Genomic DNA, 56,716 nt, shown 5'->3' with positions numbered 1-56,716 from the left:
GGTGTGACCATCGGCGCAGTGGCCGCCGTGATCTTGGGGGGCAATTTTCTGACCTCACCGATTTTCCGCTTTATCGCCGCCGCAAACCTTCGGGAGTTGTTTACGGCCACGGCGTTAATGATGGTCATCGGCATTGCCCTGTTGATGTCGCTGGTCGGCTTGTCACCGGCCTTGGGTACCTTTCTGGCGGGTGTGGTTCTGGCCAATTCGGAATACCGTCATGAATTGGAATCCGACATCGACCCGTTCAAGGGGTTGCTGTTGGGACTGTTCTTTATGACTGTCGGGGCGGGGATCAATTTCACACTGCTGGCGGACAATCTGTTGCCAATCGTGGGATTGACGATTGGGTTGATCGCCCTGAAAGCGGCGGTTCTTTTCGTTCTTGCCTTGGTCTTCAAGATCGAAGGGGCGGATCGGTGGCTGTTTGCGCTGGGTTTGGCACAGGCGGGGGAATTCGGGTTTGTTCTGCTGTCTTTCACCGTGGCCAATGCGGTTATTCCTGCGGCGATTGCGGATCAGTTGCTGCTGATCGTGGCCTTGTCGATGTTGCTGACGCCACTTCTGTTTATTCTGTATGACCGGGTCATCGCGCCGCGATACATCACCGGCGACACGCGAGAGATGGACACGATCGAGGACACCAGTCACATCATCATCGCGGGCCACGGGCGGGTTGGCGGCATCGTCAGCCGCATGTTGACCGGCATGGGGGAAACCGCGACTGTCATCGACTATTCCGCGGCCCAGATCGACATGATCGGGACCTTTGGTTTTCGCGCCTATTACGGCGATGCGACCCGGCCCGATTTGTTGCATGCAGCGGGTATTGATAAGGCGAAAATCCTTGTCGTGGCAATTGACGGCAAGGACCAGATCACAGGGCTGGTCCGTTACGTGCGCCAGACCCATCCCGATGTGCATGTGATCGCTCGTGCCGTGGACCGGACCCATGTCTATGATCTGTGGCACGCGGGGTGCCGTGACATCATCCGCGAGACCTATGACAGCGCGTTGCGCATGGGCCGATCCGCGTTCGAGGCTTTGGGCACATCGCGCGATCAGGCCGAACAGATGCGCGATGTCTTTGTCGAGATGGACCAGAAATCCATGCTGTTCTCAGCCGAACATTACGACCCCGACCTTGCGTTCAGTGACAATCCGGGCTTCGTCAAGGCCGTGCTTGAGGCCCGCAAGACATGGGATGCGGAGCTTGAGACGCGGATGAAGACGATCCTGGCGCAGGGACGGGCCAGCTAGGCCCTGCCCTGATTACTGTGCTTCTGGAATGAGGATATCCCGCTTGCCCACGTGGTTGGCGGGGCTGACGACGCCCTCGTCCTCCATCTGTTCGACAAGACGCGCGGCCTTGTTGTAACCGATGGCCAGTTTGCGCTGGATGTAGCTGGTTGAACACTTGCGGTCCTTGGCAACGATGGCGACGGCGGTGTCATAGAGCGCGTCTTCGCCGTCGGTATTGCCGCCAAGACCCAGCACCGCGTCGATGCCATCAGCCTTTTCTTCTGCCGGGCCTTCGACGACGCCGCTGAAGTATTCGGGCGGACCGTATGCCTTGAGGTAGGTCACGATTTCCTCCACCTCCTCGTCGGAACAGAAGGGGCCGTGCACGCGGGTGATTTTGGACCCGCCCGCCATATAGAGCATGTCACCCATGCCCAGCAGTTGTTCGGCGCCCATTTCGCCCAGGATCGTGCGGCTGTCGATTTTCGACGTAACCTGGAAGGAAATCCGCGTGGGGAAGTTTGCCTTGATTGTACCGGTGATCACATCCACAGACGGACGCTGGGTGGCCATGATCAGGTGGATCCCCGACGCACGCGCCATTTGCGCCAGACGCTGGATGCAGGCCTCAATCTCTTTGCCGGCGACCATCATCAGGTCGGCCATCTCATCCACGATGACGACGATGTAGGGCATTTTTTCGGGCTGCAGCTCTTCGGTCTCGAACACCGGTTCACCGGTGTCGTCGTCAAAACCCGTCTGCACCGTGCGCGAGAACATCTCACCCTTGGCCAAGGCATCCGCCACGCGGCCATTGTAGCCGTCGATGTTGCGCACGCCCATTTTGGACATCTTGCGGTACCGTTCTTCCATCTCACCCACGACCCATTTCAGGGCGACAACCGCCTTTTTGGGGTCGGTCACGACAGGCGACAAAAGATGCGGGATGCCGTCATAGACGCTGAGTTCCAGCATCTTCGGGTCAATCATGATCAACCGGCATTCGTCCGGTGTCAGCTTATACAGCAACGACAGGATCATCGTGTTGATGGCCACGGATTTACCCGAACCGGTCGTCCCCGCGATCAGCAGGTGGGGCATTTTCGCAAGGTTCGCGATGATCGGTTCACCGCCGATATCCTTACCCAAGGCCAGCGGCAGTTTCATGTTGCTGTCGCCAAAATCGCGGGCCGACAGCATTTCGCGCAGCACCACCATTTCGCGGTTCTCATTTGGCAATTCGATGCCGATCACACTGCGGCCAGGCACGGTGGACACTCGCGCGCTGAGCGCGGACATGGACCGGGCGATGTCGTCAGACAGGCCGATCACGCGGCTGGCCTTCAAACCGGGGGCCGGTTCGAGTTCGTACATGGTGACAACGGGGCCGGGGCGGACGCTGACGATTTCGCCTTTGACGCCGTAGTCATCCAGCACGTTTTCCAACATGCGTGCGTTTTCTTCCAACGCCTCATCGGACAGCACATGGCGCGTCACCTCTTCAGGGGAGGCAAGCAGGCCGAGGGGCGGCATTTCGTAGGCCGGACGATTGTCTTCGAATTTCAGGGCAGGCTGGGCCTCGGCCTTGGCTTGGGTCGAAGGCTGGATCGCTTTGCGGGGCGGGTGTTGCACCACGGATTTGGGCGCTGCCACGGGAATGGGCGCGGGCTGCGGCACGGGCGCAGGCGTAAAGGCCGCAGCGGGGGTTTCAATAGGTGCTGCTGGCACGGCCACCTCGGCCACGTCGAAATCATCAACGACGTCCGCCATGGGGGCTTCCATCATAGGGGCTTCGGCCATCGGGGCCTCTGCCTGCGCCAAAGCCTCACGTTGTTGGGTGTTCAGGACCAAAGGACGTGGGCCGGAGGCCACGGGCGGTTCAACCCGCGCAGGCTGCATCCGGCTGGCGATGGCGGCTGTCACGGCAGGGTTCACACCGGGTTTGGTGGCGATCTGAACCTCGGGCACCTGACCGCTGCGCTGGCGCACGGCGTTGGCAATGCGCGCAGAAATCCGGTCCGTATCGGCGGCGGGCACATCGGCGGCGGCGGGCTGTTCGACCAGCTCAGGCTCAGGCATGGGGTCGGACCGCTTGAGGAGCGATTTGAACAATCCGGGCTTTTGCTCCGCCTCGGTGGACCGGGCGGGGGCCACGAGGGGGGCGGGATCGTACGCAGCCGGGGCCGCAGGCAGATCATCGACCGGGTCGAAATCTTCGTACCGTGTGGGCATCGCAGGATTGGCCCGCACAACAGCGGCCACACGGGCGGTTTCTTCGGCCAGAGACGGGGCGGGTACGGCACGGGCGGCGGCCAGTTCGGCCTCATACTCCGCCTTTTCCTGACGCGACAACTCACGGCGTTCCTGCACCTTGGCCCCCAGTGCCTGCGCACCGGCGTAAGACGCGGACGCCGTCATGCCCAGAACACGCAGCACCGCAGAATAGGCGACAATGACGCCAATCAGCAAAAAGCGCCCCAGACGCCGGATTTCAAACACGGTGAAGCCCAGCGCAAAGGCCATAAGCGCCAAGACGCCAAGGCCCATAACCAGCGACATCAGTTTGACGCTGAACGTTGTGCCAAAGGGCAAAATCGTCAGGATGATGGACAGGACCATATCGCCAAAATGGCCACCCAGCCCGAAACTTTCGTCCCAACCGGCACCGGGTGACAGGGTAGCGGCATAGATCGCGGTGCCCGCAACGGCGATAGGTGCGAACACCACACGGCCCAGCGCGCGGTCCTGACCATAGTGCAGCGTAAACCGCAGGCCCCACGCCATCAGCACGACAGGCACCATCCACGACGCATAGCCCACGATCATGAACAAAGCGGCCGCAAAGGACGCACCCGGACGGCCCAGCCAGTTTTGCACGGGCGCATCGGTGGCAGACATGAAATTCGGATCATCGGGCGCGTAGGACCACAGCATCATCGACACCATCAGGCCCGCCACAAACAGGCCAATGCCAATCAGTTCACGCCCGCGTTTTTCAATGGCGGCTTGCGTGGTGCTGTCCAACAGGGGGTCGCGCTGTCGCGATTGATAAGATGCCATGTGCCTGTTCCCTTACGTATACAACCGGTCGCGGATGATCGTCAGACCGCGCCGTGTTTGTTCTTTTGGGGCGACCAAAGCCACCCGAATATATCCCTGCCCCGGATCCACGCCGTCGATGGGACGACTAAGGTACGCGCCGGGCAAGACCCGCACGCCGTCCTCGCGCCACAGCTTGAGGGATGCGGCCTCCCCATCCTCGACGGGCAGCCAAAGGAAGAACCCCGCCTCGGGGGAGCTGTAGGAATTGACGCCCTCAAAAATCCGGTCCGCATCATCAAACTTTTCGGCATACAGACGGCGGTTTTCGACCACGTGATCTTCGTCGTTCCACACGGCAGCCGCGACGCGCTGCAACGGCATCGGCAAAGGTGCACCGGCATAGGACCGCAGCTGGCGCATTTCCTTGATGTTCTTCGGGCCGGACGCCACGAACCCCGACCGCAGACCGGCCAGGTTCGACCGTTTGGACAACGAATGGAACACGACCACGCGTTCGGGGTCACAACCGGTATCGACCACAGCCTCAAGCGCGCCGGTGGGCGGCGTGTCGCGGTAGATTTCGGAGTAACATTCGTCTGCAAAAATCTTGAAGTCGTGCTTTTCGGCCAGACGGATCAGGTCCGCCCAATAAGCTTTGTCCGCGACAGCCCCTTGCGGGTTGGCGGGCGAACAGATGTAGCAGATCGTGGTCCGGTCCAGCACATCGTCCGGCAGGGACGCATAGTCGGGCAGATGCCCCGTTTCGGCGGTGGCAGGCACCAGAACCGGATCGGCGTTCACCGACAGGGCCGCAATCGCATAGACCTGATAGAACGGATTAGGCAGCAGGACGACCGGCTTCTGGCCCTTCTTGGTCTCGGGCGCGAGGGCCATCGCAGCATTGTACAACCCTTCACGGGTGCCATTCAGCGCCATCACGCGATCGGGCGTCACATCAATGGAATAGCGCCGCGTGATCCAGCCACAAATTGCGGCCAGCAATTCGGGCGCACCTTCGTTGACGGGGTATTTGTTGAACTCACCCACGGATTTCGCCAGCACATCGGCCACAAAGTCGGGGAACGCGTGTTGAGGTTCCCCGATGGTCATGTTGATCGGATCGCCGCCCGGTTCATGGACGTCAAGCAAGGCGCGCAAGCGCGGCCACGCATAGGCCGGTAGGTTCGAAAACCGCTCGGGGTACATCATCACTGCCTCAAATCGCGACCTCATTGGCGGGTCGCTTTGCACCAAAGTAGCCTGAGGGTCGTGGCACTGTCCACAAAAAGGACACGATGACGGGGGCTTGTGTGACTTTTAGGCCAAAGCGGCCTCAACCGACGCTGCGATCCGCAGCAGCCTTTCGTCCGACCCCGGCGGCCCGTTGATCAACAGCCCAACGGATGGCAGTCCGGTCGGCAGGGCAATCGACGCGCCGCCCATCAGGTTGGCCACGCGCGTGTTGCGCAGTGTCAGCAAGTTCTGGTCTTTGTAATAGACATCATCGGTCATCAGACGGTCCGCGTCGGGCGGCATATTTGCCGCGCCGGGGCAGAGCACGGCATCGTAGCCTGCCATCCAGTCGTCATAAGCCTCGCGGATGTCGCGCAACTCATCCCAAGCGGTCAGGTATTCGTGGGCCAGAACATCGCGCCCGCCGCGCACCCGTTCAAGGATTTGCGGAAACATCTTGTCTGGCGCGTCCTCGACATACTCCGCCCAGTTGGCATAGGCGTCGGCGGTATAGAGCGGCAAAGACATTTCAAACGCGCGGGGGAGCATAGGGGCGTGGACCTCTTCGATCACGGCCCCCGCTGCGCTGAGTTTTTCCAGCGCCGCCGCATAGCCCGTCATCGACGCCTCAGCCACATCGTCCAGCACGACCGTTTGAAGCGCGGCAAATCGCATGCCCTTCAGGGTTCCCCCGGCCAGATCCATTGGCGGATTGCCTTCCAACGCCGCTAACATAAGCGCCGCATCTTCGACGCTGCGACACAGGGGGCCCACCGTATCAAATGCCGAACATAGCGGCACAACGCCATCAAGGGACAGCCGCCCGTGGGTCGTCTTAAGCCCCACCAGATCATTCCACACAGACGGAATCCGCACCGAGCCGCCGGTGTCAGACCCCACAGCCGCCGCCGCCAGCCCGAACGCGACCGACGCTGCAGCCCCGGACGAAGACCCCCCCGGCACCGCGTTTTCGTCGTTCACACAAGGCGGGGTGGCGGTGATCGGGTTCAAGCCCAGACCGCTGAATGCAATTTCGGACATATGGGTTTTGCCAAGACACACGAGGCCCATACCGGTGGCCACGCGCAAAACCTCCGCATCCGCCTCGGGTACGCGGCCTGCCATGAGGGCCGTCCCGGCCTCCGTGCCGATGCCAGCGGTGTCGAACAGGTCCTTCCAGGACACAGGCACCCCGTCGAGCGGTGACAAACGCTGACCGGCTTTGGCGCGCAGGCTGGCGGCGCGCGCCTCATCCCGCGCGCGGTCGGCGGTGACGCGGGCATAGATGCGGTCACGGTGGGGGTGGGCGTCGATGGCAGCCAGATAGACCTCACACAGGTCTACGGGATCAATATTGCCCGCCGCAATTCCGCGCCCCAAATCCGCCGCCGTCGCCCATAGCCAGTCCTGCATCGCATTCTCCCGTGATTGCGCAAACGGTAGCGACCAAGCCGCACAGGGACAATCCCGACCATGGACATTCAAACGCGGGGGCGCATATTGCGACCCATGACCACGCACACAAATATCGCCATCGTCGGCGGCGGGCTGAACGGATCGGCCCTGGCCCTCGGGTTGGCGCACATCGGGCTGTCGGTCACGATTATCGACGCCTTGCCTGCCCCCACCCGCAAGCTGGGCGATTTTGACGGGCGGTCCTATGCGCTGGCGCTGGCCTCCATGCGGTTGCTGCGGGGATTGGGGCTGTGGGATGCTGTAAAAGACACCGCGCAGCCGATGCTTGAAATCAAGGTCACTGACGGACGTGCAGGCGAAGGACCCTCGCCATGGATGCTGCATTTTGATCACGCGGAGATCGAGGAAGGCCCCATGGGCTATATGGTCGAGGACCGGCATCTGCGCCGGACCCTGCTGGACGCAATGGATGCGTCGGACAGGATCACACAGATCAATGCGGACCGTGTGGTCGAACAATCAATCGGCAGCTTGGTGCTGGCCTCCGGTGCGACCATAACGGCCGATCTGATCATCGGGGCCGACGGGCGCGCATCCGGCACCGCGACGCGCGCGGGCATCAAACGGACCGGTTGGGGCTATGGCCAGACGGCGATAGTCTGCGCTGTCGGGCATGAAAAACCCCATGGCGGCATCGCGCATCAGTTCTTTATGCCCGGTGGCCCGTTGGCGATCCTGCCGCTGACAGACAACCGTTGTTCCATCGTCTGGTCCGAGGATGCAACGCGTGCGGCTGAGGTGATGGCGATGGAGGATGACGCCTTTCTGGACGCGTTGCGCCCCGCCTTCGGTGATTTTCTGGGGGATCTTTCGCTGGCCGGTAAGCGGTTCAGCTATCCACTGGGTCTGACATTGGCGCATCGGTTTATCGCGGACCGGCTGGCACTGGTGGGGGATGCCGCCCACGGTGTGCATCCGATCGCGGGGCAAGGCCTGAACGCAGGGCTGCGCGATATCGCGGCCCTGATCGACGTATTACAAGATGCCAAAGCGCGCGGTGAGGATATCGGCAGCGCCGCTGTACTGGCGCGCTATGAACAATGGCGACGGTTCGACACCGCCACGCTCGCCGTCGCGACCGACACGTTTAATAGACTGTTTTCAAATGATAATCCGCTTCTGCGCGCGGTGCGGGATATGGGTATGGGGCTCGTGAACGCCGCCCCAAAACTGCGCCGCAGTTTCATCCGCGAGGCCGCCGGCCTGACCGGTGATCTGCCGCGCCTGATGCGCAGCTAGGACCCGCGGTCCCCGCGACCCCAAGCTGAGCGGTCCGGGTCCGCAGCCCCCTGCGGGATCGGCCCGCGCGTTCCGATTTTGCGCAACACCACCGACGTGACGACGCGGTCGTCCCAATAGGACGGGTCATTCTTGATCACATCAGGCAGCCTGTCTTTGCGCAAAACCCGTTGGCGGGTCGTCTTCAGTTCGACCGTGGCCTCATATCCAACGGGGTTGAGCCGTCCGCTCAAATAACCCTCGCGCAGTTGGCGTTCCCGATCTTCCAGTCTGCGTTTGTGGGCACGGATCATGGCGAGTTCATCGGCAGGATACAGGTTGGGCAACATCGTCGGTCCTCCTGACTGCGTTTTGCAGCATCGAGGTTTCCAACAGGTTAACCGGTCAATCCTTGTCGGTGGACCGCGCCTCATCAATCAACAGCACGGGGATACCACCACGGATCGGGTAGGCCAGATGGGCGGCTTTGCTGATCAGCTCATTGCGTTCGGCGTTGTAGCTGAGAACGCCGTGACACTGCGGACAAACCAGCGCCTCAAGCATCTTTGGGTCAAACGCCTTTTCAGCATCCGTCATTGCATGATCCGCCGTTCGTCATCGCCCCCGTGCAGGGCATATTCGATCAAGGTCACCAAAGTCTCGCGCCGGGTCGACAATGACGGCGCCTCAAGAAGGGCCTGCCGTTCCTCAGGTTCGAAGGGGCAGAGCATCGACAGCGAATTGATCAGCAATTCAGGCTCAGCCTCTTTGATGCCGTCCCAATCGGTGCTCAGGCCCCTGTCTTCGAAAAACCGTTCCAGAAGGTCCATCAACCCGTCACGGTCCAACCCTGGATCGGTTTCCTCTTCACCGAAATCGGCTTCAAATCCTGTCCAATCCACCTTTGCGCGGCGATAGGGGCTAAACCCCTCCACCTCCTCGCGCAAACGGAATCGCGACATACCCGAAAGCGTAATCATGTAACGCCCGTCCTCGGTTTCGGACATGGCCGTCACCCGCCCTGCGCACCCGATGGAATGCAGGCGATCCTCCCCGTTGGGCTGGATCATTCCGATGGCACGGTGTTCGGTTTTCATCACGTCATCCAGCATCGCAAGATAACGCGGTTCGAACAGATGCAACGGCAACCGCGCCCGCGGCAGCAGGAGGGCACCTGGCAGCGGAAATATCGGGATCACGTCGGGTAGGTTGGTTGGCTTTACCATATAAAGGGAACTAGGCCGCGCAGGGCATCAGGCAAATATCATTGACGACAGTTTGCGCCGTCCGTTCAAAACGACAGGATCAGTCGGCTTCAGCGCGTCGAAAATCATGAACAGCTGTGTTTTTGCGGCCCCGTCATTCCACTCACGGTCGCGGCGGAATAGATCAAGCAACTGGTCAACTGCAGCCTCGGTTTCCCCCGCACCCTGCAGCGCCACGGCATAGTCGAACCGCGCCTGATGATTGCCTTCGTCCGCATCCACGGCCGCACGCAGTTCGGCCACAGGACCTGCATCTTGCGCCTGTTTGGCCAGATCAAGGGCGGCGCGCGCGGCCTCAACCTCGGCCGCGTCGTGAATTTCAGCGGGCACGCCGTTCAAGACAGCCTCCGCCTGCTCAAGATCATCCAGCGCAAGATGGGACCGGATCAAACCACCGGCGGCGCCTGCATGATGACCGTCTTCTTCCAGAATGGCGGCAAAGGTTTCCGCCGCATCCGCAGCTTCGCCTTCAGCCAACATCGCCTCGGCGGCGTCCATCGCATCTGCCAGACCATTGTCCGGCTCACCGGCCAGATCGGCGATCTTGGTCACAAACGCCTCAACCTCACTGGGGGGCAACGCGCCTTGAAACCCGTCCACTGGCTGGCCGTTGAAGAACGCATAAACCGTCGGGATCGACTGCACCCGCAGCTGGCCTGCCACCGCTTGGTTCTGGTCCACGTCGACCTTCACCATTCTGACGCGTCCGCCCAATTTCCTGACCGCCTCTTCCAACGCGGGGCCCAGCGTTTTGCACGGGCCACACCACGGCGCCCAGAAATCGACGATCACCGGCACCTCTTTGGATGCTTCAACAACATCTTCCATAAAGGTCGCGTCACCACCGTCCTTGATCAGGTCGGTCGCAGGTGCATCAGTTCCACCAAGCTCAATCATCGCTCAACTCCGTCTGGGGTATCTGTGTTTGCGCACTATATGGCCCCCGCAACGCCAAAGGCCAAGGCCCCTGACACCCGCGCCTTAAGGCAAAGGTCCTAAAGCCGGATTAAAGTCCCTACAGATCAAAGGTCGCGAAAACCGGCGCGTGGTCGCTGGGCTGCTCCCATCCGCGCACATCCCGCAGCACGCGGCTGGAATGGGCCGCGTTCGAGATATCGGGCGTGGCCCAGACATGATCCAACCGGCGGCCTTTGTCAGCGGCGTCCCAATCGGGGCTGCGATAGGACCACCAACTGTAAAGCCGCCCCTGCGGGATGTCCTGCCGCGTCACATCCACCCATTTGCCTGCGTCCTGAGTGTCCGCCAGGTGCGCCACCTCAATCGGGGTGTGGCTGACGACCTTGAGCAGTTTTTTGTGATCCCAGACGTCATCTTCGCGCGGGGCAATGTTCAGATCGCCCACAAGGATCGCCTTTTGAGGCGCGTTGGTGCGGAAATAATCCCGCATCTCGGTGAGGTAGTCGAGCTTCTGGCCAAACTTGTCATTCACGGCGCGATCCGGCTTGTCGCCCCCCGCAGGCACGTAGAAATTATGCACGGTCACGCCGTTCTCAAGCCGCCCCGCAATGTGGCGCGCATGACCAAGCGCGGCGAAATCCTCCGCCCCTGCTTCCTCCATCGGGATCTTCGACAGGATCGCGACCCCGTTGTAACCCTTTTGGCCCCGCGCCACCATGTGGGCATAGCCCAGCGCCTGAAACTGCTCCAACGGGATTTTGTCGACCGGGCTTTTGCACTCTTGCAGGCACAAGACATCGGGCGCCTCGTCCGACATCAACCGCGCCACAAGGCCTTCGCGCAGACGGACCGAATTGATGTTCCAGGTGGCAAGGGTAAAGGACATGAGGGAAGGCTCCTGCGTGTTAGGTGGGTGCTGCGTCCAACCACCGGCCGACACGTGCCAGCCCTTCTTTCAGTACATCGCGCTGACATGCAAACCCGATTCTGACGTAGCCTTCGCGGCCCAGCGCCGATCCGGGCGTGAACATGACACCGGTGTCCCGCAACAGCGCAACGCACAGATCATAGGACACCATTGGCACATCCAGCTTCACGAAGGCCGTCGTGCCAGCCTTCGGTTCCACGAATGACGCCTTGGGCTGAGCCGCCACCCAATCGCGCAACACGCTCAAATTGCCCCGTGTGATCTCACGTGATCTTTCCAACACAGCGTCCTTCGCGCCCAACGCCATGGCCGCAAAATAATCATCCACCATGCCGACACTGATGGTGGTGTAATCGCGGTGGACCTCGCAGTCATCCAACAGCGCCTCCGGCCCCACGATCCAGCCCAACCGCAGGCCCGCAAGCGAATAGGCCTTGGACGTTGATCCGGTGGAAATCCCCTTGTCGTAAACCTCGACAATCGACGGGACCGGATCGCCCTGTTCGGTGCCGCGATAGACTTCATCACACAGCACCCACGCGCCCACAGAGCGCGCAATCTGCGCCACACGTTCCAATCCGGCGCGGTCGATCAATGCACCGGTCGGGTTGTTGGGGTTGGTCAAGGCAATCACCGTGGTCGCAGGCGTGACCGCTGCAGCCACGGCGTCCCAATCGGGCAGCCAGCCGTCGGCCTCCTGCAAGGCCACCTCCGTCACCTCGGCACCCAGCGATCGGGGGATCGCCGTATGCTGCTGATAGGTCGGGGTGATCGCAACCACATGGTCCCCCACCCCCACAAGCGTCTGATAGACCATATGGTTGGCCCCGATGGTGCCATGGGTGATCAACACGTTTTCGGGCCGCTGCCCGTGGAACAATCCGGCGACCAACCCGCGCAAACGTGTCGACCCCCTGATCTCTCCATAGGTCATTTTCATCTGCGCCAGATCGGCGGGCATCTGTTGCGTCGTCCCCGCCATTTGCATCAGTTCGGCCAAGGTCAACGACGCCACACAGGTTTCCGCCAAATTCAACTCACACTTGGTTTCCCAAGCGTTCATCCATTGCTCAACCCCGAACGGTTCAATCTTCATCGCCGGCTCCCCTTGCTGCAACCGGACCTTACCGCGCGCGGCCTGTCTTTGTCTCAAAAATATCCTGGGGGGAGGCCGCAGGCCGGGGGGCAAAGCCCCCCTCCCCGCCCGCCGCAGGCGCAAACCCGCACACAAAAAAAACCCCGACCAAATGGCCGGGGCAAGTCCAACAGGGAGGTGGTGATATAACCCCATCACCAAGGGTAACTTTGTGAAAAACTCAGGCCACCAAACGGTAACCTCCGCTTTCCGTCACCAACAAACGCGCGTTGGAGGGATCTGGTTCAATTTTTTGTCGCAGACGGTAGATATGTGTCTCCAACGTGTGGGTGGTGACACCCGCGTTGTAGCCCCAGACTTCGTGCAACAGCACGTCGCGGGCCACCACGCCTTCCGTCGCGCGGTAGAGGAATTTCAGGATGTTCGTCTCTTTTTCCGTAAGACGAATTTTCTTTTCATCCTCGGTGACAAGCATCTTTTGCGCAGGCTGGAATGTATATGGCCCCAAGGTGAATACTGCGTCCTCGGATTGCTCATGTGTCCGCAATTGGGCACGAATTCGCGCCAGCAGCACAGGGAATTTGAACGGCTTGGTCACGTAATCATTGGCCCCGGCATCAAGACCCAAAATGGTATCGCTGTCGCCATCATGGCCCGTCAACATCACAATCGGGCATTTCACCCCCTGCTTGCGCATCAGGCGGCACAGCTCGCGTCCGTCGGTGTCCGGCAGACCCACGTCAAGGATCACCAGGTCATACAGACCTTCCTTGGCCTTGGTCATCGCCTCGGCACCGTTTCCGGCCTCGAAGACGTCAAAATCCTCGGTCATCAACAGTTGTTCACCCAGCGCCTCGCGCAGGTCCTCGTCATCATCGACAAGCAGAATTTTCTTGAGTTGTGCCATTTCAGCGATCTCCTTCTTGCCATTAGACATGGCGGGGCGCATCACCACTGGCAAGATTTGGGACATGCCCCTCACGTCGACGTGTCGCCTGACGGGCAAATGTTTCAATTTCTCACGAAAACGGCTACCAAGACGCGGTTAACACAGGTCAATTATGTCACTCGCCCCCGACACAACCGAACGCCTCGCCCGCGCCCGCGCAGATTTGCGCATGGGCGTGCCGGTGGTGATTTGTGACGGAGATGCGGCGGGGCTCGTGCTGGCGGTAGAGACATTGACGGCGGATCGGCTTGGCGACGTCCGCGCCTTACATCCCGTCCTTGCCTTGACGGATCATCGCGCAGCGACCCTGAAAATTGCCGCCTACGACGGTGATCTGGCCCGTATTGCCCTGCCCGTGGACGCCGATCTGGCTTGGGTGCGCGCTATGGCGGACCCCGCCGAAGACATGGCGCACCCGATGAAAGGCCCTTTCAAAACCCATCGCGACGGACCGGCCACCGTGCACAGGGCGGGGGTCGCGCTGGCGAAAGCCGCGCGGATCCTGCCTGCCTGCCTCGTGGCCCCTTTGGAAGATGGCGCAGGCTTTGCGGCAGCGCATGATTTGACACGACTGGACGCAAGCGCGGTGCTCAGCACCGATCTGTCTCCCCTGTCGCCGGTGATCCATGCGCGCCTGCCGCTGGCGGTGTCGGAGGCAGGCCGTTTGCACATCTTCCGCCCCGATGACGGGGCCGAAGAACATTATGCCGTGGAAATCGGCACGCCGGACCGCGCCCGGCCCGTGCTGGCGCGGCTTCATTCTGCCTGTTTTACGGGCGACCTTCTGGGCAGCCTGAAATGCGATTGCGGCCCGCAGTTGCGCGGGGCCATGGGGCAGATGGGGGCTGAGGGGGCTGGCGTCCTCCTCTACCTTAACCAGGAAGGGCGCGGCATCGGTCTGGCCAACAAAATGCGCGCCTATGCCCTGCAGGATCAGGGATTCGACACGGTCGAGGCGAACCACCGTCTGGGTTTTGACGACGACGAACGGGATTTCCGCATCGGGGCCGACATTCTGCGCAAACTGGGGTTTGCCCAAGTTCGCCTTTTGACGAACAACCCCGCCAAGGTCGCCAAGCTGGAAAGCTGCGGGTTGACGGTGACGGAACGTGTGCCCCTGACGGTCGGGGAAAATCCGCACAACGCGGACTATCTGGCGACGAAGGCCGCCAAGTCGGGCCACATCCTTTAGCGGGCAAATCGCAACAGAATGGCGCCCGTGATCGTGGCAAAGGTCGCTGCGATCTTCATCAGGTCCAGCCGTTCCTTCATGAAGACCACCCCGATGAAGAGCGCGAACACAATCGACGTCTCCCTCAAGGCTGTCACCAGCGCGATGGGCGCCTGCATGAACCCCCAGACGACAAGCGCATAGGCGCAATAGGACGCAAGCCCGCCCCAAATCAGCACGAACCGTCCCTCAGACCACAGCCGCCCGATGACGCCGGGATGGCGCAACCGCAGAAACACAGCAAAGACCAGCGCATTGCCGATGGCCGACCAGCCGTAAAACCCGACAGCCGTTCCCGCGACCCGTGCGCCCAGCCCGTCAATCAGTGAATACCCCGCAATAAAGCAGCCGGTCACAGCGGCCAGCATCGCAGCCTTGGGGTTGCGCGTGCCTGCCTGCCCCCGCACCAGACCCAGCGACAGCAACCCCGTGGCGATCAAGGCAATCGCCGCGACTTCCATCCAGCCCAAGGTCACACCGAGGATCGTCACCGACACCGCCGCGACAATCATCGGCGCGATCCCCCGCGCCACCGGATACACCTGTGTCAAATCCCCGATACGGTAGGCGTTCAGCAAAAACACCTGATAGCCAAAGTGCATCACCAGACTGCCCATCAGATACGGCCAACAGGCCAAATCCGGCATCGGCACAAACAACAGCCCCAGCACGGCGAAGGGCACATGCCCCAGAATCACCCCCGCCATGCTGAGGTGTTTGTCCGCGGCCCCCTTGGCAAGCGCGTTCCAACTGGCGTGCAGCACAGCGGCCAACAGGGTGGTGACGATAACGATGGTTGGCATGGGCGCTCCTCTCGCCGGTCAGCCTAGGGTGCAGGGGTCATGGCCACAATGCCTTGCAACACTGCTTGCCTTTTGATCATCTGCCTGCATGAAAGCCACCGATCTTGTTGTCACCCCTACAGCCCTGCGGTTTATGGGGCGCAGTTTTCCCCGGTCTGTCGGAAAAGGCGGCATCAGCAACCGCAAACGCGAAGGCGACGGGGCCACGCCGCGCGGTACGCACCGTTTGGTGGGGATGCTCTACCGGCCCGACAGGATGGCGCAACCTGCCGACTGGGCGCTGCCCATTCACACCGGGGACCTGTGGTCTGACGATCCGACCCACGAAGACTACAACATGATGGTGCGTGCGCCCTACCCGTACAGCCACGAACGGCTGCGTCGCGCCGACCCGCTATATGATCTGGTGATTCTGACAGACTGGAACTGGCCCTATGCCGTCAAGGGACGCGGATCCGCCATTTTCATTCACCGCTGGCGCAAACCGGGACATCCCACCGAAGGCTGCATCGGGCTGCATCCCCGCGATCTGGCATGGATCGCACCGCGCATCCGTCACGAGACGCGGTTGGTCGTGCTTTAGCCGTCAGCAGCCGTCCGTTCGCCAAAGATGGCTGATCCCACCCGCACATGGGTCGCGCCCAGTGCAATCGCGCGTTCAAAATCGCCGGACATGCCCATGGACAGCCCTGTCAGTCCATTGCGTGCGGCAATCTTGGCCAGAAGGGCAAAGTGCAACGACGGCTCTTCTTCGACGGGCGGGATGCACATCAGGCCCCTGACCGGCAGGTCCAACGCCTGCGCCTCTGCCACAAAGGCATCTGCATCTGCAGGCAGAACGCCTGCCTTTTGCGGCTCCTCCCCAGTGTTGACCTGAATGAAAAGGTCCGGGCAGGTCCCGACCTCCTGCGCGAGACGCGCCAGTGTCTTGGCCAGTTTGGGTCTGTCCAGCGTGTGGATGGACTGCGCCAGTTCCATCGCCTGCCGCGCCTTGTTTGTCTGCAACGGTCCGATCAGATGCAGGTCAACGCCGTCATAATCCTCACGGAAGGCGGGCCACTTACCTGCGGCCTCCTGAACGCGATTCTCCCCAAAAGACCGATGGCCCTGTTCAAGAACCGCCTGCACCCGTGTGTCAGGCTGCACCTTGGACACCGCGATCAAGGTTACGCTGCCCGCCGGACGTCCGGCCTTGGCCTCAGCCGCTGCGATCCTTGCGGTGATATCATCCAGTGACATGGCAACCTCCTGAAATGGCGATGTGTTTTTTGTTTCACCCTGACATAGGCCGTTACCCCCGCCCTGTCATCCGATCCAGGCCCGAAAACATTGTGTGGCAGGACTGCATCATTTTGACCGCAGGTCGAAATTCAGGGGGCAATTTTCTTGAGTGTCCCGCCATTTGGCCGCAAAGACAGTGCCAATGCTAGGGAAACTGGCATTCTCGAGAATGCAAACACGAGGAATTTAACATGAAACGCATCCTTCTTTCTTCTGCTGCGATCGTCGCTTTTGCTGGCGCCGCTGCTGCTGAAGGCCACACAGGCGTAACCTTCTCCGGTTCCGCTGACCTGGGCTTCAACGACACTGACATCGACAGCGACGGCGACGACTCCGTAGCGGGCTTCTACTCCGATCTGGAAGTCACAATCGGTTTCGCAGCTGAGCTGGACAACGGCCTGACAGCTGCTGCTTCCATCGACTTCGAAGACCTGGCCTCCGGCACAGCCGACGGCGCAGACTACGAACTGTCCCTGACCTCCGAAAACGCTGGTCTGTACTACGGCGACACCAACTTCGCTGCTCAGAACGTCTGGGTTGCTGCTGGTCCAATGGCCAACGACGACTTCTCCGAAGCTGACGGCGAAGAAGCCCTGCGCGGCGAAGTCACCTTCGGTGGCGTCGAAGCACAGGTTTCCTACGTTCTGGCTGACGCCGACGGCAACCGTGGTACAGACGATCTGGACCAGCTGTCTGTTGGTGTGTCCGGCGACTTCGGCAACTTCAACGTTGTCATGGCCTATCAGGAAGCTGCTAGCGATGACTTCAACGCTGCAAACGGCGACTTCAACAATGATGAAGTCTTCGGTATCTCCGTTGGCACATCCTTCGGCGGCGCAGACGTTCGTCTTGCATACGCTGAATCCGAAGGCGACGACTCCATCGGTGTTTCCGTATCCTACCCCTTCGGTCCTGTGACTGTTGACGCTGGCTACGCAACCAACTCCGACCAGGACGACGACTGGGATCTGGCTGTTTCCTACGAAGATGGCCCAATCGCTGTGACCGTTTCCACAGACGAAGAGTCTGACTGGGGTATCGAAGGTTCCTACGACGTGGGTTCCGGCCTGACAGTTTACGCTGGTGTTGTTGACGCTGGTGAAGACTACTACGTTGGTGGTGAGTATGACCTCGGTTCCGGCGCATCCCTGCAGGTTTCCTTCGCTGAAGACGGCGACGGCGACGAAGCAGACGGCGACGACGACATCGGTGCCAACGACTACCAGGTCGGCACAACTGTTGAGCTGTCCTTCGAGTTCTAATCGAACCTGAAGAGCATCTAATAGAGGGCGGTTCCTGCTGGAGCCGCCCTTTTTCTTTGCCTGCATGGCCGGGGTGGTCCTTCACACTTGTGACACACTGCCCCCTTCGCTACACATTTGTCTGAGACAAGACGCGAAAGGCCGCCACGTGACCGCACTTAATTCTCTTCGTCGCATGACCTTCGGGTTGGGTCTGCTTGCTGCTCTCGCCGCCTGCGGTGGCAATGGCAGTCTGGGCAGCAACCCGCTGGGGTCGATTGGCAGCCTGGGCTTCGGTGGGAACCGGTCCGCAGATGCCACGACGCAGGCCATCCGCACCCGCGGCGCCGAAAGCGTGGCCGTCAACCGCTACCTCTGGGCGGCATCCCTCGATGTTCTCAGCTTTTTGCCCGTCGAATCCGTGGACCCGTTCACCGGTGTCATCGTCATGGGCTACGGCACGCCCCCAGGCGGCAGCCGCGCCTATCGCGCCACGGTGGCAATTTCCGATCCGGCACTGGACGCACGGTCCCTCAACGTGGCTTTGCTGACCCGCAACGGCCCCGCCGCCGCCGAAACCACCCGCGCCATCGAAGACGCGATCCTAAGCCGCGCGCGCCAGTTGCGCATCGCGGATGGTGCGCTGTAAACAGACGCCGACCCAACCAGTTTTCCACGCCGGGTCCTGCACCCGGCGTTTGCTTTTGAAAGACCCCACATGCCCTACACCCCGTCAGAGATCGAAGCCAAGTGGCAAGCCGCCTGGGACAAGGCCGAAACCTTCAAGGCCGTGCGCGATACGTCCAAGCCGAAGTATTACGTACTTGAGATGTTCCCCTACCCCTCGGGCCGCATTCACATCGGCCACGTGCGCAACTACACCATGGGCGATGTCATCGCGCGCTATAAGCTGTCGACAGGCCACAACGTGCTGCATCCCATGGGATTTGACGCCTTCGGCATGCCCGCCGAAAACGCGGCCATGGCATCGGGCGGACACCCCAAGGACTGGACGTACAACAACATTGACACGATGGTCGAGCAGATGAAGCCGCTGGGCCTTGGCATTGACTGGTCGCGCATGTTCGCGACCTGTGACCCTGAATATTACGGCCAACAGCAGGCGCTGTTCATCGACATGCTGGATGCGGGCCTGATTGATCGCAAGAACGCCACCGTGAACTGGGACCCTGTCGACATGACCGTGCTGGCCAACGAACAGGTCATCGACGGCAAGGGCTGGCGGTCCGGTGCTGAGGTCGAACGCAAGGACCTGACCCAGTGGTTCTTCAAAATCTCCGACATGGCCGATGATTTGCTGGAGGCTTTGGACGGGCTGGACGACTGGCCCGCCAAGGTGCGCCTGATGCAGGAAAACTGGATCGGCAAATCCCGCGGTCTGCAATTTGCGTTCTCCATGGTCGAAAACGCCGGCGCGCATGACCGTGTTGAGGTTTATACCACCCGTCCGGATACGCTGATGGGGGCGTCCTTTGTGGGCATCTCCCCCGATCATCCGCTGGCGAAAGAGCTTGAGGCCGACAACCCCGACATCGCCGCCTTCTGCGCCGAATGCCGCAAGGGTGGCACAACGGCTGAGGCGTTGGAAAAAGCCGAAAAGCTGGGCTTTGACACCGGTCTGCGCGTGCGGCACCCGTTTGATACCTCATGGGAACTGCCCGTCTATATCGCCAATTTCATCATGATGGATTATGGCACAGGCGCGATCTTCGGCTGCCCCGCCCATGATCAACGCGACCTGGATTTTGCACGTAAGTACGATCTGCCGGTCAAATCTGTCTATGTGCCCGCCATGGGCGAGGACACCTTCATTACGCCCGAAGACGGTGGCCCGGCCTACGTTCCTTCAAAGGAGGCCGTTGTCCATTACGTCGCGGGCTTCGCCGGGGCAGAGGCCCAGTCGGGCGCGGACGCCATCAACGCTGCCGTCGATTTCTGTGAGGCCAATGGCGTGGGTCAAGGTGTGACCAAATTCCGTCTGCGGGATTGGGGTTTGAGCCGCCAGCGGTATTGGGGCGCGCCCATTCCTGTGGTGCATTGTGACGACTGTGGTGTGGTGCCTGAAAAGAAAGAAAACCTGCCTGTTGAGCTGCCATACGATGTCAGCTTTGACATTCCCGGCAACCCGCTGGACCGTCACCCCACTTGGCGTGATGTGCCCTGCCCCGCTTGTGGCAAACCCGCCCAACGGGAAACGGACACGATGGACACTTTCGTAGACAGCAGCTGGTACTTCGCCCGTTTCACGGCGCCCCATGCATCAACACCCACAGATATGGCCGACGCCGAATACTGGATGAACGTCGATCAATACATCGGCGGCATTGAACACGCGATCCTGCACTTGCTGTATTCACGGTTCTTTGCCCGTGCGATGCACAAAACCGGCCACCTGCCGGCCTCCGCCATTGAACCGTTCGATGCCCTGTTCACCCAAGGCATGGTGACCCACGCGATCTACAAGACCGACGGCAAGGATGGCCGCCCGGTCTATCATTACCCCGAAGAGGTTGATCTGCGCGATGGATCGGGCTTTTTGAAAGACGGCACCGAAGTCACCATCGTGCCCTCCGCCAAAATGTCCAAGTCCAAGAACAACGTTGTGGACCCTGTGGCGATCATCGAACAATACGGCGCGGACACCGCGCGGTGGTTTGTGCTGTCCGACAGCCCCCCCGAACGGGACGTGGAATGGACAGCCTCGGGTGCTGAGGCAGCGTTCAAACACCTCAGCCGTGTGCACCGCATCGCCACGGATATCGCCGCCAGTGACGACGCCGAAAATGACGCGGATGAGGCCCTGTTGCGCGACATGCACAAGGCCATTCAGGACGTGACCAGTGGCGTGGAATCCTTTGGTTTCAACGCGTCGATCGCGAAACTCTATGGCTTTACAGCCGCCATTCAGAAATCCAGGGCTGGCACGCAGGCCAAGACCATGGCCATCAAAACGCTTGCCCAGCTGATGGCCCCCATGACACCGCATTTGGCCGAAGACATCTGGGCCATGTTTGGCGGCGAGGGCCTGATTGCCAATGCGCCATGGCCTGTCGCGGATGAGGCGATGTTGGTCGAAGATACCGTGACCTTACCTATCCAGATCAACGGCAAACGTCGGTCGGAAATCGCCGTTCCAAAGGACATGCCCAAGGATGAGGTTGAAAAACTGGCTTTGGCAGACGACGCTGTCGTCAAGGCCTTGGAGGGTGGCACGCCCAAAAAGGTCATCGTTGTCCCGGGCCGGATCGTGAATGTTGTCGTTTAACCGTCGCCAAATCCTCGCGTTGTTCGCAACAGCCCCAGTGGCCGGTTGCGGGTTTACGCCGGTCTATGGCCCCACAGCCACCGGCCGGTCCCTGCGGGGGCGCATTGCGTATCGCGCGCCGAACACGCCCGAAGGGTTCCGCCTGCGCACGCGGCTGGAGGATCGTCTTGGCCGTGTTGAACGGGGAGACTATTTGCTGGTGGTCGAACTGGACATCGAAGAGGTGCCGGTGGTCATCAGCTCCTCCCAAGATATCAACCGGTTCAACCTGCCGGGTAAAGCCACTTGGACGTTGACCGAAGACGGCAGCGACACGCCGCTGGCCACGGGCACGGCAGAAACCTTCACCGCGTACAGCGCCTTTGGCACCACCGTCGCGTCGCAAGAGGCGCAGGACGATGCCCGCGACAGGCTGGCGATTGCACTGGCCGATCTGATCGTCACCGACCTGATTGTCGAGGCCACGGGCGGCGCATGAAACTTTCCGCCCGCGACGCCACAGCCTATTTTCGCAAACCTGATCCGAACGGTGCGGGTATTCTGATTTACGGCGGTGACGCCATGCGGGTGGCCCTGAAGCGACAAGAGGTGATCAAGGCCCTTGTCGGTCCCAATGGCGAAGAAGAAATGCGCCTGACCCGGATGACCGGCGCGGAATTGCGCAAGGACCCCGCGATGTTGGGGGATGCGATCAAGGCGCAAGGCTTCTTCCCCGGTCCCCGCGTGGCCTTTGTGGAAGAAGCAGGCGACAGCGTGGCCAAGGCGATCACGCCCGCCTTGGCAGACTGGGCGGAAGGCGACGCGCAGATTGTGGTGACGGCAGGGCAGCTCAACGCGCGGTCGTCATTGCGCAAGCTGTTTGAAGCCCACCCCCGCGCCTATGCGGCTGGCGTCTATGATGACCCACCCAGCCGCGATGAAATCGAAGGCCATCTGCGCGATGCCGGTGTCGCCAATGTGAGCCGGGACGCCATGGACCTGATCAGCGCATATGCCCGCGAAATGGCACCGGGCGATCTGCGCCAGACGATTGAGAAGCTGGGTCTTTATAAGTTGGGCGATGACACGGAAGCGACGGTCGAAGACGTCGAAGCCTGCGCGCCTCAGTCCAATGAGGCCGGTCTGGACGATCTTCTAAATGTCGTGGCCGATCTGAACGCCTCGGACATCGGCCCGATTCTGTCGCGTCTTTATGCGCAAGGCACCCAACCCGTGGCGCTGTGCATCGCGGCAATGCGCCACTTTCGGCAACTGCACACGGCGGCGTCTGATCCTGGTGGCGCAGCGGCGGGCATTGGCCGCCTGAAGCCGCCTATTTTTGGGCCCCGCCGTGACCGTATGGTCCGGCAAGCAAGTAACTGGGGACGCCCTAATCTGGAAGAAGCCCTTGGCGCCATCACCGAGACGGATCTGACCCTGCGGTCTGCAAACACGGCGCCGGATCGGGCACTGGTCGAACGTATGTTCATCCGCCTCGCAATGCTGGGTCGCAGACGCGGATAGCCCGACACCCGAAAAGCAAAAGGCGGACCATAGGGCCCGCCTTTCGAAAATCTAAACTCGTACGAGCATGCGTCGATTAACGCAGGTCGCTGCCACCGTCGGTTTCGCCTTCAGTGGAGCCACTGGCTGCCAGAGCAGCAGCAAGAAGAGCAGCACCCAGCAGAGCTGGAACGACTGCGCCGCCTGCGGAACCCAGAAGGCCGCCGCCGAGGGAACCTGCGCTGGAACCAGCAGGAGCAGCTGTTGGGATGATGAGGATTTCATCATCGTCAGTGCCGGCTGGGGACAGGTCGCCTGCGAATGCAGTGGACGACATAGCAACGATTGCGGTTGCTGTGATAAGCGATTTGTAAAGCATAATAACTCCTGATCAGTATTTAGCACACGGCAACGCCGCGCACGTCTTAGCGCTACCTTCGATATAGAATGCCCTTACGGCAAACGCACGAGTTTTTTGACGATCGAGTGCGATTTTCGGCTGAAATAGGTCAAATACGGACCATGTCACTGCCAAATTGCCTAATTGATCGGCGATTCTTTGCTAAAGGCGCTGATAAACGAGGTATCCAAGCCCGATCGAGACGAACTGCCGGGTTTGTACGATCTGGCCGTTGGACGTGACCCAATAGAGATTCGTAAAGTTCACACGGTCGTTTTCACAGGTTTCCCTGAATTTGCGCGTGGCGAAATCCCGTTCGACAATGGTGATCGTCTCGGCTTTGTCGAAGGCCATGTCGCATTGGTACGTATCCGTTTCGATCTGGTCCAGTCCGGTCAGAACATCATACCGTCGGCTGTGGCTTCCGCCCCCTGTCGTCAGGGACCGGCGGGCCGCATCGGTATCCGCCCCCATCAGATCAAAGCCGGAAGCGCGGGTGGCCACCACCATCCCGTCGCGCAGGCTGACCGATACCCCGTCCGAACTGATCCATGTGACCGCACCTGGTCGGGTGGAAACCGGCGACAACAGATCAACCGAACCGCGCGACACAAGGCTGACCAGCAACAGGTCCGCATCCGCGGCCTCGATCGCGGCGCGGGTGAGAGCGGGCTGCGGGGCGGGCTGCGCGTTTGCTGCCGCTTCGCCACTCAGGATCGATTCCGCAACCGTTTTCAAAGTGGACGATGTCGCACCCTGGCCCAACGGCCCGCATGCAGCAAGGCCGGACAGGACGCCGGCGCACAGAAGTCTCGAAATCAACGCCAAAACCGCCCCCAATTATCCTGCATTTGTGACGGATGACCGTCGCGGACGATGTTGTACAGCCGTCCATCCACTGACAACCGCGCCCCGCCATCGCGTGCAAGCGATTGCAGATTTGCGGAACTGGTGTCGCGGGTCGGTGTCCCCAGGGCCCAATCCAGCGGAATTTCCAGACGGATGCCTTTGTCGAAAGATCCTTCGCCAAAATCTTCGAACGGAACATCCGTGAGGGTGAAATACGCCCCCACTTTCCAACCGTTGTCGAATTCGCGATCCAGCGCAAAGGTCGCGCCCCAGTCTCCGGCCAGATACCGCCCGACATCGACTTGCGCCTGAAACCCGTTTTCGAAATCGTAATACGCCGACACGTGACCGCTCAGCACATCATAGATGTCGTCACTCGTGTCCGTACAATCGGAATTCAGGCAACTGGGCCGGAACCCGAAGCCAAGATCAAAATCACGCTGCGCGACGTAGTTAAGCTCTGCCCCGAGGGCGAGGCGGCTTGTCGTCGGCTTCCAGAGCACCTCAGTGGAAATACCGCCGAAGTTGCGTTCAAGATACCCCACCGACACACGGCTATACAGGTCACGTCCGGGGCGGCCGTACCAAGCAACAAAAAGGTTTTCGATTCCGTTGCCGCTTTCGGCGCCATAGCGCAGGCCGGACCGGCGGATGTCGGGCAGGGTCGAGACCCCGATGGACCCGATTTCATCGCGGTTGCCCCCGATCCGCTGCCGGAAAGTGCCCGCAGCCACGATGTTGGGCCGCAATTCATACTGGAACGTCGCCTCGATGCCCACGTCGCCGCGCACGGGCTGTTCCCCATCAAAAAGCGACAGTTCCAGATAGGGATAGACGCCCCATAGAAAGGCTGCGTTTTCAGTCTCGTAGGTGATGGCGGGGTCGGGTCCGGCGGCGTCCGCAAACAGCGCGCGCTCATAAATACGGTCTGATGCGCCGGCTGTGTTTTCCAGACGTTCCAGATCGCCGCGGCTGAGGGTCACGGAAGACAGGGCGATGCCGCGCCGTGACGGCTCCAGCACGAAGGTGTCGATGTTTTGGGGCGCGGCCTGCGTCAGGATGCGGGCCACCCGCCCGATCGCTTGGGATTCGGCGCGGAATTTCGAGTTCTCATAACGCACACGTAGGGATGTGCCCTGAACCTCGGCCCCCAGCAGGCGAAACCCGTCCGTGGCCAGAACCTGACCCAGAATATCGACGCCTGTCGCCTGCTCGGACGGTGTGGCCCAGGATGCAGCGGCAATCACGTTCTCGCCGCGCACAGCAACAGGCAAAGGCGCGGGGCCAAAGCCGCTGTCGGTGGCCGGTTCCGTTGGATCAATGACAAAGGTCGCCGACAATCCGATCTGGTTGCCGTAGGCATAGTATCCGCCCAACTGGACCCAGTCATCAGGCTCCCATGTCACGCCGAAGTTCAGCGGCGACGTCCGCTCGAACCCGATCAGGCGTTCCTCGCGAGTGTAGGCATCAGACGAATATTCCGCCAAAAGCGTCCATTCATCGTTTACACGCCATTCGACGCCCCCGAAAAAGGCCGCATCACCGCGAAAGAACTGACCTGACAAAATCGTCCCGCCGGTGCTGACGCTGTCGTCAGGGCGGGTTTCAAAGCCTGCGTCGATCACGCCAAGCGGGTTGGTGAACCCGCCGACCGATCCAAGACGCCCCCAGCCGATGCCGCCGGTCACGCGCAGATCGGACCCGATGGTCTTGGTCGCAACGATATATTCGCTGCTGTAACGCCCCGTCCCCAGAAAATCGCGCAGGCCGATGGCAATGGCAGGGCGGATGTCCCCTTCATAGGCCAGCTGGTATTGCGCATCGAAGCTGCGGTCGAACGTGTCGATGTAGCTGTAGCGGAAATTGCCCGACAAACGCGGCAAAAGCTGGAAAGAGAACGTCGCCCGCTGCGTCGTGCCGAACCCCCCGATGGTGGCCGAAATCTCGCCGTCTTTCGGGGCCACGGCGGTTGGCATGTCGATGATCCCCGGCGTGCCGAACAGCGAATAGGTCGCGCGCCAGTCATCATCCGCCACCGCCGGAGAGGCAAGGACGACACAAGCAGCCAGATGTGTCAGGGCGAAGGATTTTGTAAAAGCAGACATGCAAAAGGTCTGCCACTGTCCCGCCGCCTTTCGCAACCTTATTTTGTCAGGGCCGGAAACTTGTTTCCATGTGGTGGACAAATGCCATAATTCAAAACCAGACCATTCGGGGACCCCAAAGCAATGCAAACAGTGATCCTAGGCGCACAGGGCCAGCTGGGCGGGGTTCTGCACCGTCATGCCCGTCGTGCCGGACTGGATTGGACGGGTCAGGGGCGCAGGGCGGGTGCGGATGTCATATGGTCTTTACAGGACAAGCCAGCTGAGGCTGTCTTTCCCGAAAACGGAACCATCATCAACATGATCGGCTATGCCGGACCTGATGAAGACGCTTTACAACAGGCCAATATAGACGCCACAGACCGCATCCTGACCCTCGCAAAGGCCCATGGTGTGGCACACGTCATCCTTGCCTCTTCCGCTGCGGTTTACGGCAATGCCGGTACGGCCCCGATCACCGAAGAGGCTCCCCTTTCCCCGCTGACCCCTTATGCCGACAGCAAGGTCAGGATGGAGGCGCTGGCGCAGGCGGCGGCTGGGGTGGCTGGCAGCCCTGCCATCACAATTCTGCGGATCGGCAATGTGGCCGGGTCCGACGCGCTCACCACCATCGCCCGCCGCCGCATCGCTGCGGGTGCTGCGATGGACCTGCACCGGTTTGCCGACGGAACAGCGCCGGTGCGCTCCTACATCGGGCCGCGCGATCTGTTCGATGTGGTGGCCGCCCTCGCCCCACAGCCGCCCGCCGCGATCCGCACCGTCAATGTCGCGGCTCCTGATCCTGTCCCCCTCGACCATGTCATGACCGCCTATAAGACCCATGTTTTACCGGATCTTGTCTGGCAGGACGCGCCCGCCCCGGACAGCGTGCCCAAGCGCGTGATCCTGTCCATCCAAGCGCTTCGGGCGCTGGTCGACCTTCCGTCGGCCTCCGACTATGCCACGCATATGGCGCGCCAGGTGCAAGAGGACATCAGCCCGTGAAACGTCTGTTTGACATCCTGTGCGCCGCGCTGATCCTTATGCTGTCCGCCCCTGTTATGCTGGTTATCGCCCTATTGATCCGTCATCACGACCGCGGCCCTGTCTTTTATGTGGCCGAACGAATGAAAACGCCGCAGCAGCCGTTTCACCTGATCAAGTTTCGCACCATGACCCATGTGGATGCCGCCCAGAACGGCGGCGTCACCGGCGGCGATAAATCCGGCAGGATCACACCCATAGGCCGCGTGCTGCGCCGGTTCCGTCTGGATGAATTGCCACAGGCCATCAATGTGCTGCGCGGCGACATGAGCATTGTCGGCCCGCGCCCGCCCCTGCGTCAGTATACCGATGCCTTTCCTGAACTTTATGCTCGTGTCCTGCGGTCCCGCCCCGGTATCACCGGCCTCGCGACGTTGCATTTTCACCGCCACGAAGAACGCCTGATCGCCCGTGCCACCACCGCCGCAGAAACCGAGGCGATCTACACCCGCCGCTGCATCCCGCGCAAAGCGACGTTGGATTTGATCTACCAACGTCATGCTTCGGTCTGCTTTGACATTGTGATCCTGTGGCAGACCATTGCCCGCGTGTTGGGGCGGTGAAACCACAACACGCGCCTGACTTGTGACATATCCGCGATTTTGCTGGTCCGCCGGACCGGTCCCGCGCTATGACAGCGCCAAAACGAACGAGGCGTGCCCATGAAAATTGCAGTGATCGGAACAGGCTATGTGGGCCTTGTGTCGGGGGTATGTTTTTCCGATTTCGGGCACGATGTGGTTTGCGTTGACAAGGACCCTGCCAAGATCGAGATGCTGGAGGCCGGACAGGTCCCCATCTTTGAACCCGGCCTTGAGGACCTTATGGCCAAGAACGTTGAGGCCGGCCGCCTGACGTTCACCCGTGATCTGGCCACCGCCATCGACGGGGCCGAGGCCGTGTTCATCGCCGTGGGCACCCCCACCCGCCGGGGCGACGGGCACGCGGACCTGACATTTGTCATGGCCGTAGCGGAGGAAATTGCCAAAGCCGCCACCCATTACACTGTCATCGTCACCAAATCGACCGTGCCTGTGGGCACCAACCGTCAGGTCAAACAGGTCGTGCGCAAGGCGAACCCTGATCTTGACTTCGACGTGGCCTCCAACCCCGAATTTTTGCGCGAAGGGGCCGCGATTGACGACTTCATGCGTCCGGACCGCGTGGTCGTGGGCGTGCAGACAGACCGCGCCGCTCAGGTCATGGCAGACGTGTACCGGCCCTTGTTCTTGCGGGATTTTCCGATCGTCACCACCGATCTGGAAAGCGCCGAGATGATCAAATACGCCGCCAACGCATTTCTGGCGACCAAGATCACCTTTATCAACGAAATTGCTGCCCTGTGCGAACGCACCGGCGCGGATATCAAGCAGGTCAGCAAGGGCATGGGCCTTGACGGGCGGATCGGCAACAAGTTCCTGCACGCAGGCCCCGGCTATGGCGGGTCGTGTTTCCCCAAAGATACCAAAGCCTTGGCGCGTATCGGTCAGGAACATGCCGTGCCCATGCAGATCACCGAGACCGTCATCAAGGTGAACGAAGAGGTCAAACGCCGCATGATCGACAAGCTGCTGGACCTGTGCGACGGCACGTTTAACGGCAAAACCATCGCTGTCCTCGGCGTGACCTTCAAACCCAACACCGACGACATGCGCGATGCCCCCGCCCTGACGATTATTCCCGCCATGGTGGGCGGTGGTGCCAAAGTCCGCACTGTCGATCCGCAAGGGATGCACGAGGGAGAGGCGCTTTTGCCTGGCGTCAAATGGATGGATGATCCGTACAAGGCCGCACGCAACGCCGATCTTGTGGTGATCCTGACCGAATGGAACGAATTCCGCGGCCTCGACCTGAAACGTATGGCCAAACATATGGCGACCGCGCGCATGGCCGATCTGCGCAATATCTATTCCACCAAAGACGCCAAACGCGCGGGGTTTCAGGCCTATATCTCCATCGGGCGCTCCCCGCTGGAAACGATGGATGAGGGCGCATAATGCCCACCGCGCTGATCACCGGCTCAGCCGGATTTATTGGTTATCACCTGTCCAAACTGCTGCTGGCGCAGGGGTTCGATGTGGTCGGTTTCGACGCCATGACGGATTACTACGATGTCCGCCTGAAAGAACGGCGTCAGGCCAATCTGCTGCAATCGGCGCGCTTTCGTGCGGTCAATGACCGGCTTGAGGCGGACGGCGTCCTGCACGATCTGGTGGCCGACGTGCGCCCCGATTATGTGATCCACCTCGCCGGGCAAGCGGGCGTGCGCTATTCCATCGATGCGCCGCGATCCTACGTTGATGCCAATATCATCGGCACGTTCAACCTGCTTGAGGCCGTGCGCGCCACGCCGGTGAAACACCTGCTGCTCGCCTCGACCTCCTCCGCCTATGGGGCGAACACGCAGATGCCCTACACAGAGACGGACAAGGCCGACACGCAGATGTCGTTCTATGCGGCCACCAAAAAGGCGAATGAGGTCATGGCCCACAGCTATGCCCATCTTTACGACATCCCCACGACCATGTTCCGGTTCTTCACGGTCTATGGCCCTTGGGGACGGCCCGACATGGCGCTGTTCAAATTCACCAAGGCCGTGTTGAACGGGGACGCGATCGACGTCTACAACCACGGCGACATGCGCCGCGATTTTACCTATGTCGAAGACCTCGTGCGCGGCATTCACCTGCTGCTGGACGCTGTGCCCCAACGGCTGGATGAGGTGCCCGATGGCGACAGCCTGTCGCCCGTGGCCCCCCACCGCATCGTCAACATCGGCAACGGCGAACCCGTGCAGCTTATGGCCTTTATCGAAGCGATTGAGAAAGCACTGGGCCAGACCGCACAAAAGAATTTCATGGATATGCAGCCCGGCGATGTGCCCGCCACTTGGGCGGACGGGACACTGCTAAAAACCCTCACGGGCTATGCCCCCAAAACGGACGTGCAAACCGGCGTGCAGGCGTTTGTCGACTGGTACCGCGACTATTACGATGTTTGATGCGCCCGGTGCGCGGGCGACGTTTGAAGCCGCGTTAACGCGGCCTGCCCCGCGTGCCGACCCGTGGCCAGACAGCCGGTGATCAGATAGCCACCCGTCGGCGCCTCCCAATCAAGCATTTCACCGGCGCAGAACACACCGGCCCTGTCGCGGAGCTCAAGGTCATCAGTCAGTGCATCAAAGCGCACACCGCCCGCAGTTGAAATCGCCTCATCCATGGGACGAGGGGCCAGCGGCGGAAAGGGCAGCGCCTTTAGCGTCGCGGCGATGTCCTGTGCCCCGCGCCCGAATTCATTGAAGAGCGCGCGTTTCACGCCGTCCAGTTTCAACGTCTTGCGCATGACGTTGGCCAAGGATTGCTTGGCTTTGCCGGAGGCCAGCCGCGTGCGTATGTCGTCCAGGGTCATGTCTGGCAGCAGGTCCAGCATCAGCGGCGCACCGTCGCGCATGGCGGCTGAAACGGCATAGATGCCGCCGCCTTCAATCCCGCGTTTTGAGACGATGAATTCCCCACGGCTGTCCAACCCACCGGCCGTCAAACGACACCCTTTGACGGCAGCGCCGAAATGCGCGGTCATATGCGGGGACCAAGACACCTCAAACCCGACGTTGGCAGGCTGAAACGGCGTCATCACCTGCGGCATGACGCCGGCCCAAACGCCATCCGATCCCAGCCGCGCCCAACTGGCCCCGCCCAGCGCCAGAACGGTGACGCGCGCCACGATCCGCTTTTCGCCATCCGGTGTATCAAAGACCGCCGAGGGGCCATCCCAGCCGGTCCAGCGCCAGCGGGTCCGGACCTCTACATCTTGGTCCGCCAACTGCCTCATCCACGCCCGCAACAGAGGCGACGCCTTCATTGTTTTGGGAAACACGCGCCCCGTTGATCCGGTGAAGACCTCTTGCCCAAGTGCTTTGGCCCAGTCCTGCACCGCGTCAGGCCCGAAGGCTGTCAGTGTCGGGGCCAGCGCAGGTTGGGCGGTGCCATACCACGTCTGAAACGCATCCGCCGGTTCGTCTTTGGTCAGGTTCAAACCGGACTTTCCCGCCATCAGAAATTTGCGTCCCACGGTGGGCATCCGGTCGGCCACGATGACGCTGTGCCCCGCCGCTGAAATGACATCAGCGGCCATCAAGCCCGCCGGACCACCCCCAATGATCAGGGCGTCAATCACTCGGGCAGCGCGGGGGCCGCGCCCTTCAGGTGGACCACACGTTGCGGGAACGGGATTTCGATGCCTGCGTCTTTTAACGCATTCCAAATCGCAAACCGCACGTGGCTGCGGTATTTGTTCTTGCCGTCATCAATGCCGTTGACCCAGAATTCCACGACAAAGTCGATGCCGCTATCGCCAAACCCGTCCAGTTCCACATCGGGTTCTTCGGGCTGATCTAACACAAAATCCAACGCCGCCACCGCAGGCCCCACGATATCAGGGATGCGGTTTATGTCGGTGTCATAGCTGACCGAGAACGACACATCATACCGATTGGCAGACCCGCTGTCGGAATAATTGACCACCCGTGTGACGATGAAATCCTCGTTCGGGACAACGATCCATTTGCCGTCATAGGTTTCTAGGATTGCGGCGCGGGCCGTCATGCGCACAATCGTACCGGCCTCGCCCCCGTCGAGTTCAACGTAATCCCCGACCGTCGCCTGACCTTCCAACAGCAAGATCACGCCGGACACGAAGTTGGACGCAATCTTTTGCAGGCCGAAACCGATACCGACACCCAAGGCACCGGTCAGCACCGCAAGCGACGTCAGGGGGATACCAGCGATGTTCATCGCCACAAGGAAGGCCGCGCCAAAGATCGCGATCTCAGCCGCTTTTGCCGCCAACTGGCGCGTCGCGGGGCGCATTTCCTGCTTTTCGATGATCGCGGTAGACTGGTCGTTGGACCAGCGGCCCAGCCAGAACATGATCGACGCCACCACCAGAAACCGCAGCAAACCCAGCAAAGAAAACGACATGTTCCCCAGCGGAATAATTGTCGTTTCCATCCACAGCAGCAGCGGATCAAGAAAGCCCAATGCATAGATCGCGGCCAGTGGCACCAGCACCGTCTTGCCCAACGCCTTGAGCATCGGATCGGTCAGCATATCGCGCACAAAGGCACGCACGGCCAGGAACAGGAAAACCCGTTTGCCGAAGGCAATAACCTCACCCGATCCGAAGATCGACCGCGTGACCTGTTCCCCGATGGCTGTCAGCCCGAAGGCCAATAATGGCAACAGCAGGGGCAAGAACAACAGAACAAACCGGCGCACTTTGGCCAACAGGGAGTCATTGCCCTGCGTCGGGGTCAGCAGTTGGGTCAGCTTGGGGTTCAGTTTTCGGGTGATCACCACCGCAGCCAGATAGGACCCCACCAGCAGGGCAAACTGCACCCAATTTGCGGGGTCGATGATCCACGCCAGCGCGACCTCATAGGCGGTCATGCCGTATCCCATTGCCGTTTCGAGCATATTTTCCATGCAGCCGTTCCCTCCAGCGCGTTACCGCCAGTTAAACGAGGCCTAGCCTGCAATCAACGCCTTGATCCCTTTGATCTGGTCCAAGGGAGCTGAAAGCGTAGGCGCGATCAGTGCCTCCACAGCGTCCTCCAGCCCCGTCTGCGCGATCACGTCGATCAATCCGGCGGCCTGTGCCTCGGATGCCGTCAGTTTGGCCCCCGTCAGAAGGATGCGTTTGGCCACGGCGGGCCCCACCAGTTCTTTCAGCCGCGCGGGGTCGGACGGTTGGGGCAAGACACCAATCTTGATGACGGGGTAAAACACTTTGGCCGACGGAACGGCGACGCGCAGATCACAGGCCAGCATCATACCCATGGACCCCCCCGCGCAGGACCCGTTGAGTGCCGCGACGCTCAGCCCTTCGAACCCCGCGATGGCTGACGACAACCTTTCCCAGGCGGGCGAGGTCGCCAATGTCCCATGGCGCACGTCGTCCAGATCGGCGCCTGCGCTGAACACGGATCCCGCACCGGTCAGGATCAACACCTTGCACGTGGCACCCTCAACATGACCGGCCAGATCGTTCAACATCGCCTCGGTCAGGGCATTTGCCTTGTCGGGCCGGTTGATCCGCAAGGTCAGGCGGTCTGTGTCGGGGATCGCCTCAATCATATCAGGCCGACAGCGCGGCGGACGTCCTCATCGCGCAAGGACACATCGTCGCCCAGAAAGCTGTCAGCGGCGGCGGTGCACATCCACATCAGCGCCTTGGCGGGCCATTCGGGCGGGATGTGGTCGGACCACTCAAGCTGACTGACCGGATTGATGCCCGACGCCTTGATGTCGCGCTGCATATCTGTCGCCACGGTGCCGGGGGACAGGCCAAGGATGCGCAGGCCCTTGTCGCGGGCTTCCTTGTCGGCGCAGCGGGTCAGCATATAGGCCCCCGCCTTGGACGCACAGTAGGAGGACCAACCCTCGACCGGGCCGTGGGCCGCACCTGAGGACACGGTGATGATCGTGCCTGCGCCACGGTCAATCATCCCCGGCATGGCCGCGCGCATGCCGTTGAACACACCCTTGAGGTTCACGTCGATGGTGGCGCCCCAGGCGTCCACATCGGCCTCTGCCAGATGGCTGATCGGGTCCAGCAATCCGGCATTGCCGATCAGAACATCCAGTGGTCCGAATGCGCCTTCGGTTCTGGCAATCGCATCCGACACGGACCGGTAATCGGCGACGTCGCACGGCACTGCCATAGCCCCATCGCCCAATTCATCCGCCAACGCCCCAATCGCATCTGCCGACCGCGCGACCAACGCGACCTTCGCCCCGGCGGCCACAAATTCGCGCGCCGTCGCCGCCCCGATCCCGCGGCTCGCCCCTGTGATCAAAACGACCTTTTCTGTCATATCCATCGCGCAGCCTCCTGAAAAAATGCACATATCCACGCGAATACAACCGCGTTGTCACGTTTTCCTGACCTTGACCCTTCGCGGCTGAGTTGAAAAGCTGTCTTCAACAGTTTTTGACAAAGGAAATTCCATGCGCCGTCTGCCGCTTCTTCGCCACACCCCTCTGATCGCTGCCATCCTGTGTGGCACATCCGCCGCCGCCGATGTCACCGCCCAACAGGTCTGGGACAGCTGGACCACGCAGATGGAAACCTTCGGTCAGGGCTTCAGCACCGGCGGTGAGGAAATGTCAGGCGACACCCTGACAGTGTCAGACGTGCGCATCGAAATGACCGATGACGACGTCACGGTTCTTGCAGATCTGGGCGATATCGCCCTGACAGAGAATGGCGATGGCACGGTCAGCATCAGCATCCCCGACAGCTATCCCATGACCGTGAAATTCACGCCGGAGTTTGAAGAACCCGGAACGCTGATCATGACGGTCCGACAGTCCAACATGGATATTGAAGTGTCGGGTGAACCCGACGCGATGCAGTATGACATCAGTGCCGACCTTTATTCCTTTACGGCAGACAGTCTTGAAGGTGCCGCAGCCCAACAGGTCGAACTGGGCCAGTCCGCCCTTGTGATGCGCGACATGGCCGGCACCTATTCAATCACCGAAGGCGAAGTGAACGAGGTCGATTACAGCTTCGATCTGGGCGCGCTGGATATTGATGTGAATTTTGCCGACACGGGTGGCAGCAACTCTGTCTCACTGGCGGCGGATATGGCCGAACTGGCCATGGCTGCGACGGTGGCGATCCCGCCCGATATGGACATGGATGCCGATGTTCCGCCCTTCATTGACGGTCTGGCCATGACCGGCGGGTATACCTTTGGCGATGTACGATATGTTTTCGACATCGCGGCCGATGGCGAAAACGTGTCGGGGACGGCTGTCACCGAAGGCGGTCGGATGGATTTCGGGTTTGATTACGACGGCGCCTCCTACAGCGGCGGGGCGCAGGGCATTGATGTGTCTGTCAGCGCCCCTCAGGAACTGCCCTTTCCGATTGACGTCACAATGGCAAAATACGGCTTCGATTTTGCTGTACCTCTGAGCGCGGGCAGCGGTGGCCCACGGGATGCCCGTCTGGCATTCGATTTCACCGATCTGTCTGTCAGTGACGGCATCTGGAACCTGTTTGACCCCGCCCAGACCCTGCCGCGCGATGCCATCACCCTGGCCCTCGGGCTTGATCTGCAAATCACGCCTTTCTTCGACTTTCTTGATCCGGCCCAGCAAGAGGCCATGACCGGCACCGATGTCCCCGGAGAACTGAACGCCGTCACGATCACCGATCTGACCCTGCGCGCCGCCGGGGCCGAAATCACCGGCGACGGGGCCTTCACCTTTGACAACACCGACGTCGAGACATTCGACGGGTTCCCCCGCCCCGAAGGGGAAGTGAACCTTGCTATCAATGGCGTCAACGGCCTGATCGACAATCTGATCGAAATGGGGCTGATCCCGCAGGATCAGGCGATGATGCCGCGCATGATGCTGGGCATGTTTGCCACGCCGGTGGGCGACGACATGCTTACCTCCACGCTCGGTGTCAATTCCGAGGGCCATGTCCTCGCCAACGGGCAGCGCCTGCGCTAGGTAAGGGCCAAGTTGTGCCAGAATGCGTCCCGCCAAGCGGGGCGCGACCAGTTTGCAGGAGAGTTCCATGTCCCGATCTTTCACCACCAGCCTTGCGGTCCTGACCGCCGCCCTTGCGACCCCGGTCTTTGCCGACGTTACAGCGGCGGATGTCTGGTCGAACCAGCAGGCGCTGATCAGTGCGGCGGGCGGAACGCTGTCCGGTGATCCATCCGGCGGTTCTGTGTCGCCTGAACTGAATTTCATCCTGCCCGGCGGCGAAGCCTCCTTCCAGATCACCGCCGATGCCCTTGCCATGTCCGAAAACGGTGATGGCAGCGTGACAATCACCTATCCCTCCCCCATGGCGATCACTCTGTCCGGCGGCGCTGCGGGCGAAGGGTCCTTCAACGCCGAAATGGTCATGACCCACGACGGCTACACGGCTGTCGCCACGGGTGAACCGGGCGACATCGCCTATGATACAGATGCCACGAACCTGCGCATTGAGGTCACCCGTATCACGATGGAAGGTGAGGGCGGCGAAAACGTCGATATGACCGGTTTCCTGACAATGACGGCGTTTTCCAATGACAGCCGCATTACCGAAGGCAACCTGATCCGATATGTCACCGAGTCGATGACCGGTGACAGCGTGGCAGAATTCACCTTTACCGCCGACAATGTCACGTCAATCAGCAAACAGACCACCCGGCCCATCCGGACATCCATCGACGCCAGCCTGCCTGTGGGCGGCTCCAACATTCTCAACCTGAGCCAGGCCATGCGCGACGGCCTGAGCGTGATGGTTGACAGTTTGGGCGAAGGGACCTCCTCCAGCAGCGTCACCACACTGGAAACCGATTTGCTGAACCGTCAGGAAAGCACCACCGGACCCCAGACGTTCACCCTCAGTCTTGGCGAAGACGGTATGGACCTCGACGTCGAAGCTGCCGATTTTACATTGCTGATGAACGATCCTCTGGTCTTTCCGGGTGATCTGGAATTTGCCATGGCCGGCATCTACGCAAAATATGTTCTTCCGCTTAATGCCTCGGACGAGGCACAGGATTTCCGCGTGGCCACGTCCATCACAGGCATCACTATGGCTGATACAATCTGGAACCTGTTTGATCCCGCGGGCCAGCTGCCCCGCGATCCCGCGGATATTACACTGGACGTGACAGGGGTGGGCACCAACGGTGTTGATCTTCTGGATTTTGCCGCGCTGTCCCAGATGGCCGGTCCACCACCGGTGGAAGTTGACGAGGTGACCATCGAATCCCTGCGCATCGCTGCTGTCGGGGCCGAGGCCACGGCGCAAGGTTCCATGACCTTTGACTGGACCGACTTTGAGACAATCCCCGGCCTGCCCCGTCCCGAAGGCGCAATCACGATCAATCTGAACGGGGCCAACGCGCTGATGGATACGCTGGTTGATATGGGTTTCATTCCCGCCGAGGATCTGATGATGCCACGTATGATGATGGGCATGTTCGCCACGCCGGTGGGCGATGACATGCTGGAATCCGTCATCGAAGTGAACGAACAGGGCCATGTTCTGGCCAACGGCCAGCGGCTCCAGTAACCGATCTTTGCAGCGGCCCGCCCTTGCGGGTCGCTGCAACACGGACTACCTGAGCAGGCAAGCAAAGGAAGTTTCATGACCCAATCGCTTGCCGATCTCACCCACCGTCTTATTGATGCCGCCAAAGCCGCAGGCGCGGATGCCGCGGATGCGGTGGCCGTCGCTGGTACCTCCGTGTCCATTGACGTGCGCAATTCTGTGCTTGAGGAAGCCCAGCGCGCCGAAGGCACCGATATCGGCCTTCGTGTCTTTGTGGGCAACCGGTCGGCCAATGTTTCCGCCTCCGACACCTCAGACCGCACGATTGAGGAAATGGCCCAGCGCGCCGTTGTTATGGCCGGTGCCGCCCCCGAGGACCCCAATGCGGGGCTGGCCGACCCTGCCCAGCTTGCCTCGGACCTTGACGTCAGCCGCCTTGATCTGGTTGACGCCAGCCCCGAACCCGATCCCGCATGGCTCGAGGACCAAGCGCGTGAGGCTGAAGCCGCAGCAATGTCCGTCGAGGGCGTCACACAGGCTCAGTCCACGACCGCCGCCTATGGCCGCCGTCAGGTCCATCTAGCGGCGACCAACGGGTTTTCCGGCGGCTATGAAAGCACTGCTCACACGCTTAGTTCCGTGGCCATTGCAGGGACCGGGACAGGCATGGAACGGGATTACGACTATGACAGCCGCATCCATCTGTCCGACCGCCGTTCTGCGGCAGACATCGGGCGGGTCGCAGGTGAACGCACCGTGGAACGCCACGGCGCGCGGCGGCCCAAGACCGGCACCTATCCGGTCGTGTTTGATGAACGCATCGCATCTTCGCTGATCGGGCATCTGCTGTCTGCCAGCAACGGGGCCTCAGTGGCCCGGGGATCATCGTGGCTGCTGGGCAAAGTGGGCGAACGCATCCTGCCGGACGATATCGACCTGATCGAAAATCCGCACCGCCCCCGCGTGGCGGGGTCGCGTCTGTTCGATGGCGAGGGCCTGCCCACATCCGAACGCAGGATCATCGAACATGGCGTCCTGACCGGCTGGACGCTGGACCTTTCGACAGCCCGCAAGCTGGACCTGAAAAGTACCGCCAGCGCGTCGCGCGGGACCTCCGGCCCGCCGTCCCCATCCGTCACCCATGTGGCCCTGACCCAAGGCACCCAAAGCAGAGCCGACCTGTTGCGCGACATGGGCACAGGTCTTCTGATCACCTCCATGATCGGGTCCACGATCAATCCCAACACAGGCGACTATTCACGGGGCGCATCGGGCTTTTGGGTTGAAAACGGCGAAATCGCCTATCCCGTGAATGAATGCACAGTGGCTGGCAACCTGTTGGATATGCTGGGCCGGATTGTGCCAGCCAATGACGCACGCACCCATCTGAGCCGTGTGGTGCCCAGCCTGATGGTCGACGGGATGACCCTCGCCGGTGAATGACCTTGACCTTCTGATCACCGCCGCCCGCCAGTCGGGCGACATCGCACGCCGGTATTTCAACGCCACGCCAGAAGTGTGGGAAAAATCGGACGGCCAAGGCCCTGTGACCGAGGCTGATTTGCACGTGAACCGCCAGCTAGAGGCTGACCTGCAGGCCGCGCGCCCCGACTACGGCTGGCTGTCCGAGGAAACCGAGGACGGCACAGCGCGTCAATCGACGGACCGTCAGTTCATCATCGACCCCATCGACGGCACCCGCGCCTTCATTGAAGGCAGCAAGGACTGGGCGCATTCGCTGGCGGTTGCCGAAGCGGGCCGAATTGTTGCAGGCGTGGTCTACCTGCCCATGCGCGACGCTCTCTATGCTGCCGCCTTGGGGCGGGGGGCCACGCTGAACGGGTCGCCTATCCGCGCGCAACCTGACAAACCCATCGACAGCGCCACGTTGCTTACGACCAAACCGATCATGGATCCGAAACACTGGGTGGCCGGTGTGCCGCCGTTCAACCGTACGTTCAGGTCATCACTGGCGTTTCGTCTGGCACTGGTGGCCGAAGGTCGTTTTGACGGGATGTTGACGTTCCGGCCCACGTGGGAATGGGATGTCGCCGCAGGCAGCCTGATCGTGACCGAGGCGGGTGGCCATGCCACCACAAAGGATGGCCAAGCCCCGCGTTTCAACAACCCCCACCCCCAGATCAACGGAATGGTTGCATCCGGCGGCATTCACGCACAGATCATGTCCGCCCTGAGATAGGCCAGCTTTACGCCGCCCCGACCACAGCCTAGTCTTCCTTCAATTCAATCTGACCAAAGGTGCCTCATGTCCCAACGTCTTCACCTCGTCTTCGGTGGCGAACTTGTCGATCCGACGAAAAATGCCTTCAAGGACGTCGATGACATCCACATCGTCGGCATGTTTCCCAATTACGAGGCCGCCTTCAACGCGTGGAAGGCCGAGGCCCAGCGCACCGTGGACAACGCGCATATGCGGTATTTCATCGCGCATATTCACCGTTTGCGGGACGAGGAACAGCCCGCCTCACCCACCGAAGAACTGGATTAAATCCGGACCGCGCCGGTGATCTGGGTCCATTGCGGAGAGGCAGGCGCGGTCGCCTCAACCAGATCGCTGGTGCGCCGTCTTTATGACCGTGGCGACGGCGTCGAGGTGCTCGTGACAGCCCATCCCGCCCTTCTGGAACAGCTCGACGACTTGCCGGAATCAGTGATCACGGATCTTCTGCCCGCCGACAGCCCGATGCGCGCGCGCGCGTTTTTGGATCACCACGCCCCCCGCTGCCTGATCTGGAACGGAGGCGACCTGCGGCCTGCCTTGCTGCGAACGGTCGCGGCATCCGGCCTTCCAGCGACCTTTATGAATGCCCGCGTGTCGGGCGTCATCGCCGGTGCGGCCCGCTGGATTCCCGGTGCCGCCAAATCTGCCGTGCAGGCGTTCGACACGATCCTGACCGCCGATGGGGCCACCGCGACGCGCTTGCGGCGCGGCGGAGTGTCCGCCGAGGCCGTCCACGCGACCGGTCCAATCCTCGAAGACCCGGTACCGTTGGCTCATGACGCCAATGAACTGACCGTCATGGTTGAGGCGCTGGAGGCCCGGCCTGTCTGGTTTGCCGCCAACATCAGTGCTGCCGAAGTCACCCATATGGCCGCCGCCCATCTGGCCGCCAGCCGCAAAAGCCACCGCATGATGCTGCTTATAACGCCTGCGGATATCGACAGCGGTCCAAGCGTGGCCAATGTCTTGCGCGACACAGGGCTGAAAACAGGCGTCCGGTCGCAAGGCGACGATCCTACGGCCGAAATGCAGGCCTATGTGGCCGACCTGCCCGCAGAATTGGGCCTTTGGTATCGCATCGCGCCACTTACCTTCATCGGTGGCACGCTCAGCGGGGGCAGTGTGACGTCGCCCTTTGATCCGATCATCCTTGGCTCCGCCGTCATCCACGGCCCCCGCAAGACCCCCCACGACGTCCGTTTCGAGAGGCTGGCCAGCGTCGAAGCCAGCCGCGAAATCCGCTCTGCGTCAGAACTGGGAATCGCGGTGGGAACCTTGCTGTCCCCCGAACAAACCGCCCGCATGGCCCTTGCCGGATGGGAAGAAATCACCCGCACTGCCGCGATCACGAACGACATCATCGACACCGCGCTGGCGCATGTAACCGGCGAAAGGCGCACCCGATGAAGCCCCCTGTCTTCTGGTACAAACCCCGCAGCCTGCGCGCGGCCCTGCTGGCCCCCTTGGGCGCGCTTTATGCAAAGGCCACGGCCCTGCGCGTTGCCAGACAGCCCGATTTTCGCGCCGAAATTCCTGTCCTCTGCATCGGCAATATCAACGCAGGCGGCACCGGCAAAACACCCACCGCCATGGCACTGGCCATGCGCCTGGGCGATCAGGGCCACCATGTCCATATCGTCAGTCGCGGCTATGGTGGCCGCCTCGACGGTCCCGTGCAGGTCGATCCGGCGACGCACAGCGCCGCCGACGTAGGGGATGAGCCGCTTTTGCTTGCGGCCTTTGCGCCGACATGGGTGTCCAAGGACCGCGCACGGGGCGTGCAACGGGCCGAGGCCGCAGGCGCCTCGATTATCCTGCTTGATGACGGGTTCCAAAATCCGTCGGTTCATAAGGACCTCAGCATCGTGGTCGTTGATGCGGTCAAAGGGTTCGGCAACGGCCGCACCCTGCCTGCGGGACCGTTGCGTGAACCCGCCGCTGCAGGGCTTGCCCGCGCAGATGCGCTACTGGTCATCGGCCCGGACCACGCGCGCCGCGCGTTCCAGCCCGACATTCCCCACAGCTGCATCCGCCTTGACGGCCAGCTTGATCCGCTGCCCACCGGGATGCCCTTGCACGGACTGCCGGTGCTGGCCTTCGCAGGCATCGGCCATCCGGAGAAATTTTTCGCGACCCTCAAATCCATGGGTGCCGACGTGGTGCGGGGGGAGGCATTGGACGATCACCAGCCCCTGACCGACAGCCTGATGCTGCGACTGGAGGCAGAGGCAAAGGCCCGTGGCCTACACCTTGTGACGACGGAAAAAGACGCGATCCGTCTGCCGGACAGCTTTCGCCCCAAGGTCATCACGATCCCCGTGCGACTGTCCGTGCAGGACTGGTCCGCGCTGGACAAAAAAATCGCGGCGCTGGGGTAGCGCCGCGATCAATGCCGTCTGATGGTCGTTGCCTTCAGTTGGCTTCTGCCAGCTTCTCATCCAGCACTGCGGCAAAATCCGCATAATTCATGTTGGAATACTTTTCACCGTTGATGATGAAGGTCGGTGTGCTTGTCACATTGTCCAGCTCAGCATTGGACCGATACCACGCCATCAATTCCTGTGCGGTATCGCCATCCGACATACAGGCGTCCAATTCCGCATCAGTGATGCCAGCGATCTTGCCGATCTGGCGCAAGGATGCCGCGATGGCCGCGCCATCTTCCTGACGGGCCCAGTTTTGCTGGGTTTCATAAAGAACGTTGGTGATCCCGAAGAACCGGTCTTCCCCACCACAACGCGCCACCATAGAGGCCCACAATCCCGGCTGGTCAAAATAGACCTCACGGTAGGTGAAACCGATCTGGTCGGTGTCGATATAGTTCTCTTTCAGCTGCTGGTACTGATTGGCGTGAAAGGACGCACAGTGGGGGCAGGTGTAGGATGCATATTCGATCACCTGAACCGGCGCATCGGGGTTGCCTTGCAGCATATCAACCACATCGAACTGCGGGCGGTCCGCGCCGTCGGCGGCCTGCGCCTCAGCGGATGAGGGCTGGTTCATGAAATAGGCGCCACCGGCAATGGCCACCACGGCCACGACAGCAACAGACGCGAGTAGGGATTTATTCATCGGAACCTCTTTCAGGTATCAGAAGGACGTTTGGATATGACATTGGCCCCCAGCGCCTCAAGCGCAAGACGCAATGCCTCGTTTTCGACGGGTGCGGCAACATGCTGCGCAGCGGCCCGTGCCTCAGGTGCAGGGCCGGTCTTGGCCTTGGGTGCGTGGTCAAAGGCCATCTGCCCCTCGGCAAAGCCGGTGCGCGCCGTCTGGGTGATGCGGATGCGCGCGATGGCGTTGTAGCCGTAACAGGCGTTTACCTTTTCGCGGATTTGCTCTTTCTGCATCTCAAGCATGGGGGCCTGCGCGCCTGAGGTCAGAACCGTCAGCGTCGCGCCAAACCCGCCCTTGGCGTAGCTTACATCAACGGGATGGGCCACTTTGGCCGTGGCCTCGCCCACGATCTCGACCCAATGGGTCAGAACACGGGTCTGCGCAAAGCCGCGGGTTTCCGTCGCACCCCGTATGCTTTTCTGCATCAGGGTTGCCGCACGGGAGAATCCGCGCTTGCCGGTATGGGAACGGGGCTGTTTCATCACTGCGCGGTACTCTAAACCCATCTGTGGACGATGCCAGCACAACCGAGGGTGAAAGGACAATAACTTGGGGAAAACCACGGTCACTTCCGCGTTATTGGACTGGTACGATGTCCACGCCCGCGACATGCCGTGGCGCGTGATGCCAGCAGACCGCAAAGCAGGCGTGCGTCCTGACCCCTACGCCGTCTGGCTGTCCGAGGTCATGTTACAACAAACAACCGTCGCCGCTGTGCGCGATTATCACCGGAAGTTCACCGCCATCTGGCCTACGGTTGCTGATCTGGCCGCCGCCGAGGATGCCGATGTCATGGCGGCCTGGGCGGGCCTTGGATATTACGCACGCGCGCGAAACCTGTTGAAATGCGCGCGGGTGGTGCTGGCGGATCACGGCGGGGTCTTTCCACAGACATATGACGAACTGATTACTCTGCCGGGTATCGGCCCCTATACGGCGGCGGCTATCTCTGCCATCGCGTTTGATCAGCCGTCCACGGTTCTGGACGGCAATGTGGAACGGGTGATGGCGCGGCTTTATGATGACCACACGCCCCTGCCCGCCGCAAAGCCCGTGTTCATGACCTACGCCGAAAGGCACACGTCACAGAACCGGCCTGGCGATTACGCACAGGCCGTTATGGATTTGGGCGCCACCATCTGCACCCCCAAGAACCCCGCCTGCGGGATTTGCCCCGTCCGTCCGGCGTGCGACGCGCAATCAGCGGGAACGCAGACAACCTTGCCCAAAAAAACCCCGAAAAAGCCTAAACCCACGCGCCATGGCACAGCCTATATCGCGCGTCGTGCCGATGGCGCATGGCTGCTGGAAACCCGCCCCGACAAAGGGCTTTTGGGGGGGATGTTGGGCTGGCCTACGACCGAATGGGGCGATGATCCGGCACCCGCGGCACCCTGTGACGCGCCGTGGGACACATTGAACGAACCGGCACGGCATACCTTTACCCATTTTCACCTGATCTTAACCGTTCAGACCGCATGGCTGCCCCAAGATGCCGCTCCGGCCCGCGGCAATTTTGTCGCCGCTGCGGATTTTGCGCCCTCAGCACTGCCCACGGTGATGCAAAAGGCCTACACCCTCGCCGCTGCGACGCTACGGCAGGTTTGAGTTCGCGATCCCGCTGCCTATGATGCGGCAGCCCTGAGGAACAAAACCATGACGTCTTTTCCAATCGTGTCCCAATCCAATATGGCCCGCATCACCCGCGCGGCCCCGTTTTGGCTGTCTGCCGCGCTGATCCCGCTGGCATGGCTTGGCGCGGTCTTTGGCGGCTGGACGGTGCTGCTGTTGCCGGTGGCCACATGGTATCTGTTTTCCGCCATCGATGCGCTCGCCGGCACCTATGAGGAAAACGCCGATCTGGATACACCGGACGCCGACCTGTTCTGGTATCGCGCCATCACGATTATCTGGGCGCCGCTTCAATTCGCGACCCTCTTTGGCATCCTGTGGTACGTCAGCACCACGGGCCACCTGTCGGGGCTTGAACTGACGGGGCTGTTCTTTGGCATCGGCGTGATTTCCGGCACCATCGGCATCACCTACGCCCATGAACTGTGCCACCAGAAACCGAAAGTGGAACGCTGGATGGGGGACATCCTGCTGGCCATGGTGCTCTATTCCCATTTTCGCAGCGAACACCTGCTTGTGCATCACCGCTACGTCGCCACCCCGCGTGACCCTGTGACGGCGCGCTATAACGAAGGGTTCCACCGCTATTTCCCCCGTGTTCTCGTCCAGCAACCGGTGTCCGCCTTCAAGGCCGAGGCCGCGATGCTGACGCGGAAGAAACTGCCGTGGCACCACAGGTCAAACCCCATCTGGCGCTATGCGGCGTTGCAGGTGGCAATGTTGACGCTGGCGGTGCTGATCGGTGGTTGGCTGGGTCTGGCGCTGTTCGTCTGGCAAGCGTTCATCGCCATCTGGCAGTTGGAGCTGGTCAACTATGTCGAACATTACGGCCTGACGCGCAAACATCTGGGCGACGGCAAATACGAACACGTCAAACCGCAGCATTCGTGGAATGCGTCGCAACTGGCGTCCAACTGGCTGCTGATCAATCTACAGCGCCATTCCGACCACCATTATAAACCCGACCGGCGGTTCCCGCTGCTGCAAACCTATGACGATACGGAGGCCCCGCAGCTGCCCTACGGCTATCCGATCATGACCATGGCCGCGATGATCCCGCCTGTCTGGCGTCGCATCATGAACCCCCGCGTGCGCGCATGGCGCAAACAGTATTATCCTGAAATCACCGATTGGGCGCCCTATAAGACGGCAACCAACCCCCTGCCACGTTGATTACTTTGCGTTCCGGCGCTGGCCGCTGACCCAGGCCCAGCTGGACCGGCACATGTCGGCCAGCGTCCGCGTGGCTTCGAACCCCAGCTCCGCCTTGGCCCGGTCGGGCCGCGCCGTCAGCACAGCCACATCCCCGTCCCGCCGTGGTGCGATTGTATAGGCGATGTCATCGCCACAGGCCTCGCCATAGGCCCGCACCACATCCAGCACCGATGACCCTTCGCCCGTGCCAAGATTGACCGTGTGGCTCTCTCCGGTCTCAATCAACCGTTTGAGTGACAGCACATGGCCCTCTGCCAGATCCTCCACATGGATATAGTCGCGCACGCCGGTGCCGTCAGGGGTATCGTAATCATCACCGAACACGCTCAACTGGGCCAGATCGCCAGTGGCCACCTTGGCAATATACGGCACCAGATTGTTCGGGATATCCTCAGGGTCCTCACCGATAATCGCGGACCGGTGTGCGCCAACCGGATTGAAATACCTTAAAATGCCAACCGACCAGTCATCGGTCAGCTGTTCCAAAATCTGCTCACCCGCGATTTTGGTAAACGCGTAGGGGGAGGTATAGGTGCGCGGGTGGTCTTCGGGGATCGGTTGCACATCCGTATCCCCGTACACAGTGGCCGACGACGAAAAGACAATCCGCCGAACGCCCGCGTGATCCATCGCGGTCAGCAGGTTCAACAGGCCACCCACGTTGGTGTGCATATACTCCAACGGTTTCTCAACACTTTCACCGACGGCCTTTTTCGCTGCAAAATGCACCACGCCGTCGATGCGATGGGCCGCAAAAACAGCATCCAGGCTGGCGCGGTCCAGAACATCGCCTTCGATCACATGAACCGGTCCGCCTGCAATGTCCTGCAACCGTGCGGGCACATCCGGCTTGGCATTTGAATAGTTGTCGAAGATCACAACCTCGAACCCTGCTTCGATCAGGGCCAGATAGGTGTGCGACCCGATATAGCCCGCCCCGCCCGTAAGAAGAATTTTCGCCATGATATGCCCCGTCTTGCCCCGCCCCTTATGGCGATGTTTCGGAACAGAAAAAACCCCCTGTCAGGTCTTGGGAACCGACAGGGGGCAAAAGTGGTGCCACGGCTGGAGGGCCGCAGGCACAGGCGGTAATCGTAAATTCCTGAACGTGTCGGCCTAGTTGGCCCGCATTTCCGACCGAATCTGCTGACGCAGCAGATCAATCGGGACTTTCTTGCCCTCGCGGCGGAAGTGCCAATAGGTCCAGCCATTGCAGCTGGGCGCGTTTTCACACGCAGCCCCGACCTGATGGATCGACCCCTTGGCATCGGCCCCGATCAGGGTGCCGTCTGCGCGGACTTTGGCCTTGTGGCGGCCGTTGATGGACCACAACTCCTCACCCGGGCGCAACATGCCGCGTTCGACGACCTGACCGAACGGCACACGCGGTTCGGCGCGCTTGGATTGCGTGACCTGCAGGGCATCGCTGTCGAACTTGCGGATTTTCGCCAGACGCTTTTCCGCAACGGCGCGATACTCAGCCTCACGTTCGATCCCGATGTAGTCGCGACCGAGCATCTTGGCGACCGCCCCCGTGGTGCCTGTTCCAAAGAACGGATCAAGCACGACATCGCCGGGGTTCGTGGTGCCCAATAGCGCGCGGTGCAACAGGCTTTCAGGTTTTTGTGTCGGGTGGGCTTTGTCGCCGGCTTCGTTTTTCAAACGCTCGTGTCCTGTGCAAATCGGAAGCACCCAGTCGCTGCGCATCTGTGTGCCTTCGTTCAGCGCCTTTAGCGCCTCATAGTTAAAGGTGTATTTCGACTTCTCGGATTTTGACGCCCAGATCAGGGTCTCATGGGCGTTGGTCAGACGCTTGCCGCGGAAATTCGGCATCGGGTTCGATTTGCGCCAGACCACGTCGTTGAGGATCCAGAACCCTTGGTTCTGAAGCTCGGCCCCCATGCGAAAGACATTGTGATAGCTGCCGATGACCCAGATCGCGCCGTCAGGTTTCAGCAACCGGCGGGCGGCCTTCAGCCAAGCGGTCGTGAACTCATCATAGATGCGAAAACTGTCGAACTGGTCCCAATCATTGTCGACCGCATCGACCTTGGAATTGTCCGGACGGTGCAAATCGCCGCGCAGTTGCAGGTTATAGGGGGGGTCCGCAAAGATCAGGTCAACGCTGCCCTCGGGCAGGCTGTTCATGACGTCAATGCAGTCACCATCAATGATCGTATTAAGCGGCAGTGCAGGCGCACTTTCCGCGTTCATTTTCTTTGTCATCGTCTGCCTCTGTCCCACGGCGGTTGTCCGCTCGTTTGTTGGGACCAATGTGAGTCATTGCCGATTCGCAGTCAAAAACTTTATTGAATCAAGAGGTTACGATTTTTTCTTGTCACAACATATTGTGGACCGGTTTGAACGACCGTCTATGGTGTGGGGTAATCCCAAGATTTCGGATCGCAGACATGTGGCTTTTCGATCCATATCCCGCGTTCGTTTCCCAACCATAGCCGGGATACTGTTGCGCCAATTCAACCATGATCCGGTCGCGACATATTTTGGCCACAATTGAGGCCGCCGCGATGGACAAAGACCGCGCATCGCCCTTCACCACCGTCGTGGCCGGGCAGGTCAGGTTGCGCGGGATCATATTGCCGTCGATCAGTGCGTGATCCACTTGGCCCAACCCTGCGACGGCCCGTTCCATCGCAAGGTGCGATGCGCGCAGGATGTTGATGTCGTCGATCTCCTCCACCGTCGCATGGGCGATGGAAACCTCAGCAGCGGCAAAGATCAGGGGTTCCAGCACGGCGCGGCGTTTCGCTGTCAGTGCTTTGCTGTCGTTCAGACCATCGGGGATGTTGGACGGGTCCAAAATGACGGCAGCGGCTGTAACAGGCCCTGCAAGCGGGCCGCGCCCGACCTCATCCACGCCCGCGATCCGCAAGGCGCCGGTGGCGCGCAGGTCGGTTTCAAAGGAAAAATCAGGTGTGCTTTTCATGGGAACGGGTCAATCAGACCCGCTGCCTCAAAGCAACCACATCAGAGCCAGAAGGACCCCGCCAGACGACGCCCCTTGGTATAGGTATCTGCGGCGGGCGTTTTCGCGGCTTTTGTAGTCTTGGCAGGCTGTGGCTTTGTCTCACGGCGCAGCGCGGGCTTGGCGGATTGGAATTTAGCGGTCAAGCGGTCTTGGATCATCTTATCTCTCACTCTCGTTGTGATGCTAATATAGTCAGCAATCCTGACCCAGTTAGCCCCAAAGCCGCATCCCCGAATTGCACAATTTGCATGGAACAAATGAAAGAGGCAGGGGGCCATGTCCTCCCCCCTGCCTCAAATCGGGCGACCCGGTGTGCGGGCCGCCCGTATCCGCGCCGGCCTTAGTGCCGGTTGAAGCGGAACCCTTCGTTGCGCAGGCACCGCGCGCGCCACCCCGTACGATGCTGCCCGTTTTGCGTCCGAAACTGGACATGGCAACGGTCAGGCAGACGCGAGACAAAGTTGTAATTGTTGGTCATGCACCGTTGCGGGAAAAACCGGATCGGATCACCGTTGCGCCGGATGACACGGCGCAGGCAGCTGTCTGGCAGGGTGCGAAAGGCATCCCTGTCCACACGCGGCCGGTCCCGGCGGTCGTCGTTTCCGTCATCGCGGCTGTTCTCGATTGCGGCACCCAGCAACAGCAGGGTGATGATCCCGACGATCGCATCCCCTTCCGAGAACGAGGCCCGCGCCGGGGTGGGTGCCATACCGGCAATCCCGATTGAGACGGCAAGAACGCCTGCGGTCAGTGTTTTCGTGAACATTGGTCGATCCTTTCAGTTGTGCCGACTGTGGGTGTCGGCGGGACTGGATCAACGATGGCCGCCGCTGGGACTGCCTCTCAATAACGGCGGGCTGTTATGCGATACCGGCGGATAATTCCGGCGCAGATATTGAATAACAGACGGGCAAGGCCCATGGTTCAGGCATGACACGTATTCTTATTCTCACAGCCGCATTGGTGGCCCTGTCGGGAACAGCGCAGGCCGCCTGTTTCGCCGACTACAAAGCCAAGCGTGACGATCCCCTTCGGCTGCACTACGGTGTGGCGGAAATTGACGGCGATTGCACAGTTGATACCGCCACGCAGGAGCTGACTGAACGTCTCGCTCAGGCCGATTGGCAGTTGCTCAGCGTTGAGGGCGTCTTTGACGAGGCCGGACTGGAAGAGAGGGAAGAGAGTGCAGGAGAAAACTACCTCCGCTATTGAAGCGCGCCAGACAGGCAACCGGATTGTCGTTGGCGGGATCGCGGCCATCGTTGTCATCCTTGGCACGGCGGCGGTGTTGCTGTTTTTGAACCTTCCGGATGCCAATGCATTCAACGCGCGGGTGGAACAGCTGTTCGTGGAAAACGCATCGCTGACCGGTCAGGCGGAAATCAAACTGCTTGAGATTCTGGCCCAGTCCGGCACCGCCTTCAGCGCCACTTTGGACAGCTACCGTTTTGTGATCTTCGTGCTGCTGGTCTTTGCGACCGCCTTGCTGATCGCGGCGGTGGCGTTTCTTGTCATGCTGATTGCGATGAACCGGCGGATGGGCCAGATTGAACGTAAGGGGATTGAGGTCAATTCCCTGCTGATCAGCCGCGACCAGAACATGGTCTACCTCAACAATTTTGAATTCAAACTGACCGATGCAGCCATCGAAACCCTCTCCGTTCTGGCCGAAGCCCGTATGGACGATGAGGTTTTGTCGGGGGCCGAAATTGAAGGCGTGATTTCCGGCCGTCCGTCGTCTGACTGCGAGGAAGCCGCCGGTGCCACGCGGATCAAACGGCTGCGCGATACATTGGGCAACCAGATGATATCGGAACTGCTGGTGCGCAACATCGCGCGTCGCGGCTATATGCTGGCGATCGACAAAGACGTCATCCGCATGGTCTGATGGGGAATCCGTGCCCCCGGTTCCCCGTTAAATGGCTAGGTGGAGGACCCACATCACTATCATGAAGAGACGAGACTTTCTTCGCTCTGCCGGGGCGACAGCGATCATCCCAGTCCTGCCGTTGCCTGCTGTGGCCGTCCCAGTGGCCGCTGCCCCAGTTCAAGCCATCCAGCTGAACTGGGCGGCCTTGTTTGCACGCACCCACGCCAAAGCATCCCCCGCGTTGATCCAGTCATGGTTAGGCGTTGGTCCCGCGCAGGCGCAGGCTGTGATGAGCGGTTTGGTGGAACGCGGCATCGTAGGTGCCCCTGTCGCGGGAACGGCAGCCGCGGTGCAGCCCATCTATCAAAGCCGCGCCGTGCCTGGCACGCGGGTGGCCGTGGCCAAGGTCAAAGACATCGTCGAAGGGTTCGTGCGCGATGCGCTGGAGGATGACGCCGAAGTCCGCGAGGGCGACACCCATGAGGCATCGCCCGACGCTGACTAGTCGATGCTGCCCATGCAGATGTATTTCGATTCCATGAATTCATCCAAACCCTGATAGCCGCCTTCGCGCCCAAGGCCGGAGGATTTTACACCTCCAAACGGTGCCTCTGCGGTGGACACATGGCCGGTGTTTACGCCCACCATCCCGTAATCCAACGCCTCTGACACCCGCCACGCGCGCCCGATGTCACGGCTGTAGAAATACGACGCAAGCCCGAATTCCGTGGCATTCGCGGCATCCACGGCCTCTTGTTCTTCGGTGAACTTGAACAGGGGGGCGACGGGGCCAAAGGTTTCTTCGGTCGCGACCGCCATGTCTGAGGTCACACCGGTGAGGATCGTGGGTTGGAAGAACGTCCCGCCCTTCTCATGCGGTTTGCCGCCCAGTTTGATGTCCGCCCCTTTGGCGGTCGCATCTGCGATGTGTTTGGTGACCTTTTCAAGGGCTGCCTCGTTGATCAGGGGGCCGAAAACTGTCCCCTCTTCCGCACCGTTTCCGACCTTCAGGCCGGCAACCTTTTCGGCCAGCTTTTCGGCAAAGGCATCATAGACGCCGGCCTGCACATAAATACGGTTTGCACAAACGCAGGTCTGCCCGTTGTTGCGATATTTCGACAGGATCGCGCCCTCAACTGCGGCATCCAGATCGGCGTCGTCAAACACGATGAACGGTGCATTGCCGCCCAGTTCCAGCCCCAGCTTTTTGATTGTCTTGGCCGATTGTTCATACAGCATCGCGCCCACGCGCGTAGACCCGGTAAAGGTGATTTTGCGCACTGTCGGGCTGGATGTCATGACCCCCCCGATGGTCGCCGCATCGCCGGTGATGACCGAGAACAGACCGGACGGCAGGCCCGCCTCTTCGGCCAGAACAGCCATAGCGGTGGCGGAAAACGGCGTCAGTTCGGACGGTTTTAGAACCATCGCGCAGCCTGCCGCAAAGGCAGGCGCGGCCTTGCGGGTGATCATCGCGTTGGGGAAGTTCCACGGCGTGATCGCAGCGGTCACGCCCACGGGCTGTTTGATGGTGATGATCCGTTTGTCGGGCGTGTTCGTCGGGGTCACGTCGCCATAGGCGCGACGGGCCTCTTCCGAGAACCATTCGAGAAACGACGCGCCATAGCCGACTTCACCCCGTGCCTCGGCCAGGGGTTTGCCCTGTTCAGCGGTCAGAATCTGGGCGAGGTCCTCTTGGTTGGCCATCATCAGGTCGAACCAGCGGCGCAGCACATTGCTGCGCTCTTTCGCGGTTGTCTTGGCCCAGTCTTTTTGGGCGGCTGCGGCGGCGTCAATCGCCTCGCGGGTTTCGTCGGCACCAAGGTCGGGGATGTGACCGATCAGATCGCCCGTCGCGGGGTTCGTGACGGCGATGCCTTTGCCATTCGCCTCGATCCAGCGGTGCCCGACGCGGGCGGCCTCACGCAAAAGGGCAGGATTTTTCAACGACAGGGTCATGGCGCGGCCTTTGTTTGGGGATCATAAGTTGTGGCGCAGGTTCCACGGCGTGCCGCCCACGGTCAAGCCGGAAGTGACGTGGATCGCAGGCTTGACAGGAAATGAACAAACGTTCATTCATTAATAATGGCGAAGGAACACCAGACCAAACAGTTTATCCGCAACGCCGCGCGCAAACTCTTTGCCGAACGCGGCTATAACGCGGTCGCCATCCGCGATATTGCGGCGGCCATCGGCAAACAGCCGGGCGGTCTGTATAACCACTTCGGATCGAAACAGGCGATTTTGGTCGACCTGATGCAAGAGAACCTTGAACGGGCTGAGGCCGCAGCGATTGCGCCTTTGGCCGACCTGTCGGACCCTGCCGACCGGCTTGAGGCCTTTGTGCGCGGCCATATCGCCCACAACATCGCCAACCCCGACGACATTTTCATCGCCTATATGGAATTGCGCAGCCTTGAGGGCGCGGGATCAAAACAGATCATGGCACAACGTGACGCCTATGAGGCCACCTTGCGCGGCGTTCTGCGCGATGGGCAGGCCAACGGTGCCTTTGTCATCGCGGACCCCGCCATTCAGGCCCGCGCCATTCTGTCCATGCTGGGCGGCATCACCGTCTGGTATCGCCAGACCGGCCCGCAAAGCCCCGCAGATATCACCGAATGCTACGTCCAAGCCGCGCTGCAAAGCGTCGGCGTGACCTACACCGCCCCCTCAGAAAGGTAACACCATGTTTAACGCTTCCATGACGTTCGACCTTGGCGAAGACGTGAATGCCCTGCGCGACATGGTCCACCGCTGGGCCCAGGACCGCGTCAAACCGCTGGCCGCCGAGGCGGACGCAAAGAACCTCTTTCCGGCGGACCTTTGGGCCGAAATGGGGGAGCTTGGCCTGCTGGGCATCACCATTTCCGAAGATGACGGTGGCGCGGGCATGGGATACCTTGCCCATGTCATCGCGGTTGAGGAAATCGCGCGGGCGTCAGCCTCCGTGTCACTGTCCTACGGCGCGCATTCGAACCTCTGTGTGAACCAGATCGGATTGAATGGCACAGCAGACCAGAAGGCGCGGTATCTGCCGGACCTGATCTCGGGCGCGTCCGTCGGCGCGCTGGCCATGTCCGAGGCCGGGGCCGGGTCCGACGTCGTGGGCATGAAACTGCGGGCAGAAAAGAAGAACGACCGCTTCATCCTGAACGGAACCAAATACTGGATCACCAACGGGGGGGAGGCAAACACGCTGGTCGTCTATGCCAAAACGGACCCAGACGCAGGGTCCAAGGGCATCACCGCCTTCCTGATCGAAAAATCCATGCCGGGCTTCAGCCAGTCGGACCACTTCGACAAGCTCGGTATGCGGGGGTCCAACACGGTTGAACTGGTGTTTGAAGACGTTGAAGTGCCTTTCGACAATATCCTTGGCGAAGAAGGCCGTGGTGTGCAGGTTCTTATGTCCGGTCTGGATTACGAACGGGTTGTGTTGTCAGGCATCGGCACCGGCATCATGGCCGCCTGTCTGGACGAAATCATGCCCTACATGGTCGAACGCAAACAGTTCGGCCAGTCCATCGGGCAGTTCCAGCTGATGCAGGGCAAGATTGCCGATATGTACACCAAACTGAACAGCGCGCGCGCCTATGTGTATGAGGTCGCCAAAGCCTGTGATCGCGGCGATGTGACCCGTCAGGATGCCGCCGCCTGCGTGCTTTATGCGTCAGAGGAGGCGATGACCGTCGCCCATCAGGCGGTGCAGGCCATGGGCGGGGCGGGGTTCATGAACGACACCGCCGTCAGCCGTATTTTCCGCGACGCCAAACTGATGGAGATCGGGGCGGGTACCTCCGAAATCCGCCGCATGCTGGTGGGCCGCGAATTGATGGCGGCGATGGTCTGATGGCGGTTCTTCGATCCGATATTTCGCCGCGGTCCGAAGGTTTCAAAACCAACCAAGCCGCCCATGAGGCCGGTCTGGCAGAGGTCGCGGCCGCCGCCGATCTGGCCATGGCCGGTGGCGGTGACAAAGCGCGGCAAAGGCATCTGTCGCGGGGCAAACTTCTGCCGCGTGACCGGATCGCCAGTCTGCTTGATCCCGGCTCGCCGTTCCTTGAGGTCGGGTTGTTCGGGGCGCATGGGCTCTATGACGGGGCCTCCCCCTCTGCCGGTGTGATCGCCGGTGTGGGCCGTGTGCAGGGGCGCGACGTGATGATTCTGTGCAACGATGCCACCGTGAAAGGCGGCACCTACTTTCCCATGACGGTGAAAAAACACCTGCGCGCCCAAGAGATCGCGGAGGAAAATCACCTCCCCTGCATCTATCTGGTGGACAGCGGCGGGGCGAACCTGCCCAATCAGGATGAGGTGTTCCCCGACCGCGACCATTTCGGGCGCATCTTTTTCAATCAGGCAAGGATGTCGGCCAAGGGGATCGCGCAGATTGCGGTGGTCATGGGGTCGTGCACGGCGGGCGGTGCCTATGTGCCCGCCATGTCCGATGTGACGATCATTGTGAAGGACCAAGGTACGATCTTTCTCGCAGGCCCCCCACTGGTCAAAGCCGCCACGGGGGAGGTTGTGTCAGCCGAGGAACTGGGCGGCGGTGATGCCCACACGCGCCTGTCAGGCGTGGCCGATTATCTGGCCAATGACGACGCCCACGCGCTGGCCTTGGCGCGTGAGGCCGTGCGCAATCTGAACACGGCCCCCACCCATGTGCTGCACCTGCAAACCCCCGAAGAACCGTTGTACGATCCGGCAGAATTGCTGGGCGTGGTGCCTGCGGACCTCAAGACCCCGTACGACATCCGAGAGGTCATCGCGCGACTGGTCGACGGGTCACGGTTTGATGAATTCAAGGCGCGCTATGGTACAACATTGGTCTGCGGCTTCGCCCATGTGATGGGAATGCCCGTGGGCATCATCGCCAACAATGGCGTGTTGTTTTCCGAAAGCGCCGTCAAAGGCGCGCATTTCGTACAGCTGTGTTCGCAGCGCAAAATCCCGTTGGTCTTCTTGCAAAACATCACCGGATTCATGGTGGGCAAATCATACGAAAACGGCGGCATCGCCAAGGACGGTGCCAAACTGGTGACGGCGGTGGCGACCACATCGGTGCCAAAAATCACCATGTTGGTCGGCGGGTCCTTTGGCGCAGGAAACTACGGCATGTGTGGCCGCGCCTATGCGCCCCGCTTTTTGTGGACCTGGCCGAACAGCCGCATCAGCGTCATGGGCGGCGAACAGGCGGCAGGGGTTCTGGCGACGGTGAAACGCGCGGCTTTGGAACGGCAGGGCACGGACTGGTCGGCTGAAGAGGAGGCCGCGTTCAAACAGCCCACCATTGATATGTTCGCGGAACAAAGCCATCCGCTTTATGCCTCCGCCCGTCTTTGGGATGACGGGATCATCGACCCGCGCACGTCACGCGATGTGCTGGCGCTGTCTTTGCGCACGGCCCTGAACGCACCGATAGAGGACACGCAGTTTGGCGTGTTCCGGATGTGAGGGCGGGCGATGTTTGACAAAATACTGATCGCAAACCGTGGCGAAATCGCCTGCCGCGTCATCACGACCGCACGGCGGTTGGGCGTGCGCACCGTGGCTGTGTTTTCCGATGCCGATGCGGACGCGAAACATGTGCGGCTGGCCGATGAGGCTGTGCACATCGGCGCCTCCGATGTCACCGAAAGCTACCTCAAAGGGGACCGCATTATTGAGGCCGCTTTGAAGACCGGTGCGCAGGCGATCCACCCGGGCTATGGCTTTTTGTCTGAGAACCCGCAGTTCGTGCAGGCGGTGGTGGACGCGGGCCTCACGTTCATCGGCCCGTCGGCTGACGCGATCACGGCCATGGGCCTCAAGGACGCTGCGAAGGCGTTGATGGTCAAGGCGGGCGTGCCTGTCGTGCCGGGCTATCATGGCGCGGATCAGGACGCCGCGTTCTTGTCGGGCGAGGCCGACAAAATCGGCTATCCGGTGCTGATCAAAGCCCGCGCAGGCGGCGGCGGTAAGGGCATGCGTCTGGTCGAGGACCCTGCGGATTTCGCCGGCGCCTTGGCCGCAGCCCAACGGGAAGGGCAGGCCAGCTTTGGCGACCCCGCCTGCCTGATCGAGAAATACATCACCCACCCCCGCCACATCGAAATTCAGGTCTTTGGGGACAGCCATGGCAATGTCATCCACCTGTTCGAACGCGATTGTTCTCTCCAACGTCGCCATCAAAAGGTGATCGAAGAGGCCCCTGCCCCCGACATGCCCGACGCGGTTCGCACCGCAATGGGCAAAGCGGCGGTCGAGGCTGCGCGCGCGATCAATTACGTAGGCGCGGGCACGGTGGAATTCATCGTCGACGGGTCCGGCCCGCTGCGCGAGGATGGCTTTTGGTTCATGGAAATGAACACACGATTGCAGGTCGAACACCCCGTGTCCGAGGCCATCACGGGTCTGGATTTCGTGGAATTGCAGCTGCGTGTCGCGGCGGGGGAGGCCCTGCCTGTGCGGCAAGAGGACCTGACAATCAACGGCTGGTCGATGGAGGCCCGCGTTTACGCCGA

The 56,716-nt window shown here is 61.0% G+C and carries 55 protein-coding genes; 29 read left to right on the top strand and 26 right to left on the bottom strand.

Annotated features, from left to right (window positions below):
• Positions 1 to 1,260 (top strand): cation:proton antiporter (locus QZ653_RS08770; protein WP_296419589.1); only part of this gene is annotated, 1,260 nt, incomplete at its 5' end.
• Positions 1,261 to 1,272: 12 nt separating this feature from the next.
• On the opposite strand, the gene QZ653_RS08765 is transcribed toward QZ653_RS08770, so the two are convergent.
• From QZ653_RS08765 to QZ653_RS08755, 3 genes are all read right to left on the bottom strand, one after another.
• Positions 1,273 to 4,302, bottom strand: a complete 3,030-nt coding sequence (locus QZ653_RS08765; protein WP_296419588.1) for a DNA translocase FtsK — start codon at positions 4,300 to 4,302, stop codon at positions 1,273 to 1,275.
• A 12-nt stretch (positions 4,303 to 4,314) separates the two neighbouring features.
• Complete coding sequence (locus tag QZ653_RS08760) at positions 4,315 to 5,490, bottom strand: aminotransferase class I/II-fold pyridoxal phosphate-dependent enzyme (protein WP_296419596.1); 1,176 nt, start codon at positions 5,488 to 5,490, stop codon at positions 4,315 to 4,317.
• A 111-nt stretch (positions 5,491 to 5,601) separates the two neighbouring features.
• Entirely contained in the window at positions 5,602 to 6,930 is a 1,329-nt protein-coding gene (locus tag QZ653_RS08755) for an amidase (RefSeq protein WP_296419587.1), read from the bottom strand.
• A gap of 96 nt (positions 6,931 to 7,026) precedes the next feature.
• On the opposite strand from QZ653_RS08755, the gene QZ653_RS08750 reads away from it, so the two are divergent.
• A complete protein-coding gene (locus QZ653_RS08750; protein ID WP_296419585.1) occupies positions 7,027 to 8,232 on the top strand; it encodes a UbiH/UbiF/VisC/COQ6 family ubiquinone biosynthesis hydroxylase in 1,206 nt (401 codons plus the stop codon).
• Here the strand turns inward: QZ653_RS08750 and QZ653_RS08745 are convergent.
• The 7 genes from QZ653_RS08745 to QZ653_RS08715 form a co-directional block, all read right to left on the bottom strand.
• Positions 8,229 to 8,561 (bottom strand): hypothetical protein, encoded by a 333-nt coding sequence (locus tag QZ653_RS08745; RefSeq protein WP_296419582.1) that lies wholly within the window; start codon positions 8,559 to 8,561, stop codon positions 8,229 to 8,231. The genes QZ653_RS08750 and QZ653_RS08745 overlap by 4 nt on opposite strands.
• A gap of 55 nt (positions 8,562 to 8,616) precedes the next feature.
• Positions 8,617 to 8,808 carry a Trm112 family protein gene (locus QZ653_RS08740; RefSeq protein WP_296419580.1) on the bottom strand — a complete coding sequence of 64 codons (192 nt, stop codon included), beginning with the start codon at positions 8,806 to 8,808 and terminating at the stop codon, positions 8,617 to 8,619.
• The gene (locus QZ653_RS08735; protein WP_296419578.1) at positions 8,805 to 9,437 is read right to left on the bottom strand and encodes an LON peptidase substrate-binding domain-containing protein; all 633 of its coding nucleotides are present in this window, start codon (positions 9,435 to 9,437) and stop codon (positions 8,805 to 8,807) included. The genes QZ653_RS08740 and QZ653_RS08735 overlap by 4 nt, the downstream gene beginning before the upstream one ends.
• A gap of 27 nt (positions 9,438 to 9,464) precedes the next feature.
• The gene (trxA, locus tag QZ653_RS08730; RefSeq protein ID WP_296419576.1) at positions 9,465 to 10,373 is read right to left on the bottom strand and encodes a thioredoxin; all 909 of its coding nucleotides are present in this window, start codon (positions 10,371 to 10,373) and stop codon (positions 9,465 to 9,467) included.
• A gap of 118 nt (positions 10,374 to 10,491) precedes the next feature.
• Positions 10,492 to 11,280 (bottom strand): exodeoxyribonuclease III, encoded by a 789-nt coding sequence (locus tag QZ653_RS08725; RefSeq protein WP_296419575.1) that lies wholly within the window; start codon positions 11,278 to 11,280, stop codon positions 10,492 to 10,494.
• Positions 11,281 to 11,299: 19 nt separating this feature from the next.
• Positions 11,300 to 12,418, bottom strand: a complete 1,119-nt coding sequence (locus QZ653_RS08720) for an aminotransferase (protein WP_296419573.1) — start codon at positions 12,416 to 12,418, stop codon at positions 11,300 to 11,302.
• A 220-nt stretch (positions 12,419 to 12,638) separates the two neighbouring features.
• Complete coding sequence (locus QZ653_RS08715) at positions 12,639 to 13,325, bottom strand: response regulator transcription factor (protein ID WP_235225594.1); 687 nt, start codon at positions 13,323 to 13,325, stop codon at positions 12,639 to 12,641.
• Between the two features lie 154 nt (positions 13,326 to 13,479).
• On the opposite strand from QZ653_RS08715, the gene ribA reads away from it, so the two are divergent.
• Complete coding sequence (gene ribA, locus QZ653_RS08710) at positions 13,480 to 14,559, top strand: GTP cyclohydrolase II (protein WP_296419572.1); 1,080 nt, start codon at positions 13,480 to 13,482, stop codon at positions 14,557 to 14,559.
• Here the strand turns inward: ribA and QZ653_RS08705 are convergent.
• A complete protein-coding gene (locus tag QZ653_RS08705; protein WP_296419569.1) occupies positions 14,556 to 15,401 on the bottom strand; it encodes a DMT family transporter in 846 nt (281 codons plus the stop codon). The two genes, ribA and QZ653_RS08705, sit on opposite strands and share 4 nt — an antisense overlap.
• Positions 15,402 to 15,489: 88 nt before the next feature.
• Between QZ653_RS08705 and QZ653_RS08700 the strand changes: the two genes are divergently transcribed.
• Positions 15,490 to 15,984: a L,D-transpeptidase family protein gene (locus QZ653_RS08700; protein ID WP_296419566.1), complete on the top strand. Its 495-nt coding sequence runs from the start codon at positions 15,490 to 15,492 to the stop codon at positions 15,982 to 15,984.
• Here QZ653_RS08700 and QZ653_RS08695 read toward each other — a convergent pair.
• Positions 15,981 to 16,640, bottom strand: coding sequence for a YggS family pyridoxal phosphate-dependent enzyme (locus tag QZ653_RS08695; protein WP_296419564.1), 660 nt, complete (start codon positions 16,638 to 16,640; stop codon positions 15,981 to 15,983). The genes QZ653_RS08700 and QZ653_RS08695 overlap by 4 nt on opposite strands.
• Positions 16,641 to 16,873: 233 nt before the next feature.
• On the opposite strand from QZ653_RS08695, the gene QZ653_RS08690 reads away from it, so the two are divergent.
• From QZ653_RS08690 to holA, 5 genes are all read left to right on the top strand, one after another.
• Positions 16,874 to 17,944 carry a porin gene (locus tag QZ653_RS08690; protein WP_296419563.1) on the top strand — a complete coding sequence of 357 codons (1,071 nt, stop codon included), beginning with the start codon at positions 16,874 to 16,876 and terminating at the stop codon, positions 17,942 to 17,944.
• Positions 17,945 to 18,119: 175 nt separating this feature from the next.
• Positions 18,120 to 18,572, top strand: coding sequence for a DUF3576 domain-containing protein (locus tag QZ653_RS08685; RefSeq protein WP_296419592.1), 453 nt, complete (start codon positions 18,120 to 18,122; stop codon positions 18,570 to 18,572).
• A 69-nt stretch (positions 18,573 to 18,641) separates the two neighbouring features.
• On the top strand, positions 18,642 to 21,209 hold the full coding sequence (gene leuS, locus QZ653_RS08680) for a leucine--tRNA ligase (protein ID WP_296419561.1): 2,568 nt from the start codon (positions 18,642 to 18,644) through the stop codon (positions 21,207 to 21,209).
• Complete coding sequence (gene lptE, locus QZ653_RS08675; protein WP_296419559.1) at positions 21,196 to 21,687, top strand: LPS assembly lipoprotein LptE; 492 nt, start codon at positions 21,196 to 21,198, stop codon at positions 21,685 to 21,687. The genes leuS and lptE overlap by 14 nt, the downstream gene beginning before the upstream one ends.
• Positions 21,684 to 22,712 (top strand): DNA polymerase III subunit delta, encoded by a 1,029-nt coding sequence (holA, locus tag QZ653_RS08670; protein ID WP_296419557.1) that lies wholly within the window; start codon positions 21,684 to 21,686, stop codon positions 22,710 to 22,712. The genes lptE and holA overlap by 4 nt, the downstream gene beginning before the upstream one ends.
• 76 nt (positions 22,713 to 22,788) lie before the next feature.
• Here the strand turns inward: holA and QZ653_RS08665 are convergent, their stop codons facing one another.
• The 3 genes from QZ653_RS08665 to QZ653_RS08655 all read right to left on the bottom strand — a co-directional run bounded on the left by QZ653_RS08665 (position 22,789) and on the right by QZ653_RS08655 (position 26,045).
• Complete coding sequence (locus QZ653_RS08665; protein ID WP_296419556.1) at positions 22,789 to 23,070, bottom strand: hypothetical protein; 282 nt, start codon at positions 23,068 to 23,070, stop codon at positions 22,789 to 22,791.
• A 183-nt stretch (positions 23,071 to 23,253) separates the two neighbouring features.
• Positions 23,254 to 23,829, bottom strand: coding sequence for a YjbF family lipoprotein (locus tag QZ653_RS08660; RefSeq protein ID WP_296419555.1), 576 nt, complete (start codon positions 23,827 to 23,829; stop codon positions 23,254 to 23,256).
• Between the two features lie 80 nt (positions 23,830 to 23,909).
• Positions 23,910 to 26,045, bottom strand: coding sequence for a YjbH domain-containing protein (locus QZ653_RS08655; protein ID WP_296419552.1), 2,136 nt, complete (start codon positions 26,043 to 26,045; stop codon positions 23,910 to 23,912).
• A 123-nt stretch (positions 26,046 to 26,168) separates the two neighbouring features.
• Between QZ653_RS08655 and QZ653_RS08650 the strand changes: the two genes are divergently transcribed.
• The 4 genes from QZ653_RS08650 (at position 26,169) to QZ653_RS08635 (ending at position 30,069) form a co-directional block, all read left to right on the top strand.
• On the top strand, positions 26,169 to 27,029 hold the full coding sequence (locus tag QZ653_RS08650; RefSeq protein ID WP_296419550.1) for an NAD-dependent epimerase/dehydratase family protein: 861 nt from the start codon (positions 26,169 to 26,171) through the stop codon (positions 27,027 to 27,029).
• Positions 27,026 to 27,631 carry a sugar transferase gene (locus QZ653_RS08645; protein ID WP_296419548.1) on the top strand — a complete coding sequence of 202 codons (606 nt, stop codon included), beginning with the start codon at positions 27,026 to 27,028 and terminating at the stop codon, positions 27,629 to 27,631. The genes QZ653_RS08650 and QZ653_RS08645 overlap by 4 nt, the downstream gene beginning before the upstream one ends.
• A gap of 99 nt (positions 27,632 to 27,730) precedes the next feature.
• Positions 27,731 to 29,065, top strand: coding sequence for a UDP-glucose dehydrogenase family protein (locus QZ653_RS08640; protein ID WP_296419545.1), 1,335 nt, complete (start codon positions 27,731 to 27,733; stop codon positions 29,063 to 29,065).
• Positions 29,065 to 30,069, top strand: coding sequence for an NAD-dependent epimerase/dehydratase family protein (locus QZ653_RS08635; protein ID WP_296419542.1), 1,005 nt, complete (start codon positions 29,065 to 29,067; stop codon positions 30,067 to 30,069). Before QZ653_RS08640 ends, QZ653_RS08635 begins: the two co-directional genes overlap by 1 nt.
• On the opposite strand, the gene QZ653_RS08630 is transcribed toward QZ653_RS08635, so the two are convergent.
• Genes QZ653_RS08630 through QZ653_RS08615 form a run of 4 tightly spaced genes read right to left on the bottom strand, consistent with a single transcriptional unit; the run spans position 30,057 to position 33,948 of the window.
• Positions 30,057 to 31,244, bottom strand: coding sequence for a TIGR03862 family flavoprotein (locus QZ653_RS08630; protein ID WP_296419540.1), 1,188 nt, complete (start codon positions 31,242 to 31,244; stop codon positions 30,057 to 30,059). The two genes, QZ653_RS08635 and QZ653_RS08630, sit on opposite strands and share 13 nt — an antisense overlap.
• Entirely contained in the window at positions 31,241 to 32,551 is a 1,311-nt protein-coding gene (locus QZ653_RS08625) for a mechanosensitive ion channel family protein (protein ID WP_296419537.1), read from the bottom strand. Before QZ653_RS08625 ends, QZ653_RS08630 begins: the two co-directional genes overlap by 4 nt.
• Positions 32,552 to 32,593: 42 nt before the next feature.
• Positions 32,594 to 33,202 (bottom strand): enoyl-CoA hydratase/isomerase family protein, encoded by a 609-nt coding sequence (locus QZ653_RS08620; protein ID WP_296419535.1) that lies wholly within the window; start codon positions 33,200 to 33,202, stop codon positions 32,594 to 32,596.
• Entirely contained in the window at positions 33,199 to 33,948 is a 750-nt protein-coding gene (locus tag QZ653_RS08615; RefSeq protein WP_296419533.1) for an SDR family oxidoreductase, read from the bottom strand. The genes QZ653_RS08620 and QZ653_RS08615 overlap by 4 nt, the downstream gene beginning before the upstream one ends.
• Positions 33,949 to 34,075: 127 nt before the next feature.
• Between QZ653_RS08615 and QZ653_RS08610 the strand changes: the two genes are divergently transcribed.
• The 7 genes from QZ653_RS08610 (at position 34,076) to lpxK (ending at position 41,762) form a co-directional block, all read left to right on the top strand.
• Positions 34,076 to 35,596, top strand: a complete 1,521-nt coding sequence (locus tag QZ653_RS08610) for a DUF2125 domain-containing protein (protein WP_296419531.1) — start codon at positions 34,076 to 34,078, stop codon at positions 35,594 to 35,596.
• Between the two features lie 67 nt (positions 35,597 to 35,663).
• Positions 35,664 to 37,163 carry a DUF2125 domain-containing protein gene (locus QZ653_RS08605; protein ID WP_296419529.1) on the top strand — a complete coding sequence of 500 codons (1,500 nt, stop codon included), beginning with the start codon at positions 35,664 to 35,666 and terminating at the stop codon, positions 37,161 to 37,163.
• A gap of 75 nt (positions 37,164 to 37,238) precedes the next feature.
• Entirely contained in the window at positions 37,239 to 38,585 is a 1,347-nt protein-coding gene (locus tag QZ653_RS08600) for a TldD/PmbA family protein (protein ID WP_296419526.1), read from the top strand.
• A complete protein-coding gene (locus QZ653_RS08595; RefSeq protein ID WP_296419524.1) occupies positions 38,578 to 39,342 on the top strand; it encodes a 3'(2'),5'-bisphosphate nucleotidase CysQ in 765 nt (254 codons plus the stop codon). Before QZ653_RS08600 ends, QZ653_RS08595 begins: the two co-directional genes overlap by 8 nt.
• 66 nt (positions 39,343 to 39,408) lie before the next feature.
• Positions 39,409 to 39,651 (top strand): DUF4170 domain-containing protein, encoded by a 243-nt coding sequence (locus QZ653_RS08590; RefSeq protein ID WP_296419521.1) that lies wholly within the window; start codon positions 39,409 to 39,411, stop codon positions 39,649 to 39,651.
• 15 nt (positions 39,652 to 39,666) lie between these two features.
• On the top strand, positions 39,667 to 40,791 hold the full coding sequence (locus tag QZ653_RS08585; protein ID WP_296419519.1) for a 3-deoxy-D-manno-octulosonic acid transferase: 1,125 nt from the start codon (positions 39,667 to 39,669) through the stop codon (positions 40,789 to 40,791).
• Positions 40,788 to 41,762, top strand: a complete 975-nt coding sequence (gene lpxK / locus QZ653_RS08580) for a tetraacyldisaccharide 4'-kinase (protein ID WP_296419518.1) — start codon at positions 40,788 to 40,790, stop codon at positions 41,760 to 41,762. The genes QZ653_RS08585 and lpxK overlap by 4 nt, the downstream gene beginning before the upstream one ends.
• 34 nt (positions 41,763 to 41,796) lie before the next feature.
• Here the strand turns inward: lpxK and QZ653_RS08575 are convergent, their stop codons facing one another.
• Together QZ653_RS08575 and QZ653_RS08570 are read right to left on the bottom strand one after the other, a co-directional pair.
• The gene (locus QZ653_RS08575; RefSeq protein WP_296419516.1) at positions 41,797 to 42,456 is read right to left on the bottom strand and encodes a DsbA family protein; all 660 of its coding nucleotides are present in this window, start codon (positions 42,454 to 42,456) and stop codon (positions 41,797 to 41,799) included.
• Between the two features lie 11 nt (positions 42,457 to 42,467).
• Positions 42,468 to 42,983 carry a DUF721 domain-containing protein gene (locus QZ653_RS08570; protein ID WP_296419515.1) on the bottom strand — a complete coding sequence of 172 codons (516 nt, stop codon included), beginning with the start codon at positions 42,981 to 42,983 and terminating at the stop codon, positions 42,468 to 42,470.
• Between the two features lie 67 nt (positions 42,984 to 43,050).
• Here QZ653_RS08570 and mutY point away from each other — a divergent pair, with 67 nt between their 5' ends.
• Complete coding sequence (mutY, locus tag QZ653_RS08565) at positions 43,051 to 44,109, top strand: A/G-specific adenine glycosylase (RefSeq protein ID WP_296419513.1); 1,059 nt, start codon at positions 43,051 to 43,053, stop codon at positions 44,107 to 44,109.
• 48 nt (positions 44,110 to 44,157) lie between these two features.
• Positions 44,158 to 45,306: an alkane 1-monooxygenase gene (locus QZ653_RS08560; protein ID WP_296419511.1), complete on the top strand. Its 1,149-nt coding sequence runs from the start codon at positions 44,158 to 44,160 to the stop codon at positions 45,304 to 45,306.
• Here the strand turns inward: QZ653_RS08560 and galE are convergent, their stop codons facing one another.
• From galE to QZ653_RS08540, 4 genes are all read right to left on the bottom strand, one after another.
• Complete coding sequence (gene galE, locus QZ653_RS08555; protein WP_296419510.1) at positions 45,307 to 46,311, bottom strand: UDP-glucose 4-epimerase GalE; 1,005 nt, start codon at positions 46,309 to 46,311, stop codon at positions 45,307 to 45,309.
• A 153-nt stretch (positions 46,312 to 46,464) separates the two neighbouring features.
• Complete coding sequence (locus QZ653_RS08550) at positions 46,465 to 47,574, bottom strand: site-specific DNA-methyltransferase (protein WP_296419509.1); 1,110 nt, start codon at positions 47,572 to 47,574, stop codon at positions 46,465 to 46,467.
• Between the two features lie 112 nt (positions 47,575 to 47,686).
• Positions 47,687 to 48,295, bottom strand: coding sequence for a ribonuclease HII (locus QZ653_RS08545; RefSeq protein WP_296419507.1), 609 nt, complete (start codon positions 48,293 to 48,295; stop codon positions 47,687 to 47,689).
• Positions 48,296 to 48,677: 382 nt separating this feature from the next.
• Positions 48,678 to 49,103, bottom strand: coding sequence for a hypothetical protein (locus QZ653_RS08540; RefSeq protein ID WP_296419505.1), 426 nt, complete (start codon positions 49,101 to 49,103; stop codon positions 48,678 to 48,680).
• Positions 49,104 to 49,267: 164 nt separating this feature from the next.
• On the opposite strand from QZ653_RS08540, the gene QZ653_RS08535 reads away from it, so the two are divergent.
• The 3 genes from QZ653_RS08535 to QZ653_RS08525 all read left to right on the top strand — a co-directional run bounded on the left by QZ653_RS08535 (position 49,268) and on the right by QZ653_RS08525 (position 50,712).
• On the top strand, positions 49,268 to 49,549 hold the full coding sequence (locus QZ653_RS08535; RefSeq protein WP_296419503.1) for a hypothetical protein: 282 nt from the start codon (positions 49,268 to 49,270) through the stop codon (positions 49,547 to 49,549).
• Complete coding sequence (locus QZ653_RS08530) at positions 49,521 to 50,225, top strand: winged helix-turn-helix domain-containing protein (protein ID WP_296419501.1); 705 nt, start codon at positions 49,521 to 49,523, stop codon at positions 50,223 to 50,225. Before QZ653_RS08535 ends, QZ653_RS08530 begins: the two co-directional genes overlap by 29 nt.
• Positions 50,226 to 50,367: 142 nt before the next feature.
• Positions 50,368 to 50,712, top strand: a complete 345-nt coding sequence (locus QZ653_RS08525) for a hypothetical protein (protein ID WP_296419498.1) — start codon at positions 50,368 to 50,370, stop codon at positions 50,710 to 50,712.
• Here the strand turns inward: QZ653_RS08525 and QZ653_RS08520 are convergent.
• Positions 50,709 to 52,166 carry an NAD-dependent succinate-semialdehyde dehydrogenase gene (locus tag QZ653_RS08520; RefSeq protein WP_296419496.1) on the bottom strand — a complete coding sequence of 486 codons (1,458 nt, stop codon included), beginning with the start codon at positions 52,164 to 52,166 and terminating at the stop codon, positions 50,709 to 50,711. The two genes, QZ653_RS08525 and QZ653_RS08520, sit on opposite strands and share 4 nt — an antisense overlap.
• Positions 52,167 to 52,292: 126 nt before the next feature.
• Between QZ653_RS08520 and QZ653_RS08515 the strand changes: the two genes are divergently transcribed.
• From QZ653_RS08515 to QZ653_RS08500, 4 genes are all read left to right on the top strand, one after another.
• Positions 52,293 to 52,892, top strand: a complete 600-nt coding sequence (locus QZ653_RS08515; protein WP_296419494.1) for a TetR/AcrR family transcriptional regulator — start codon at positions 52,293 to 52,295, stop codon at positions 52,890 to 52,892.
• A 4-nt stretch (positions 52,893 to 52,896) separates the two neighbouring features.
• A complete protein-coding gene (locus QZ653_RS08510) occupies positions 52,897 to 54,060 on the top strand; it encodes an acyl-CoA dehydrogenase family protein (RefSeq protein ID WP_296419488.1) in 1,164 nt (387 codons plus the stop codon).
• The gene (locus QZ653_RS08505; protein ID WP_296419486.1) at positions 54,060 to 55,667 is read left to right on the top strand and encodes a carboxyl transferase domain-containing protein; all 1,608 of its coding nucleotides are present in this window, start codon (positions 54,060 to 54,062) and stop codon (positions 55,665 to 55,667) included. The genes QZ653_RS08510 and QZ653_RS08505 overlap by 1 nt, the downstream gene beginning before the upstream one ends.
• A 9-nt stretch (positions 55,668 to 55,676) precedes the next feature.
• Positions 55,677 to 56,716 (top strand): acetyl/propionyl/methylcrotonyl-CoA carboxylase subunit alpha (locus QZ653_RS08500; RefSeq protein ID WP_296419485.1); only part of this gene is annotated, 1,040 nt, incomplete at its 3' end.

Source organism: Pseudooctadecabacter sp. (assembly GCF_020627745.1).
Taxonomy (GTDB): domain Bacteria; phylum Pseudomonadota; class Alphaproteobacteria; order Rhodobacterales; family Rhodobacteraceae; genus Octadecabacter.
This window is presented reverse-complemented; position numbering and strand designations above follow the sequence as displayed.

Coding starts and splice junctions, on each gene's coding strand:
- QZ653_RS08765 (WP_296419588.1), bottom strand. CDS start 4,302: ATGGCATCTTATCAATCGCGACAGCGCGACCCCCTGTTGGACAGCACC.
- QZ653_RS08760 (WP_296419596.1), bottom strand. CDS start 5,490: ATGTACCCCGAGCGGTTTTCGAACCTACCGGCCTATGCGTGGCCGCGC.
- QZ653_RS08755 (WP_296419587.1), bottom strand. CDS start 6,930: ATGCAGGACTGGCTATGGGCGACGGCGGCGGATTTGGGGCGCGGAATT.
- QZ653_RS08750 (WP_296419585.1), top strand. CDS start 7,027: ATGACCACGCACACAAATATCGCCATCGTCGGCGGCGGGCTGAACGGA.
- QZ653_RS08745 (WP_296419582.1), bottom strand. CDS start 8,561: ATGTTGCCCAACCTGTATCCTGCCGATGAACTCGCCATGATCCGTGCC.
- QZ653_RS08740 (WP_296419580.1), bottom strand. CDS start 8,808: ATGACGGATGCTGAAAAGGCGTTTGACCCAAAGATGCTTGAGGCGCTG.
- QZ653_RS08735 (WP_296419578.1), bottom strand. CDS start 9,437: ATGGTAAAGCCAACCAACCTACCCGACGTGATCCCGATATTTCCGCTG.
- trxA (WP_296419576.1), bottom strand. CDS start 10,373: ATGATTGAGCTTGGTGGAACTGATGCACCTGCGACCGACCTGATCAAG.
- QZ653_RS08725 (WP_296419575.1), bottom strand. CDS start 11,280: ATGTCCTTTACCCTTGCCACCTGGAACATCAATTCGGTCCGTCTGCGC.
- QZ653_RS08720 (WP_296419573.1), bottom strand. CDS start 12,418: ATGAAGATTGAACCGTTCGGGGTTGAGCAATGGATGAACGCTTGGGAA.
- QZ653_RS08715 (WP_235225594.1), bottom strand. CDS start 13,325: ATGGCACAACTCAAGAAAATTCTGCTTGTCGATGATGACGAGGACCTG.
- ribA (WP_296419572.1), top strand. CDS start 13,480: ATGTCACTCGCCCCCGACACAACCGAACGCCTCGCCCGCGCCCGCGCA.
- QZ653_RS08705 (WP_296419569.1), bottom strand. CDS start 15,401: ATGCCAACCATCGTTATCGTCACCACCCTGTTGGCCGCTGTGCTGCAC.
- QZ653_RS08700 (WP_296419566.1), top strand. CDS start 15,490: ATGAAAGCCACCGATCTTGTTGTCACCCCTACAGCCCTGCGGTTTATG.
- QZ653_RS08695 (WP_296419564.1), bottom strand. CDS start 16,640: ATGTCACTGGATGATATCACCGCAAGGATCGCAGCGGCTGAGGCCAAG.
- QZ653_RS08690 (WP_296419563.1), top strand. CDS start 16,874: ATGAAACGCATCCTTCTTTCTTCTGCTGCGATCGTCGCTTTTGCTGGC.
- QZ653_RS08685 (WP_296419592.1), top strand. CDS start 18,120: ATGACCTTCGGGTTGGGTCTGCTTGCTGCTCTCGCCGCCTGCGGTGGC.
- leuS (WP_296419561.1), top strand. CDS start 18,642: ATGCCCTACACCCCGTCAGAGATCGAAGCCAAGTGGCAAGCCGCCTGG.
- lptE (WP_296419559.1), top strand. CDS start 21,196: ATGTTGTCGTTTAACCGTCGCCAAATCCTCGCGTTGTTCGCAACAGCC.
- holA (WP_296419557.1), top strand. CDS start 21,684: ATGAAACTTTCCGCCCGCGACGCCACAGCCTATTTTCGCAAACCTGAT.
- QZ653_RS08665 (WP_296419556.1), bottom strand. CDS start 23,070: ATGCTTTACAAATCGCTTATCACAGCAACCGCAATCGTTGCTATGTCG.
- QZ653_RS08655 (WP_296419552.1), bottom strand. CDS start 26,045: ATGTCTGCTTTTACAAAATCCTTCGCCCTGACACATCTGGCTGCTTGT.
- QZ653_RS08650 (WP_296419550.1), top strand. CDS start 26,169: ATGCAAACAGTGATCCTAGGCGCACAGGGCCAGCTGGGCGGGGTTCTG.
- QZ653_RS08640 (WP_296419545.1), top strand. CDS start 27,731: ATGAAAATTGCAGTGATCGGAACAGGCTATGTGGGCCTTGTGTCGGGG.
- QZ653_RS08635 (WP_296419542.1), top strand. CDS start 29,065: ATGCCCACCGCGCTGATCACCGGCTCAGCCGGATTTATTGGTTATCAC.
- QZ653_RS08625 (WP_296419537.1), bottom strand. CDS start 32,551: ATGGAAAATATGCTCGAAACGGCAATGGGATACGGCATGACCGCCTAT.
- QZ653_RS08620 (WP_296419535.1), bottom strand. CDS start 33,202: ATGATTGAGGCGATCCCCGACACAGACCGCCTGACCTTGCGGATCAAC.
- QZ653_RS08615 (WP_296419533.1), bottom strand. CDS start 33,948: ATGGATATGACAGAAAAGGTCGTTTTGATCACAGGGGCGAGCCGCGGG.
- QZ653_RS08610 (WP_296419531.1), top strand. CDS start 34,076: ATGCGCCGTCTGCCGCTTCTTCGCCACACCCCTCTGATCGCTGCCATC.
- QZ653_RS08605 (WP_296419529.1), top strand. CDS start 35,664: ATGTCCCGATCTTTCACCACCAGCCTTGCGGTCCTGACCGCCGCCCTT.
- QZ653_RS08600 (WP_296419526.1), top strand. CDS start 37,239: ATGACCCAATCGCTTGCCGATCTCACCCACCGTCTTATTGATGCCGCC.
- QZ653_RS08590 (WP_296419521.1), top strand. CDS start 39,409: ATGTCCCAACGTCTTCACCTCGTCTTCGGTGGCGAACTTGTCGATCCG.
- lpxK (WP_296419518.1), top strand. CDS start 40,788: ATGAAGCCCCCTGTCTTCTGGTACAAACCCCGCAGCCTGCGCGCGGCC.
- QZ653_RS08575 (WP_296419516.1), bottom strand. CDS start 42,456: ATGAATAAATCCCTACTCGCGTCTGTTGCTGTCGTGGCCGTGGTGGCC.
- QZ653_RS08570 (WP_296419515.1), bottom strand. CDS start 42,983: ATGAAACAGCCCCGTTCCCATACCGGCAAGCGCGGATTCTCCCGTGCG.
- QZ653_RS08560 (WP_296419511.1), top strand. CDS start 44,158: ATGACGTCTTTTCCAATCGTGTCCCAATCCAATATGGCCCGCATCACC.
- galE (WP_296419510.1), bottom strand. CDS start 46,311: ATGGCGAAAATTCTTCTTACGGGCGGGGCGGGCTATATCGGGTCGCAC.
- QZ653_RS08550 (WP_296419509.1), bottom strand. CDS start 47,574: ATGACAAAGAAAATGAACGCGGAAAGTGCGCCTGCACTGCCGCTTAAT.
- QZ653_RS08545 (WP_296419507.1), bottom strand. CDS start 48,295: ATGAAAAGCACACCTGATTTTTCCTTTGAAACCGACCTGCGCGCCACC.
- QZ653_RS08540 (WP_296419505.1), bottom strand. CDS start 49,103: ATGTTCACGAAAACACTGACCGCAGGCGTTCTTGCCGTCTCAATCGGG.
- QZ653_RS08535 (WP_296419503.1), top strand. CDS start 49,268: ATGACACGTATTCTTATTCTCACAGCCGCATTGGTGGCCCTGTCGGGA.
- QZ653_RS08520 (WP_296419496.1), bottom strand. CDS start 52,166: ATGACCCTGTCGTTGAAAAATCCTGCCCTTTTGCGTGAGGCCGCCCGC.
- QZ653_RS08515 (WP_296419494.1), top strand. CDS start 52,293: ATGGCGAAGGAACACCAGACCAAACAGTTTATCCGCAACGCCGCGCGC.
- QZ653_RS08510 (WP_296419488.1), top strand. CDS start 52,897: ATGTTTAACGCTTCCATGACGTTCGACCTTGGCGAAGACGTGAATGCC.
- QZ653_RS08505 (WP_296419486.1), top strand. CDS start 54,060: ATGGCGGTTCTTCGATCCGATATTTCGCCGCGGTCCGAAGGTTTCAAA.